The organism is Citrobacter sp. Cf072 (assembly GCF_030334485.1).
Classification (GTDB): domain Bacteria; phylum Pseudomonadota; class Gammaproteobacteria; order Enterobacterales; family Enterobacteriaceae; genus Citrobacter; species Citrobacter freundii.
The window spans coordinates 575,986-633,656 of the sequence record NZ_JAOWDX010000044.1 but is presented as its reverse complement, the minus strand read 5'-3'; the positions used below and the strand labels follow the sequence as shown (position 1 = coordinate 633,656).

The 57,671-nt window shown below is 48.7% G+C and carries 47 protein-coding genes and 1 tRNA gene (2 of these 48 only partly in view); 21 read left to right on the top strand and 27 right to left on the bottom strand.

The genetic code is table 11. The features are described from left to right. The 9 genes from OGX66_RS11985 to OGX66_RS11945 form a co-directional block, all read left to right on the top strand. Positions 1 to 995, top strand: the 3' portion of a protein-coding gene (locus OGX66_RS11985) for a CS1-pili formation C-terminal domain-containing protein (RefSeq protein WP_003843781.1). The gene continues 1,498 nt to the left of window position 1, outside the view; 995 of the gene's 2,493 nt are visible here — the last part of the coding sequence; the start codon falls outside the window, past its left edge; it ends in the stop codon at positions 993 to 995. Between the two features lie 4 nt (positions 996 to 999). Further along, a complete protein-coding gene (locus OGX66_RS11980; RefSeq protein WP_008324500.1) occupies positions 1,000 to 2,616 on the top strand; it encodes a fimbrial adhesin EcpD family protein in 1,617 nt (538 codons plus the stop codon). After that, a complete protein-coding gene (locus tag OGX66_RS11975; RefSeq protein WP_286511568.1) occupies positions 2,613 to 3,308 on the top strand; it encodes a fimbrial biogenesis chaperone in 696 nt (231 codons plus the stop codon). The genes OGX66_RS11980 and OGX66_RS11975 overlap by 4 nt, the downstream gene beginning before the upstream one ends. Positions 3,309 to 3,452: 144 nt before the next feature. Beyond that, on the top strand, positions 3,453 to 4,184 hold the full coding sequence (locus OGX66_RS11970; RefSeq protein WP_044702485.1) for a winged helix-turn-helix domain-containing protein: 732 nt from the start codon (positions 3,453 to 3,455) through the stop codon (positions 4,182 to 4,184). Further along, complete coding sequence (locus OGX66_RS11965) at positions 4,159 to 4,632, top strand: FidL-like protein (RefSeq protein WP_003838775.1); 474 nt, start codon at positions 4,159 to 4,161, stop codon at positions 4,630 to 4,632. Before OGX66_RS11970 ends, OGX66_RS11965 begins: the two co-directional genes overlap by 26 nt. A gap of 341 nt (positions 4,633 to 4,973) precedes the next feature. Then, complete coding sequence (locus OGX66_RS11960) at positions 4,974 to 6,422, top strand: EAL domain-containing protein (RefSeq protein WP_044714368.1); 1,449 nt, start codon at positions 4,974 to 4,976, stop codon at positions 6,420 to 6,422. Positions 6,423 to 6,614: 192 nt separating this feature from the next. Continuing rightward, positions 6,615 to 7,079 carry a methyltransferase family protein gene (locus tag OGX66_RS11955; RefSeq protein WP_003843778.1) on the top strand — a complete coding sequence of 155 codons (465 nt, stop codon included), beginning with the start codon at positions 6,615 to 6,617 and terminating at the stop codon, positions 7,077 to 7,079. Positions 7,080 to 7,243: 164 nt separating this feature from the next. Next, positions 7,244 to 7,319: transfer RNA gene (locus tag OGX66_RS11950), tRNA-Thr, on the top strand. 377 nt (positions 7,320 to 7,696) lie between these two features. Then, the gene (locus tag OGX66_RS11945; RefSeq protein WP_088902689.1) at positions 7,697 to 9,175 is read left to right on the top strand and encodes a hypothetical protein; all 1,479 of its coding nucleotides are present in this window, start codon (positions 7,697 to 7,699) and stop codon (positions 9,173 to 9,175) included. Positions 9,176 to 9,340: 165 nt separating this feature from the next. On the opposite strand, the gene OGX66_RS11940 is transcribed toward OGX66_RS11945, so the two are convergent. The 4 genes from OGX66_RS11940 to OGX66_RS11925 form a co-directional block, all read right to left on the bottom strand. After that, a complete protein-coding gene (locus tag OGX66_RS11940; protein WP_088902688.1) occupies positions 9,341 to 10,522 on the bottom strand; it encodes a MalY/PatB family protein in 1,182 nt (393 codons plus the stop codon). 12 nt (positions 10,523 to 10,534) lie between these two features. Further along, the gene (gene nhaC, locus OGX66_RS11935; RefSeq protein WP_003838742.1) at positions 10,535 to 11,986 is read right to left on the bottom strand and encodes a Na+/H+ antiporter NhaC; all 1,452 of its coding nucleotides are present in this window, start codon (positions 11,984 to 11,986) and stop codon (positions 10,535 to 10,537) included. A 153-nt stretch (positions 11,987 to 12,139) separates the two neighbouring features. Further along, complete coding sequence (locus OGX66_RS11930; RefSeq protein ID WP_016149641.1) at positions 12,140 to 13,144, bottom strand: LacI family DNA-binding transcriptional regulator; 1,005 nt, start codon at positions 13,142 to 13,144, stop codon at positions 12,140 to 12,142. A 167-nt stretch (positions 13,145 to 13,311) separates the two neighbouring features. Next, positions 13,312 to 13,761, bottom strand: a complete 450-nt coding sequence (locus OGX66_RS11925; RefSeq protein ID WP_003838738.1) for a GNAT family N-acetyltransferase — start codon at positions 13,759 to 13,761, stop codon at positions 13,312 to 13,314. A gap of 123 nt (positions 13,762 to 13,884) precedes the next feature. Between OGX66_RS11925 and pdxR the strand changes: the two genes are divergently transcribed. Both pdxR and OGX66_RS11915 read left to right on the top strand, forming a co-directional pair. Then, positions 13,885 to 15,354 carry a MocR-like pyridoxine biosynthesis transcription factor PdxR gene (gene pdxR / locus OGX66_RS11920; RefSeq protein ID WP_270921555.1) on the top strand — a complete coding sequence of 490 codons (1,470 nt, stop codon included), beginning with the start codon at positions 13,885 to 13,887 and terminating at the stop codon, positions 15,352 to 15,354. A gap of 192 nt (positions 15,355 to 15,546) precedes the next feature. Continuing rightward, a complete protein-coding gene (locus OGX66_RS11915; RefSeq protein WP_071696922.1) occupies positions 15,547 to 16,260 on the top strand; it encodes a GNAT family N-acetyltransferase in 714 nt (237 codons plus the stop codon). A 52-nt stretch (positions 16,261 to 16,312) separates the two neighbouring features. Here OGX66_RS11915 and cbdX read toward each other — a convergent pair whose 3' ends face one another. The 13 genes from cbdX to puuD form a co-directional block, all read right to left on the bottom strand. After that, positions 16,313 to 16,402, bottom strand: a complete 90-nt coding sequence (gene cbdX, locus OGX66_RS11910; protein ID WP_003838732.1) for a cytochrome bd-II oxidase subunit CbdX — start codon at positions 16,400 to 16,402, stop codon at positions 16,313 to 16,315. A 13-nt stretch (positions 16,403 to 16,415) separates the two neighbouring features. Continuing rightward, entirely contained in the window at positions 16,416 to 17,552 is a 1,137-nt protein-coding gene (gene appB, locus OGX66_RS11905; RefSeq protein WP_003838730.1) for a cytochrome d ubiquinol oxidase subunit II, read from the bottom strand. An 11-nt stretch (positions 17,553 to 17,563) separates the two neighbouring features. After that, positions 17,564 to 19,108 (bottom strand): cytochrome bd-II oxidase subunit 1, encoded by a 1,545-nt coding sequence (gene appC / locus OGX66_RS11900; RefSeq protein ID WP_008321019.1) that lies wholly within the window; start codon positions 19,106 to 19,108, stop codon positions 17,564 to 17,566. Between the two features lie 88 nt (positions 19,109 to 19,196). Next, positions 19,197 to 20,054 carry a hydrogenase expression/formation protein gene (locus tag OGX66_RS11895; protein WP_270921556.1) on the bottom strand — a complete coding sequence of 286 codons (858 nt, stop codon included), beginning with the start codon at positions 20,052 to 20,054 and terminating at the stop codon, positions 19,197 to 19,199. Further along, positions 20,051 to 20,455, bottom strand: coding sequence for a hydrogenase-1 operon protein HyaE (gene hyaE, locus OGX66_RS11890; protein ID WP_003847722.1), 405 nt, complete (start codon positions 20,453 to 20,455; stop codon positions 20,051 to 20,053). Before hyaE ends, OGX66_RS11895 begins: the two co-directional genes overlap by 4 nt. 5 nt (positions 20,456 to 20,460) lie before the next feature. After that, the gene (hyaD, locus tag OGX66_RS11885) at positions 20,461 to 21,042 is read right to left on the bottom strand and encodes a hydrogenase 1 maturation protease (RefSeq protein WP_003847720.1); all 582 of its coding nucleotides are present in this window, start codon (positions 21,040 to 21,042) and stop codon (positions 20,461 to 20,463) included. Then, positions 21,039 to 21,773 carry a Ni/Fe-hydrogenase b-type cytochrome subunit gene (gene hyaC, locus OGX66_RS11880; RefSeq protein ID WP_032948616.1) on the bottom strand — a complete coding sequence of 245 codons (735 nt, stop codon included), beginning with the start codon at positions 21,771 to 21,773 and terminating at the stop codon, positions 21,039 to 21,041. Before hyaC ends, hyaD begins: the two co-directional genes overlap by 4 nt. A gap of 18 nt (positions 21,774 to 21,791) precedes the next feature. Beyond that, positions 21,792 to 23,585 carry a Ni/Fe-hydrogenase large subunit gene (gene hyaB / locus OGX66_RS11875; protein ID WP_008321012.1) on the bottom strand — a complete coding sequence of 598 codons (1,794 nt, stop codon included), beginning with the start codon at positions 23,583 to 23,585 and terminating at the stop codon, positions 21,792 to 21,794. Next, a complete protein-coding gene (gene hyaA / locus OGX66_RS11870) occupies positions 23,582 to 24,709 on the bottom strand; it encodes a hydrogenase 1 small subunit (RefSeq protein ID WP_071681424.1) in 1,128 nt (375 codons plus the stop codon). The genes hyaB and hyaA overlap by 4 nt, the downstream gene beginning before the upstream one ends. A 209-nt stretch (positions 24,710 to 24,918) precedes the next feature. Further along, on the bottom strand, positions 24,919 to 26,199 hold the full coding sequence (locus OGX66_RS11865; protein WP_003838714.1) for an NAD(P)/FAD-dependent oxidoreductase: 1,281 nt from the start codon (positions 26,197 to 26,199) through the stop codon (positions 24,919 to 24,921). Positions 26,200 to 26,201: 2 nt separating this feature from the next. Beyond that, entirely contained in the window at positions 26,202 to 27,689 is a 1,488-nt protein-coding gene (gene puuC / locus OGX66_RS11860) for an aldehyde dehydrogenase PuuC (protein ID WP_003838712.1), read from the bottom strand. A 138-nt stretch (positions 27,690 to 27,827) separates the two neighbouring features. Further along, on the bottom strand, positions 27,828 to 28,385 hold the full coding sequence (gene puuR, locus OGX66_RS11855; RefSeq protein ID WP_003830877.1) for an HTH-type transcriptional regulator PuuR: 558 nt from the start codon (positions 28,383 to 28,385) through the stop codon (positions 27,828 to 27,830). 25 nt (positions 28,386 to 28,410) lie between these two features. Further along, entirely contained in the window at positions 28,411 to 29,175 is a 765-nt protein-coding gene (puuD, locus tag OGX66_RS11850; protein WP_043015313.1) for a gamma-glutamyl-gamma-aminobutyrate hydrolase, read from the bottom strand. A 212-nt stretch (positions 29,176 to 29,387) separates the two neighbouring features. Between puuD and OGX66_RS11845 the strand changes: the two genes are divergently transcribed. Together OGX66_RS11845 and OGX66_RS11840 are read left to right on the top strand one after the other, a co-directional pair. Then, positions 29,388 to 30,806: a glutamine synthetase family protein gene (locus OGX66_RS11845; RefSeq protein WP_086503736.1), complete on the top strand. Its 1,419-nt coding sequence runs from the start codon at positions 29,388 to 29,390 to the stop codon at positions 30,804 to 30,806. A 343-nt stretch (positions 30,807 to 31,149) separates the two neighbouring features. Then, complete coding sequence (locus OGX66_RS11840; protein ID WP_003838705.1) at positions 31,150 to 32,538, top strand: APC family permease; 1,389 nt, start codon at positions 31,150 to 31,152, stop codon at positions 32,536 to 32,538. 159 nt (positions 32,539 to 32,697) lie between these two features. Here the strand turns inward: OGX66_RS11840 and OGX66_RS11835 are convergent, their stop codons facing one another. From OGX66_RS11835 to OGX66_RS11820, 4 genes are all read right to left on the bottom strand, one after another. Then, positions 32,698 to 37,026, bottom strand: a complete 4,329-nt coding sequence (locus OGX66_RS11835; RefSeq protein ID WP_286511557.1) for an AAA family ATPase — start codon at positions 37,024 to 37,026, stop codon at positions 32,698 to 32,700. A gap of 6 nt (positions 37,027 to 37,032) precedes the next feature. After that, entirely contained in the window at positions 37,033 to 38,589 is a 1,557-nt protein-coding gene (locus OGX66_RS11830) for a hypothetical protein (protein ID WP_032937030.1), read from the bottom strand. 537 nt (positions 38,590 to 39,126) lie between these two features. Further along, entirely contained in the window at positions 39,127 to 41,349 is a 2,223-nt protein-coding gene (locus tag OGX66_RS11825) for an EAL domain-containing protein (protein ID WP_286511555.1), read from the bottom strand. A gap of 503 nt (positions 41,350 to 41,852) precedes the next feature. Continuing rightward, positions 41,853 to 42,965 (bottom strand): agmatine deiminase family protein, encoded by a 1,113-nt coding sequence (locus OGX66_RS11820; protein ID WP_136345783.1) that lies wholly within the window; start codon positions 42,963 to 42,965, stop codon positions 41,853 to 41,855. Between the two features lie 403 nt (positions 42,966 to 43,368). Between OGX66_RS11820 and OGX66_RS11815 the strand changes: the two genes are divergently transcribed. Beyond that, a complete protein-coding gene (locus OGX66_RS11815; RefSeq protein ID WP_003830885.1) occupies positions 43,369 to 43,932 on the top strand; it encodes a DJ-1/PfpI family protein in 564 nt (187 codons plus the stop codon). A gap of 55 nt (positions 43,933 to 43,987) precedes the next feature. Here the strand turns inward: OGX66_RS11815 and OGX66_RS11810 are convergent, their stop codons facing one another. Both OGX66_RS11810 and OGX66_RS11805 read right to left on the bottom strand, forming a co-directional pair. Further along, a complete protein-coding gene (locus OGX66_RS11810) occupies positions 43,988 to 44,734 on the bottom strand; it encodes an SAM-dependent methyltransferase (protein ID WP_003847699.1) in 747 nt (248 codons plus the stop codon). A 10-nt stretch (positions 44,735 to 44,744) separates the two neighbouring features. After that, positions 44,745 to 45,002: a YjhX family toxin gene (locus tag OGX66_RS11805; protein ID WP_003021255.1), complete on the bottom strand. Its 258-nt coding sequence runs from the start codon at positions 45,000 to 45,002 to the stop codon at positions 44,745 to 44,747. A 1,316-nt stretch (positions 45,003 to 46,318) separates the two neighbouring features. Here OGX66_RS11805 and pepT point away from each other — a divergent pair. The 4 genes from pepT to OGX66_RS11785 all read left to right on the top strand — a co-directional run bounded on the left by pepT (position 46,319) and on the right by OGX66_RS11785 (position 50,217). Then, positions 46,319 to 47,575, top strand: coding sequence for a peptidase T (pepT, locus tag OGX66_RS11800; RefSeq protein ID WP_046669782.1), 1,257 nt, complete (start codon positions 46,319 to 46,321; stop codon positions 47,573 to 47,575). Next, positions 47,572 to 48,933: a C4-dicarboxylate transporter DcuC gene (dcuC, locus tag OGX66_RS11795; RefSeq protein ID WP_003830889.1), complete on the top strand. Its 1,362-nt coding sequence runs from the start codon at positions 47,572 to 47,574 to the stop codon at positions 48,931 to 48,933. The genes pepT and dcuC overlap by 4 nt, the downstream gene beginning before the upstream one ends. Positions 48,934 to 49,254: 321 nt before the next feature. Continuing rightward, the gene (locus OGX66_RS11790; RefSeq protein ID WP_032937024.1) at positions 49,255 to 49,884 is read left to right on the top strand and encodes a DUF2913 family protein; all 630 of its coding nucleotides are present in this window, start codon (positions 49,255 to 49,257) and stop codon (positions 49,882 to 49,884) included. A 96-nt stretch (positions 49,885 to 49,980) separates the two neighbouring features. Continuing rightward, positions 49,981 to 50,217 carry a hypothetical protein gene (locus tag OGX66_RS11785; protein WP_003847694.1) on the top strand — a complete coding sequence of 79 codons (237 nt, stop codon included), beginning with the start codon at positions 49,981 to 49,983 and terminating at the stop codon, positions 50,215 to 50,217. 101 nt (positions 50,218 to 50,318) lie between these two features. On the opposite strand, the gene OGX66_RS11780 is transcribed toward OGX66_RS11785, so the two are convergent. Next, a complete protein-coding gene (locus OGX66_RS11780; RefSeq protein ID WP_088902686.1) occupies positions 50,319 to 50,948 on the bottom strand; it encodes a LysE family translocator in 630 nt (209 codons plus the stop codon). A gap of 109 nt (positions 50,949 to 51,057) precedes the next feature. Here OGX66_RS11780 and OGX66_RS11775 point away from each other — a divergent pair, with 109 nt between their 5' ends. From OGX66_RS11775 to foxA, 3 genes are all read left to right on the top strand, one after another. After that, a complete protein-coding gene (locus tag OGX66_RS11775) occupies positions 51,058 to 51,963 on the top strand; it encodes a LysR substrate-binding domain-containing protein (protein WP_270921559.1) in 906 nt (301 codons plus the stop codon). A 124-nt stretch (positions 51,964 to 52,087) separates the two neighbouring features. Continuing rightward, positions 52,088 to 53,071, top strand: a complete 984-nt coding sequence (locus tag OGX66_RS11770; protein WP_061549897.1) for a helix-turn-helix transcriptional regulator — start codon at positions 52,088 to 52,090, stop codon at positions 53,069 to 53,071. 121 nt (positions 53,072 to 53,192) lie between these two features. Continuing rightward, entirely contained in the window at positions 53,193 to 55,301 is a 2,109-nt protein-coding gene (gene foxA, locus OGX66_RS11765; protein WP_270921560.1) for a ferrioxamine B receptor FoxA, read from the top strand. Positions 55,302 to 55,400: 99 nt separating this feature from the next. Here the strand turns inward: foxA and OGX66_RS11760 are convergent, their stop codons facing one another. From OGX66_RS11760 to OGX66_RS11750, 3 genes are all read right to left on the bottom strand, one after another. Next, positions 55,401 to 55,910, bottom strand: coding sequence for a hypothetical protein (locus tag OGX66_RS11760; protein ID WP_225624061.1), 510 nt, complete (start codon positions 55,908 to 55,910; stop codon positions 55,401 to 55,403). A gap of 183 nt (positions 55,911 to 56,093) precedes the next feature. After that, on the bottom strand, positions 56,094 to 57,191 hold the full coding sequence (locus OGX66_RS11755) for a 4Fe-4S binding protein (protein WP_088902684.1): 1,098 nt from the start codon (positions 57,189 to 57,191) through the stop codon (positions 56,094 to 56,096). A 219-nt stretch (positions 57,192 to 57,410) separates the two neighbouring features. After that, a protein-coding gene (locus tag OGX66_RS11750; protein WP_088902683.1) for a diguanylate cyclase crosses the window boundary here: on the bottom strand, positions 57,411 to 57,671 show its end. It continues 1,128 nt past the right edge of the window; the window shows 261 of its 1,389 coding nt (coding positions 1,129-1,389); its start codon lies off the right edge, out of view; it ends in the stop codon at positions 57,411 to 57,413.

Genomic DNA, 57,671 nt, shown 5'->3' with positions numbered 1-57,671 from the left:
AGACGGAGAATCGCTACTCGGGAAATAAATATCGTAATCTGGACTACAGCACGACCCTTTATTCAGGCAGGTATGCCACGGTTGGGTTGCGTGCAGGTATTCAGCGTTATTACTACAACAATCGGAATGACGATGGGCGACAGGAACGTTATGTCAGTCTGGATTTATCATTGCCGTTGGCGACCTGGTTGAGCATGGGCGTCTCCCGGGATCGTTATGGCAGTACTCAGGGTAATCTCAGCGCGCGTAAGCAGTATGCTGAGGGCCCGATTAAATCGGTCGGATTGTCGGCATCAACGCGTCTGAGTGGCGAACAGTATTACGACAATAATTATTCGGTAAACGGCAATTTGAGTTATGACACGAAATATAACGCCGGCACCGTATCGGTAACGCGTTCTGCTGACAACTCCACCAATATGAACTTCTCTTCCCAGGGTTCTCTGGCGTGGGCAGGTAAAGATTTCGGCCTGAGTAAAGAGCGGCAGCGGTCCGGCATCATTGTGAAAACAGATTTGACCGGTGAAGGGAAACTGGCTGCGAAGATTAATAACCGCAATTATCTTCTCAGCGGTAAATCAAATTTCATTGCACTGCCGCCCTATGCTCAGTACAAGCTGGAAATCCTCAATGATAAAAACTCTGAGGACAGCTTCGATATTGTTTCAGGACGCAAACAGGAGCTGACGCTATATCCGGGTAACGTGGGTGTTATCAATCCTGAAGTGAAAAGCATGGTCACTGTATTCGGGCGCATTCGTTATCCCGATGGACAATTGGCTGCAAATACCGATATCCATAACCACATCGGTAAAACGCGTACGGATGAAAAGGGTGAGTTTGCTATCGATATCGATAAAAAGTATCCGGTCATCACGTTAATTTCAGCCAATGGCAGCATATGCGAAGCCGATCTTGATTTGGAAAAAGCACGCGGCGCAGCGTGGGTTGGCGATGTGAAATGTGCAACGCAAACCACGATGGCGCAGAGGTAATAAAATGAAAGTATTAATTAAATTAGCTACTGTAATCTGTGCCGTAGGGAGTTTTTCACCTGTGCCTGCTTTGGCGTTGAATGCAATCTCTTCCGGCTCAGTTAGCAATAACTATTTGTTTATCGAAAATGCCATTGATAGTGAATACTTTATTACCCCATCGGCACTTGATCCGCGTTTCAGCGGGTCAAACACGTGGATAAAATACGGTACCTCTCAGGTGAGTCTCGGGTATTTAGGTTTTGTCGGCTGGACTGCGCCTGGAAATTATTATCAGGACATGTGGATTGATAACTCCCCGATTAACGGGCCTTTCCGGGGAATCCGTTGTTATAGTGGCACCCAATGCCCATCAACCGGGTTTATTGCCGGATTGGGCACTGACAAAAACGGTTTTTATCATGCGCAGGTCGGCTCTGTCGCAGGCGTTATTGGTGGCGCCTACGGATTCGCTTCCCTGACCGATACTGCTTATGAGTACTTTCGCAATGTGCCTACCGGTAGCAGCGAAACCTACGTGTTCAACCGCTGTTATACTTCTGTAAATTATGATTATTCTTCCGGGCAACGGTGCAAAGACCAATCGACAGGATCATGGAATTACGTCAATTACACGTTAACTAAACGCGGTCATCTGTCACTTGTCTCGACTAACGCATTTCAGGAGCTTTGGGTTGCCAGCGACGGTACGCCGAGCATCACCAAAGACTCTGGTTATTGCGAACTTGGCGTGGTAGGCGGTACTGACGGTGTGATTTGCAAAATGGTGAGTTATAACCTGCAACAAACGGCCAATCTGACCGCCTCCTTGACGTTTCGCGCTTTTGTCGATACGGCGATGCTTGGTTTTACGCCCGGAGCGGCCACCGTGAGATACTCCGGGAATGGTTCAAACTGGTATAACTATGGTACTTCAACTGCTTATTACAACGTTTTTACGACCTCCGGAGAATACATTTATATTTTTCTGTCAAAAGCATTTTTGAAGAATCTTGTCGATTCAGGGATCAGCATTACTAACAGTCAGCCCTTTACCTTCGGCTTTTATAATGGCTTAACACCAGAGTCAGGACACTACCAGTTTACCCCTTCGCTACAGCTCAATATTGTGCCGAAGGAGTATGGGATCAGTATCGTCTCTTCGGACAACACAGCTTCTGCGAGCGGTAGTGGCACGATTGGCGATGCCGCTCCTATAGAAATGGAGTACACCGTAACCGTCTCAGGTCCCCGTCAAGCAGACAGTATTACCGCGCAAGTTATTGGGGAAAGTACGACGATAAACAGTGTCCCTTACTGTCTGTTTACGTCTGCGCAAGGCGGGCTGTCCGTCCCCATTCCCGCTTTTCTGCAGTACAACAGTCAGTCGGGGGGCGTGGTGCAAAAACGAAATAGCTGCAGTGAAGCGGCAGTCAGTATGAGAGATGCGCAGTGGCAACAGACGCCCTGGGACGCAAATAACAATGACGATGGAAGCTATTATGCTACTGATTTGAAATTGCTTTTCCCAATGAATGATTCACGTTCGATGTTAACCGTTTCCGGCGCTGACTGGGAAGGTGTCGTCAGCGCCAGTGGAGAGATAAAAGTCACGGCGAATTGGGTGGGAGTGACGCCATGAACCGCCGTCGTCTGGCGCTTAGATGGGTATTTATTCTACTTTCCGGTCTGACAGCATTCTCTACACAGGCAGTCTACCTGGAGTCGACCATTTATGAGATGCCATCGGATAAAGCATTTATCAGTAAACGAATCTATAACGATAGCCAGAAACAGAATTTATACAGTATCGGCGCAGTAAAAATTGATAAGCCGGGACCGGGAGGTGAAAACAGAAGTGCTATTGCTGAAGGCGAACTTCTGTTTACTCCGCTGAATTTTTCACTGGCTCCGCAGGCGAGTGAGTTTTTTAAGATTTTCTACCGCGGGCCGCAGGATGATAAAGAACGCTATTACCGAATTCTGTTTCGTGAAATGCCGATCACGCTGTTTACCGAACGTAATCAAGGGAAAGGCGGGCAGGCTCTCCCGGTGATCGCTATGGACACCATATTGGTTGTTTGCCCGAGAAACATAAATCTGGCCTACACCATTGATGAGGCTAACGGAACACTGAAAAACACTGGGAATACTTTTTTTAAAATCATCGTACACCAAGGGTGCAATTCAACCGATGATGAAGCCACCATGCGTTATGTGTTGCCGGGTGAAACCTGGCGTAGTAGTGAGCTCAAAACAAAAAACCGAAAGTTTATCGTAGCGTTGCAGAAATACATCCCAGTAGGTCAGGGGTGCTTCAAACTCAATCAATAGTAAGCATTGAGTCTGATCCGATATGTCATGGTTAGATATCGAACCTATACTGTAACTATCTTTATACAATGCAGTATTCAGCTCAGCACAGATGAAACTTTGGTCATTTGTACTCCATGTCACGGTATTCAAGAGTCAGGTAGTATGAAAAGTATAATTAATGATCAGGTTGAGTACGATTCCACCAGAAAAAGCCTGAAACATCGCGATACTACAATAATCCTTTCGGCATCTACAGCGAGACTACTTGAGCTATTCATTGCCCATAAAAATCAACAACTCCATCGTGAGTTTATCATTGAAGAAGTATGGAAAAAGCATGGCATGGCCCCATCGGGTCATAGCCTTAATAAAAGTATCAGTATATTGCGAAAAGCATTTAGTGAGTTGGGGGCCGATAATCCCATTGAAACATTGCCCCGGCAGGGATTTTTGTTCCATGCTTCGGTCAATGATGAACAGTCATCTTTCAGTGGAGATGTACCTGTTCGTTCGGTAACAGAAACGGTGAACTCACCCGCAACACCGAAACGCAAAAATATTGTTCTGTTCATTTTATTGTTTGCCTTTCTTGGGAGCTCTGTTTTGATATTGCCAACTCTTAATTCAGGTGCCACGAATTTTATCTATATCAGGGCAATAGGTGATTGTGAACTTTATACTGCCGATGACAATAATGCTGATAAAACGAAAGCGTTTTTATCTTCTGATATGTGGCGAAAAATAAATGCGACTTGTCATGATGGCAAGAAAACAATTGTTTTTTATGATGATAATAATTTATCGACAGGTAATGATCTTAAAGAGAATTTTTTGGGGATCTGTACGCTGGATAAAGGAGGGGCTGCCCGTGAATGCGAAAATTATCTTTATTAGCGGGGCGATCTTTCTTGCGGTGATAACAGCATACTTTTTTTATCGCCATCAAGAACCTGAGACGCTGACCTGCTCTGCCAAGAATTACCTGCATCTGGAGGCGCAAACTCAGGGCGTAAAAATTGAAGGTGAAGTTCTGTTGGTTTTTCGTATTTCTTCCGCTACCGAAGGGCGGGTATCCCAGATAGGGAGCCTTAATATTCAGGGTAAGCACTATGCTGTAGATCGTAATGTTGTCCTGAATTTTATTGGCAAAGACCGTGACGGATATCTGCAGACTCGTCGCTTGGCTATTGTCAAAAATAAAAATGACAATGTTCCCGATGACATTACCGAACTGCTTATGTCTCAACAGGATATTTTCTATTATAAGGTCATCCGTATCGCAGGAAATGTCTATGCAATAAGAGATCTGCGACGTACGCTCATGGTTTGTCGGGCAGCATAAATCAAGGTAATGTGTTAGTATTTTGATTTTTGTGGTTGTATATTTTGTCGTTGCTTGTATTCGTGGTTTTTTGTTTTGCCTTGTAGTGAAAATGAGTAAAAGGATTTGTACTGATGAAAATTAGGAATTTTCCTTTTTTGATATTTAAAATGGATTTACCATTTAATGGGAATACGCATATGGATAATTGTGATTATAAACTCTGAAATTACGTGATATGGCTTATGGATAAAGTTAATTCACGAACCGCCTTATAATTACTGGAGGCTGAAGGTGTTGTATATTCTCTCGTGTATATAACGAGGGACCTGCTATGCCATAAATTTAAGTTGGTGGTAACTATGAATACGAAAAAGGTTTTTCTGCTCAGTTATGATATTTTTCTTTTCTCAGGGATAAAAGCGTGGCTGCCAAATCTGGTACTGGTTGATGCGCGATCATTTATTTCTGGTACACAGTCAGTTATTCCACGATACCCGTCCTGTTTGCTGGTGATCGATAACCGGTTACCATTGCTACTGGTCAGGAAATGGTTTCAGAGAAATAGCACGCAGTTTATCAACATCAACTGTATTGTTCTTCGGATGAATGAAACTCGTTCTGTTAATCGAGGATACGAGGAGTATGCTTTCATTAATGGACGAGAATTATCTGATCAATTGATTTCTCAGCTAAGAGCCAATTTAATGGCACCCAATGAGGTTGTGGAGGTCACTAAAGGTTCGACGATTTTTAATTTTCATTTGACTGAATTTGAAGAGGAAATGTTGTATTCATCATTCACAAAAGAAAAATTGCACGACTTTTGTATTGCTAACTCACTAACAACTAAGTCAGTTTATCGATATCGGGAGCGGATAACTGCTCGTCTGGGATTTTCTCATTTTAATGAAACTATCATTTTTTTAACCAGGAATAATTTATTGCATGAAGGCTACCCGACAAACAGTCATTCTGGCGAGAATGTAATTTATGGCGATGCATATGATGTTTCAGATTCTGGCCGACTGAGTATGGCAATAAGGAATGAAGAAATCATTCCTTATTTTCAGCCCATCGTAAATATCAATGGGGACGTCTGTGGTGTTGAGGTTTTGGCTCGGTGGCCACAGGGCCATAATTATGCGATTTCTCAGCGTGAGTTTATACCTCTGGCTGAAAAAAGTGGCTTAATGAATGAGTTAACGAGCTATTTAATGACCACCGTCGCGCGTAATCTGGTTGACGTAAGCGAGGATATCAATAAAACGCTATTCGTCTCCTTTAATGTCAGTCCATCAGGTTTAAGTAATCCCGTTTTTTATTGGGAATGCCTTAACTTTATGGAGATAACGCAAAGACTACCGATAAAATTAATGATTGAAATAACCGAAAATCAGACTCTAACTATCACTCCAGCTATCAAAGAGTTGATACGATCGTTGCGAAACAGAGGGGTGCTGTTTGCTTTAGATGATTTTGGCACGGGATACGCTAATCTCTGCTATCTCAATGAGTTAGACCTGGATGTAATCAAAATTGATAAAACGTTCATCAAGGCTATTAAAGAAGTTGAGCAACATATCCCTATGCTCGAGTCAATCATTCATCTTTCCGGACTCCTGGGGTTACGCATGGTGGCGGAAGGCGTTGAATATGGCTATCAGCAGCAATGGTTGCGGAAAAATAATGTGGATTACCTGCAGGGTTATCAATTTTTACCGCCAGTGATGTTTGATGATTTTATGCGTTTTTACAAGCAGTCTGTAGGGCTGTTTGAATCAGCGTCGGATTCAACTTTTTCAGCGTAAACCTGTCGTGAACATCAGGGGCGGATGCCTCTGATGCCGGTTTTTTTGCCGAGGTTAGTACTACAGATCCTGCCTGTCTGGTGAAGACGATAGCCTGTTCTGAGTGAAACATTGTTTGTTTATGTGTCTTTTACAGGGTATTTATAGCGGTATCAGCGTTAATCAAACCGCTTCCGAGGTTAGTCTATAGCCATGCGTCATTTCCTGACAAAATTAAGAGTCTGGCTTCCACCACCACTCATCTTAATATTATTCCTCATCGCGGATGCGTTGACGGCGATCCCGCGTTTCACATTTGGCGCGGCGACTATCGTAATAAGTGCATTGTTGGCTAGCGCCAGTTTGGCGATGATACTGCATACCGCGTGGCAGATGCGGAAGAAACGTACGACGCTAAACCCACTGCATGCAGAGAAATCGACCACGCTTGTTACTGGCGGATGTTATGCCTGGAGCCGCAATCCAATCTATCTTGGAATGAGTGGACTCCAGTTAGCTTTTGCTCTTTACGTCGGTAGCCTGATTGGAATATTGGTTGCACCACTGTTTATGCTGGCGGTTGCCAGATTGCACATTGATTTTGAAGAGGAACAACTGCGAAAACATTTCGGGCTGGAATGGAAACACTATGAGCAGCGTGTTCGCCGCTGGTTATAGCGTTCCCTTGCTGCGTACAGGATGCCTGTGACGACACGATTCGTGCGTAATTGAATCCGGATGATGCAAAAATAGGCGTTTGATTCGCAAGGCCATTGACGCGTCGCCCGGTTAGTTTTAACCTTCTACCCCGTGCTCACATTCGTGGACATGTCCTTTTCAGGGCCGATATAGCTCAGTTGGTAGAGCAGCGCATTCGTAATGCGAAGGTCGTAGGTTCGACTCCTATTATCGGCACCACCTTTTCTCGTAAAATCATCAAGTTACTATTGCAGTGTTTTGCTTTGTTCAGCACTAATGTGCATTTTGCGCGTTGCGGATGTGACAAAATGGAGGCAACTGATGATCAATATATTTGTTTCAATGAGTTGAACAATGCAAAGTGGGAGTTTTGTAAGACGTGCAATCGCAGGTCCTCGCCATTCTGTGAGCGGAGATTTTAGCTCCGAATTACATGAAAACCACAATTTTACTTAGGGATGGGGTGATTTTACATGAATAAGAACATTTACCTAGAAAAAACAAGCGACTAACATAAACTTATTGGCAGAAATCCTTGTCATCTTGCGCTGTATTTTTTAATCTATCTTCAATATCTACCAGAAGATAGGCCCCTCATGAAATTCCAGGACATTGCTACTTTTTCCGGAAATATTCTCACCTTTTTGGGATTGCCAGCACTGATTTTTTTTAATTTTTCCTCTTTTTTGTTTTTTCTGAATGAATGGAAGATTCCTTTCATATGTGGTTCTGTTGTCATTCTAATAACTACATTAATTTATCATCGAAAAAAAAGACGTTATCCCAACAAGTCGAGTTGTTTCTCATTGCTTGTGTTGTTTTTTGCAATGGGTTGTGCGATTTTCTACCAACCATACCCTGAATTTGCACAGATAAGCATTTCTGGCTTCTATAATGAAAAAGATGGGGGGTGGAACAGTAGTAATACAGATGAAAATGCTTATGACATCACTCACCAGATGGAGGAGACGTGGAAAAGGGCCACATCTAAAGAGAATCCTTCATTCCAATTTGTGCCCCCGTTTGCGGTTGAGAACTGGCAATTTCCGACATTGTTTTTGACTCATCGTTCTAAACAGCAAATAATTAATTTGGCTGAAGCGAATTCTCGCTCAGTCGTAACGTTGGTAGGGTTTACACGTGATAATAAAATAGAGAAAATCCACTATAGTTTGAACGGGAAGTTGTTATCACCCAATGCGCATAGCATTAATTTAGAGAGTAGATGGTTTAATCAGATTTTTGATAAAATTATTTCGCAATCACAGTTAACTGATGCTCAAAAGCGAGAGATAATAGCTAAGATCCTCTTCATTGATATAAATGCCCGTACACTAAGTGCCCGAAAAGATGAAATGGACGCTATTGGTATGGCTAACCTGGTCGTTAAGATAAGAAGTGAGGTCATTGATTTAAAAGGAAGATATCCTTTTATAGACGATGAGCTCAACTTTTTGATGGCTGGTCTGACAGCTTCTTTCGTAGATGTTTATAGTGCAGAACTATCTGATGACGTCGCTGCTGGGTTTTTAGTGCAGGCACTCAGCTTTCATCCGTATTATCCTTATCCAGATAAGGAGAGTTTTCAACGCGCTTATGTCAAAAATAGTTATGATAAATGGAAACTAACTAATGACGCTGAAAATGATGTGACTTTATTGAGCCACCTTGCGCAGTTGACATATTTTATCGAAGATACTAAGGAAAAAGAAAAGATCATTGATGACTTTAAAAATCAGGTTTTTCTTCAAAACCAATCGCCTACGATTTTTTATTCAATGTTAGAAATGATCAAAACCAGTAATTCACTGCTTGATATACCAGTTAAACAAATTCATGAAATTAAAGAAATAGAAGATTATACGGATAATTTTCTTTATCAACATCCTGGCATGGATGATGAATTCATTGAGTTAAAAAGCGCATTGTTATACGGTGTATGCCATACCTGGTATGTTAATCATAATCGAAAAAAAGATGCTTCAAGGTTATTGGGGAAATTCACAAATATTGTGGATAATAATCCTAATGTGTTGCATTTTTTAATGAAAATGAAACAAGAAGATAGTGAATGAAAATAATAGTGCCTGAATCCTCGTTTTAGCTTGTAATAGCAAAAACGCGCTTAGACGCCCCTGTCTGTTGGTGGCTAACTGGTACTATATCACTTGGTTTTTCATTAAAATGGCTGATAATATCGAGCGGCCCTGCGCCAGGGCCGATTCGTTTACTGAGCAGATTTAGCAAGATGTAAATGCAATACGCTTCAACCCCTCTACCGCTTTTTCGAGGTAGGCGCGTGGACATCCCATGTTCAGGCGGATAAAACCTTTTCCAGCAAGACCAAAGCTATTTCCCATTGAAGGCGCAATACCGGCAACATCAAGCATTACCCATTTGAGCTGCTCATCATCCAGTCCAAGCGCTTTGCAATCTATCCACAGTAGATAAGTTGCCTGGGAAGGAACAACCCGAGCCCACGGGAGATGTTCATCAATTTGTTGAATAAACCAGCGTCGATTTTCAGCCAGATAGCTAAGTAACTCGTCTAACCATGGTGCACCATGTTGCCATGCTGCCGTACTCGCTTCGACGGATAGCGCATTGAATACATCCAGCCCATGTGCATCCAGACGGCGTAAAAAGTGTTCACGCAATGCCGGTGCCGGTATCAGAAAATTAGCAATACGCAATGTCGACAAACCAAACGTTTTACTGGCTGAAGTGGCTGAAATTACACGCGAATGCCAGCGTTCTCCCAGATGCAGAACTGAAGTAAATTGTTCTCCAGGAAGCAATAAATCTGCCCATATTTCATCAGACAGCAACGTCACATCATAGGTTTCGCACAGCGTAAGTAGCTGTTCCAGCTCCTGTACAGACCAACAACGGCCGGTTGGGTTATGCGGATTACATAAAATCATCAACGGTGGACGTTCAGTCCGGAATAACATTTCCAGGTGAGCAAAATCCATTTGATAACCGGTAGCCGGGTCCTCATACAACGGATTTTCCAGCAACTGTCTGCCGTTCAAAGAGATAATTTTAGCGAATGAGCCATAATAAGGCCCCTGAACGACTACGCCTTCACCGGGTTGGCTCAGCATTTGTACGAGTAGCGATAATCCCGGAACAACACCTTCAATACTGCAGATCCACTCTTGCTTGATTTCCAGCTGATGCCGGGTTGAGAGCCATGAGATTAATGAATCAAAGTAGCTTTGTGGCCGTTCGCTGTAACCAAAAATACCGTGCCCGACGCGGTGAGTTAAAGCCTCCTGAACAGCGGGCGGGCAAGTGAAGTCAAAATCAGACACCCACATTGGCAACAGTTGATGTGTATCCTCGCCGAAATATCGCGCCATAAAGTCCCATTTCAGCGAGGCTGTATCGTGGCGATCGATAATCTTATTAAAATCCATTACATGCTCTCCCTATTCTGTTGCCGTAATATTTTTTTCTGTTTCTGTCACTGATGGCGCCTTCGCAATACCGATTCCCGTGAAGCCGTAAATCAAGGCGAAGAAGATTGCGGCATAGCACTGAATCGCCCATGGCAATAAATCCAGTGTGCTCACTCCTAATGTTGTGGCCATATAAACTCCGGCGGCGGTCCATGGCAACAACGGCTCAATGACGGTGCCAGCGTCTTCAATTGTGCGGGACAGATTTTTGGTATCCAGTCCCATGCGGCGGTATGCGTCTTTAAATAATTCAGCTGGAACCAGAAGAGCCAGCTTGCCGTCGCTTGTCGCTCCGGTAACAAGAAGGGTGGTACCAATGGTTGCCGCAATTAACTGACCGACGCTGTGAATGACCGTCAGTAAGCGGTTAATGATAATGTTGAGTGCGCCCGTTAACGTTAAGGCACCGGCAAAAGAAAATGCGCAAAATACCAGAAGAATAGTGCTCATCATTGAGAACATTCCGCCACGGTTCAGCAGGCGCGGAACATCAGCAATAATGCCCTCACTCCCTTGCGGGAACATAGTAATGTTGAACCCATCTATAAAGGCATCCAGCCCCTGCTTGATGCTGAGTCCTTGCATGACAACGCCCAGAATCAGGGCTAATACGCATGCGCTCAGCATTAAAGGAATGACCGGCTTTTTACGAATCGCGCCCCACAACACAATAACCGGCGGCAAAATCAGAATGATATTGAAGTGGTATAGCGACTCCAGAGCGTTGACAATATCTGTAACCCGTTGCGGTGTGGCGACCTCGCCGAGCATATTGCTGTGGCCCGCAATAAGATAAACCACGGCGGCAAGCAGAAAGCTGGGAATAGTGGTCCACAATAAGTGCTGGATATGCTCGAAAAGGGTGGTATCTGCGACAATGGCCGCAAAGTTGGTGGAGTCTGACAGCGGCGATATCTTGTCACCGAAGTAAGCGCCAGAAACAACGGCACCTGCCGCTGCTGCCAATGAGACATCCAGTCCGGCGGCAACCCCCATCAGCGCTACGCCAACCGTTCCGGCGGAACCCCAGGAGGTTCCGGTACACACCGATACGACGCTGGTCAAAAAGAACGCGGCGATGAGAATGTATTCGGGGCTGATGAGTTTAAGTCCCCAGTACACCATGTAAGGGATGGTGCCGCTGAACATCCATGTACCAATCAGGCCGCCAACACAGATAAGAATCATGATAACCGGCATTGCTTTGGCGAGTTTATCCACCACCGAATTAATGATGTCTTCCCAGCAATACCCTTGCCACCAGGCCATGCCAGCGGCGACTGCAGCAGAACAAAGCAATAAAGGCTCAATACGTAGCCCCATGATGCCGTAGCCAATAATTAACAGCAGTAGCATGGCTAAAATAGGGATCACTGCCAGTCCAAATGAGAGTGCTTTTTTCTGATTTTGAGAGGCATTCATTCATGAATCTCCAGTCTGTAAGGTCGCTCAAGAGTAGAGAACACTCTTTTGTCTGACTGTGATCGTTCATTGGCCCTCATGTAAGCGATTACATGAGGGCGCTAAATTTGAAGTTGATCACAACTCAGGGGCTTGACGATTTACGCATTGATTTCAGAGAGAGGGGGGAAGAACAGAATCGCGGATCACCAGCTCTGCAGTGAAACTATTCACGCTGGGACGCTGAGTTGCGCCCTTAAAAAGCTGTATCGCCAGCTGCGAAGCGCAGCGAGCCATGCGCTCAACGGGATAATGCATTGTTGTGAGTGCAGGGTAGAGATAGCGGGCCATCACCACATCATCAAATCCAACGATCGAAAGCTGTTGCGGAAGTGTAATTCCCTGCTGATGGAGGATGCGCATAATCCCGGCGGCCATCACATCATTAAATGTCACCGCTGCGGTGAAAGGAATGCCGCAATTAAGCAGCTGATGTGCAGCGCGTTCGCCACCTTCTTCATTAAAGGGTACGCTAATCACCCAATTTTTATCTGGCGTAATACCATATTCAGCCAGCGCCTGGCGATAACCTTCCAGCCGCTCACGGCGATCGATAATCGGTAAGTCACTTGTCACGCAGGCAATACAACGGTGTCCTTGCTCCAGGAGATGTAGCGTGGCTGTTTTAGCTGCTTGACTATTTTCCAGCCACACGCAGCGATTGGCCATCCCGGCAATATAGCGATTTACGACCACCATGGCAGGAAAATGAGCGGCATATCGCAACAGTTCCTTTTCAGACAGTCTACTGGCATGGACCACAATAGCTTCGCAGCCCTGGTTTATCAGGAAATCGAGTCCTGATTTCTCCATTCCTTCATCGTGACCGCCGCTGCATACCATCAGCCGAAACTGCTGCTGGCGTGATACTTCTTCCACGCCTCGTGCAAGCCTGGCAAAAAAGGGATCGGCAAGATTGCCGGTCAATAACCCGAGCATGTCACCGCTGCGTTTCGCTAATGCAATAGCGGCAGCATTGCGATGATAGTTCAGTTCGCGCATGGCTTTTTCAACACGCTCACGCGTCACGGGTTCAACCCATGCGGTTTGATTAATAACACGTGAAACTGTTGCGGTGGACACTCCCGCTGACTCTGCAACATCTTTTATCGTTGCCATGCTGGCTCTTTACCTTTTTAATACTTAAGAATTTGCTTATCGCTGGTTTTTTTCCTTATCTTATTCAGGTTGGGAGGATTTGTCACCGATACATCCTCTGAGTATATCTACTCAGAGGCTTATTTTTAGTATTTAATTATTCAATACTATCCTGAGTATTATTATACTTACATACGATATTCGATCATCCCGCTCTTTTTGGCCACCCAGTCATACAGACGTTGCCCACGGAGATTGGTTTCATGCGTATGCCAGTATAATCTTGACGCGTGATGTTTTTTGGCTTGTTGTTGGACATATTCGATAAGTTGTTTACCGATGTGTTGGCCGCGTACATCTTCGCTAACAAATAAATCTTCGAGATAGCAATAGTTTGATTCTGCCCAGGTTGAGCGGTGAAAGAGATAATGAACCAGCCCCACTATTTTCCCATCATATTTTGCAACAGCACAATAAACAGGTTCGCTCGGGGTAAAGAAACGCTCCCACGTTAATTTTGTTACTTCATCTGAAATTATAGTGCGGTAAAATGTTTGATAGTTTATCCATAAAGGAAGCCAGCTGGCGTAGTCTTTTTGTTCTGCACTTTCAATAGTAACGGCATTCATGTTAATCATATATATCCTGATATTTTATACGAGTAATGTGTTAGTATGATGATACTAAGAATTTTATAAACTCTCGTAAAGAGACACTTTCGATATATTGATAGGATCCACTTTAGTATAAAGGTTAATACAATGAAGAAAAACAATGCGCCTTTATTTCAAGGATTTGTTTTAGGAAAAGGTGCGGTTAAGGAGCAGGTTTACCACATCCTCCGCGATCACATCCTCGAAGGGCGATTGCCGCCAGGAACAAAAATGCCGTCAACCAGGGCGTTGTCCGAAATGATGTCAATTTCACGAAACTCAGCGATCGCCGGTTATGACCGGCTATTAGATGAAGGGTATATCCTGACTCGTAAAGGGTCTGGAACGTATGTCTCACATCATATTCCGGATCGGAGTATCAGCAATAGCTATCCAGAGATGGCGTTGGTGGACGTCGTATCGCCTGATGAGCAGGTTCACAGCCGAAATAATCCTGCTCGCGATTTATGGTCAAATGAGTATGAAGGGCGCGGCATGAACCGTCTATTTGCGGTTGGTGTCGGGTGTACGGATCTCTTCCCGCATGGGTTATGGGGAAAGCTACTGCAACGAGTCTGGAGACAATCCCGGCATCAACTGGGAGCTCACACTCATCCTTGCGGGTACCTTCCTTTGAGAAAAGCGGTTTGCCGCTACATTAAAACAACGCGTGGAGTGAACTGTAACGAAGATCAAATAATCATCGTAAATGGTATTCAGCAGGCATTGAACATTACTGCACGAGCATTGCTGTCGGCAGGAAATGAAGTTTGGCTGGACGACCCGGGTTACAAAGGCGCCCGCGGAACCTTCATGTCTGTTGGTGCTATGGTGAGGCCGGTACCGGTAGATAGCGAAGGAATGAACGTCCGCTATGGTATTGATCATTTTCCTGACGCTAAGCTGGCCTATGTCGTCCCGTCGGATCAATATCCATTAAGTGGAACGTTGAGTTTATCCCGGCGTTTTGAGTTGCTGGAATGGGCGAAGTCGAATCAGGCATGGATATTTGAAGATGATTATAATAGTGAGTTCCGTTATGCCGACCGTTCTTTACAAGCTCTGCAAGGATTAGATCAGAATCAACGCGTAATCTATGCCGGAACATTTTCTAAAATGATGTACCCGGAATTCCGTTTAGGTTTTTTAGTTGTTCCGCCGGATTTACAAGAACAGATTATGGTGACCAAATATTATTCCGATCTCGGTACCAGTTATCTTGAACAAGCAGTGATGGCAAATTTTATTGAGGAGGGGCACTATGCCAGTCATGTGCGTCGAATTCGCAAAGCATGCTATGAAAGAAGAACTGCGTTGGTCAATGCTATTCAATGCTATCTTGCTGATAAAATGATTATTCAACCTTCAGACTCAGGCGTTCATATCGTATGTTGGTTGCAAAATGGGATGACTGGGAGTGAAGTTGAAGAGAAAGCCAGATTACTAGGGATGGGAATACTATCACTAAGTCGTTATTACCAGAGCGATGTCTCACGACAGGGGATTTTGATTGGTTTTGCAAATCATCCGGTAGAGGCAATTGTTGATGGGATTCGCCGTCTGGCTCAGGTTATTTAACTTATAATTTATTCAGCTCTTAGCATTAATGCAGTAAATACGTTTCTTTTGCTACGTGTAAAAATGTTGTGCCTGTTTTTTGTACAATTAAATAGTGTGGATCTGTTAAAAACACGCATTGTGGTTCTTTTGGACTGTCCAGTTTGATCATACTCTGCGCTGGTTTAGCCCTGTTTTGTAAGAGGTATGGATATGTCGGGCATCTTTAATCAATTTCATCAACCCGTTGGTATGACTTTGTCTGACTGGAAAGGCGCTCCCTTTCCACAGGCTCAGCAAATTACAGGTCGCTATTGTAAGCTTGAACGTATTAACGCCGAACGCCATGCAAAAGAGTTGTATGAAGCGTACAGCGAAGCAAGCGATTGTCGTGACTGGACATATCTCGCGGTCGGGCCTTTTGAGACCTTCGATACCTTCCTGGATTATGTAAAAAAGATGGAAGAACAGACCGATCCGATGCATTTTGCTGTGATCGATTTAACCAGTATGAAACCTGTTGGTACGTTTGCACTGATGCGGATTGATCCCTCAAATGGCGTGATCGAAGTTGGCCATGTTTCCTACTCCGTACGCATGAAACGTTCGCGAATCTCAACAGAAGTCATCTCATTGCTTTTAAAGTACGTTTTTGAGGATCTGGGCTATCGCCGTTTTGAATGGAAATGCGATGCTCTCAATGCTCCTTCCCGTGGGGCGGCGGAGCGCTTTGGCTTCAGTTTTGAAGGCATATTTCGTCAGGCTGTCGTCACGCGGGGGCGTAATCGAGATACCGCATGGTACTCAATCATTGACGGTGAGTATCCGTCACTTCGACCGGCCTACGATATGTGGCTCGATGAGCGTAATTTCGATAATCAAGGACGGCAGATTAGGCGTCTTGGCGAGCTGATGGAAAGGGGATAAAAAAGCTCCCCGAATAAACCGGGGAGCCAGAAAGCGTAGCGCCCGTGTAGAATTATCTCTGCCGCGACTCAAGCCAGACCAGCGCCAGCGTGGAGAGTCCGCACATCAGCAGAATGCCGACAAACCAAAACAGATACCACATCGTACAGTCCTCCTTAATAAAGTTCGTGGTTGTGGCGGCGGATCGTTTCTACATTGATGCGCCCGAGCATTTTGTAATAACTCCACACGGTATAAAGCAGAACGATCGGTAGAAAAATCAGCACAATAACCAGCATGATACTGAGTGTCATCTGGCTGGAGGTGCTGTCCCACACCGTCAGGCTGGAGAGCGGATACGCGCTTGAAGGCATCACAAACGGAAACAGGGTGATTCCAGCGGTGAAGATCACGCAGGCCTGGCCCAGTGAAGCAAACAAAAATCCCCATACGGCCCGACGTTGTCCGCAGGCATAGATCGCGAGCATCGGGAAAATCATGCCAAGCAGCGGAATAATTAACAGCAGTGGTGACTGATAAAAGTGCGCCATCCACGCGCCCGGCGAGGTAGTTACTGCTTTTAATAGCGGGTTGGAAGGACCATTAGGATCCTGGCTTAGCAACACATAGCCATCGATCCCCGTCCATAGCCAGTAACCGGCTAACAGAAAGCAGAGCACGACCAGCATCGCGCTGCGGCGGGTAGCAGACAGCGCACGTTGGTGAAGAATGCCGTCGGTCTTCAACTGGAGCCACACGCCCCCTTGCAGAATAACCAGCATCAGGCTTAATGCGCCGCACAGCAGGGCAAAGGGTGAGAGTAACTGCCAGAAGGTGCCCAGGTATTGCACATGAAGCTGTGGAGTGAAGATAAAAGGCACGCCCAAAAAAAGGTTGCCGAACGCGACGCCGAAGATAACTGGAGGGACCAGACTGCCAATCACCAACCCGGTGTCCCACATGGCGCGCCAGCGTGCATTGGCTATTTTTCCACGATAATCAAAGGCCAACGGGCGAAAGAAAAGGGCGCACAGCACCAGAATCATCGCCACATAAAACCCTGAAAATGCCGCGGCATAGACCCGCGGCCAGGCCGCGAATAATGCACCGCCCGCCAGAATGAGCCACACCTGGTTACCTTCCCAGTGCGCTCCGACGCTATTGATTAGTACCCGACGCTCATCATCGTTACGCGCGATCAGCGGCAACAGGCAGCCAACCCCCATATCAAACCCGTCGGTGACCATAAATGCCACTAGGATGATGCCAATCAGCAGCCACCAGATGAGCCGCAACGTTTCATAATCCAACATGATTATCTCCTTTATCCCTGTTGTTGCGCTGGTTGTTGGTTATGCATTGCATCCGGGCCAAGGCGCGCGTATTTCTGCATCAGGTAGACTTCGGCAATTAAAAACAAGGTGTAAAGCGTGAGAATTAGCCCCATGGAGAAGGCCAGTTGGCCTGCGCTTAACGCGGAGTGGGCGTACCAGGTCGGCAAAATATCCTGAATCGCCCACGGCTGGCGGCCAAACTCCGTCATAAACCAGCCCGCTTCAATGGCAATCCACGGTAGCGGCAAGCTCCACAGTGTCATGTGCAGTACCCAGCGATGCTGGTCGATACGCCAGCGTAAGGTCTGTATCAGAGCAATCGCCATCACCAGCAGCAGAAGTGAACCGCATGCAATCATGATGCGAAAACTCCAGAATACCGGTGCTACTTGCGGGATTGCACCGCGTTGCGCGGCCTGATATTGCTCCGGAGTGACATGGTTCATATCAGGCGCGTAGTTCGCCAGCAGGATGCCGTAACCCAGATCTTTCTCCACAGCGTGAAAAGCGTTCAGCACCTGAGGCGTGCGGTTACCTTTGGCGATTTCCTGCATCAGCAGCCACGCTTCCCGACCTCGTTGCAGGCGGGGAAGAGCATCCTCCATCAGATTTTTCAGCCCCGGAACCGGCGTGTCTAAAGAGTGCGTGGCCAGGATGCCCAGCAGAGCCGGTATCTTCACAGCAAAGGCGTTACGTTCTTGCTCCTGCTGCGGCCAGGCGATGACATGAAAGGGTGCGGGTGCCGGTTCGGTTTGCCATTCGCCTTCCATTGCCGCCAGTTTTACCGGCTGGCGTTGGGCAACCTCATAGGCTGAGCTATCACCCAGTTGTAGAGTGCCGAGGATAGCCAGCGTGCCAAAAACGGAACCCACCGCGAAGGAACGCCGGGCGAACTCGCGATTGCGACCGCGCAGCAAATACCAGGCGCTGATGGACATCACAAACATGGCGCCGGTGACATAACCGGACATCACGGTATGCACAAATTTCACCTGGCTGATGGGGTTAAAGACCAGCTCGCTAAAGCTGCTCATCTCCATACGCAGGGTATCAATATTAAAGTGAGCGCCGGTTGGATATTGCATCCAGCCGTTGGCGTTGAGGATCCACAGGGCCGAGATATTGGAACCAAACGCGACCAGCCAGGTGACCATCAGGTGTTGGTATTTGGTTAAGCGCTGCCAGCCGAAGAAGAACAGACCAACAAACGTGGATTCGAGGAAGAAGGCCAGCAGGGCTTCCATTGCCAGAGGCGCGCCAAAAATATCGCCCACATAGTTAGAATAGAGCGACCAGTTAGTACCGAACTGAAACTCCATGGTCAGGCCGGTTGCCACGCCGAGCGCAAAGTTAATCCCGAATAACTTGCCCCAGAAACGCGTCATGTCGCGGTAGACTGTTTTGCCCGTCACCACATAAATGGTTTCCATGATGGCCAGCATAAAAATTAGCCCCAGCGTCAGGGGAACAAACAGAAAATGGTACAGCGCGGTCAGCGCAAACTGCCAACGCGATAAGTCAATGACGTCCCACATGCGAACTCCATCAGGCATTAGAGAGTGAATAGATAAGGAAGAAAACGCCAGACCCGCAGCATAAAAGCATGCGGGCCGGGAGAGAGGGTCAGGCCGGTGGACCGGATGCCAGCCAGCCGCAGACTTCATCCAGACGCTGGAGCGAGTCGCGAAGATCTTCTGGCGCAGCCTGCACCAGTTCCGGTAATGGACAGATCTCATAACTTTCGAGCAGAAGCCCTTTCAGGGTATCCAGACAGCGCACATGCCAGACATGGCGCAGCGCCGTGGCGTCGATTTGGCTCTCGCCGTAGCCGATAGTGCGGATCTGGATGTGTCCTTCGCCACATAACCGAGCAAGAAACAGGCGATCCGCATCGCTAATCGGCAGTTGGGTGAGGTTAATGCTATGGGGTTGCAAGACCGGATCGCGCACGTGCGCCAGCAGTTCCTGAGCCAGCGTCAGGCCATTCATTAGCCCGTCCACCGGCGGGGGCAACAGGCTGTCGTCCGGCAGTGTACTGAACGTTGCCGCCAGCCACAGTGCACGCGGCGCGCTGCCTGCTTCCAGATGCTCCTCCCACTGTCCCTTGTCATTCTGACAACGCACCCGCCAGATGCCGCAGAAAATCGACTCCTGGATCTCGCACGCTCTGCCGTCAGCATGCTGGATGCGCACTGAAACTTCGCCTTCGCCGAGCAGCGTATTCAAAAACGTGAGATCGTCTGCGTTGAGCGCGGATAAATCCCATCCCAGCACGTCCTGTTTGGCGGGTATGCGCCTCCTGAGCTGCTGGCGCACATCGGCTAACAATGCCATCACCGCCGGACTGTGCGGACAGTTTTCCAGTGATGCCATGCTGGGGTCGCTGTTGACCTGGCAAATGAGGGGCAAAGGATTCATGCTGAAGCTGTCATCGTCCGGCTGCGTTCCCGGCCCCAGCAGATGAAAAAAAGTGTCGCTCATCGTTCAGACTCCGGCGGCGTGCGTGGTTCAACTAAGGGGCGCATCAGGTTGAGCAGATCGGCCCACGGGTGGATGCCGCTGAGAATGCCGCGCAGCTCACCTTGGGTAAATACCAGGGTAGCCGGGAAGCGGAATACGCCAAAACGATCGCCAATCGCCTCGCTATGCTCGAGATCCGCCATGGCGATGTGCCAGTCAAACTGGGGAAACTCGCGGAGCAACTCGGCAATCATCACTGGATTATCGCTGACTTCCGGTGTACGGCGGGGATCGCTACTGAGTAACACCACACCGTCGCGAACGTGGGTTATCCAGTCATCCAGTTCGGGCGCGGTTAGCGGCTGCCAGCCCCTGGCCAGCATACGTTGCCATAGAGCAGGAAAAGGATTGTCATTCAACATGTTGCTTATCTCTCCAGCGTTACGCGATACTGGCGAATATGCACGCCTTCATAGTTTTCCATCGACAGGCATTCATAGTTCAGGCAACGCGTTTCATCGTTGGTCTGTGGCACAATCCCCCACGCAGCCAGTTGCGTAAGTGCAGCCTGCTCCGCCGCCGGAAGCTGAGCACGCGCGATGTCGGTCAGGCTGCCGCCATAGTCGTCCAGCTGTACCGGTTGAAGTCCTACAAGGGCGATGTGCGGGGGCAGATGGCCGCGAATGTCCGCCAGCGCCAGCACTTCGGAGAAACTGTTCTGATGCAGACTCATTTTTTTGGCGCTGAGGTAACTGGGGACTTTTTCACCGGCGTAGGTTTGCAGGGTGCCCGGCGCGAGACCGTAGTCGATGGCGTCCAGCAGCAGCAGATGACTGGCCTGCTCAACGTAGCCCAGCAGATTCAGCCCCTGCGTGCCGCCGTCGACGATCTCAACGTATTCCGGCCAGTGATAATGGGAGTACAGGCGTTCGGCGACGCGAATACCAAAGCCTTCGTCTGCCCACAGCAGGTTGCCTAAACCCATCACGATGACGTGTGGTTCGCTCATGACGCCTCCTTGTCGTGCTGACCTTTGGGAAATTTGTGGCTGCGGTAGCCATTGACCATGGTGGAGATGACGGTATCGTCAGACATGATGTCCTCACGAATCGCCATATACACATGGCCTACGATGAAGGCGGCGATGAACCACATCCCCAACCGATGCCAGCTGTGGATATCGAGAGAGTTCCCACCGGTCCAGTAGAAAAACTCCGTCACATAGCGGAAAGGGGTAAAAATGGCGTACTGGCTATGTTCGCTGTATAAGGCAAAACCGGTGAGGATCATAAAAACGGAGAGCAGGAAATAACCGCACATCGCCGCCTGCGCGATGGGGTTATGACCGATATCATCTCCCGGTTTTTTTTCCAGAAACAGATACCAGCGCACGACCGAAAACGCGCCTCGCCACCAGCTGCGCCGCCAGACCGGCACGATAAAAAGTTCTCGTGAATAGCGGTTACCGACGAAGGCCCAGTAAATGCGCATCAGCAGGATCACCGTGAACACCATGGCGGCGGAGAAATGCACCAACCGGATGTCGCCCATATAGAACAGATAAGTGGCCTCACCGCTGACCGACGGCAGCGGTCGGCCAATGAAGTATCCGGTCACCATCAACACCAACATGCAGCCGACCGTCAGCCAGTGCCACAAGCGCACAGGCGCTTCAAACACATAGTGGCTGATAGCGGTATCACGCGCCTCCCCGACGCGTGGGGATGTTTTTCCAGTCATCGTTCCGTTCCTTAACGCTTAGCGAACCTGGACGGCGATAAGTTCGCTGCCGTCGTCGCCGAGTACGTGGGTTGAACATGCCAGGCAGGGATCGAAGCTGTGCAAGGTGCGCAGGATCTCCAGCGGTTGATCCGGTATCGCCATTTGGGTGCCCATCAGCGCCGCCTCGTAAGCGCCAATTTGTCCCTTCGGATCGCGCGGACTGGCATTCCAGGTGGTCGGCACCACACACTGATAGAGATCGATTTTCCCGTCGCGAATCGATGCCCAGTGACCTAACGCGCCGCGCGGTGCTTCGGTAAAACCGATCCCGCGGCACTGCTGCGGCCAGCTTTCAGGCTCCCATTTTTCGGTGTTTGCGGTCGCCAGATTGCCGTTTTTCAGGTTGGTCATTAGCTTGTCGAAGAAATATTGCAGTTTGCTCACGGCCCACTGGGCTTCGTGCGCGCGGCACAGAATACGCCCCAGCGTCGACTGCATACCCGAAAGCGGCAGCTTGAGGGCAGACATCATGCGATCGACGGATTCAATCGTGGCGGCATCCCCTTTGTGATAGGCAATCAGCGTGCGCGCCAGTGGTCCAACTTCCATGGCGTGTCCGCGCCAGCGCGGGGCTTTAATCCACGAATAGCGTTCCTGTTCGTTGAGCTGTTTGATATCAATATCGCTGCCTTTGACATCGCCCGGGTTATACCAGGGTTCAGTAATCCCTTCGAACGGGTGACGACCTAATTGATCGTCCGGATAACGGTACCAGGCATGATCGACAAACTCCTGAATTTGTTGCTGATCGGCTAGATCCACTGGCAGCACGTTTTTAAAATCACCGTTAATCACCGCGCCGCCTGGCATCAACAGGCTCTTCGCGCTGAAGTCATTGGCGATATCCGGGAACGCGCCGTAGCTCAGGACGCACTTATCAGAAAGCCCGGTGCCAATCTGGCTCCAGGACTTATTGAACTGGCCGATAGCCAGCGCGTCAGGCACCATGACGTTGTTGATGAAATCAGCGGTGCGGGTGATGATCGACTGCACCAGGTTCAGGCGTTCCATATCGACTGCGCCAACCGCGCCGCGCTGATCGATATTAATCGCGCACGGCATACCGCCGACAATCCAGTTAGGATGCGGGTTCTTACCGCCAAACACCGTATGGATTTTGATGATCTCACGCTGAAAATCGAGAGCTTCCAGATAATGGGCAAAGCCCATCAGGTTAGCCTCAGGCGACAGTTTGTACTGCGGATGACCCCAATAACCGTTGCGGAAAATCCCCAATTGACCGCCGTCGACAAATTTCTTCAGGCGATTTTGGACGTCAAAAAAGTAGCCAGGGGAGGACTTCGGCCAGGCAGAAAGGCTTTGCGCCAGCTGTGATGTGGCGCGCGGATCTGCTTTCAGGGCATTCAGCACGTCAATCCAATCCATTCCGGCTAACTGGTAAAAGTGCACCAGATGGTCGTGGCACCACAGCGTCGCCAGCATAATATTGCGAATGATGTTGGCGTTGTCGGGCACCTTGATGCCAATGGCATCTTCAATGGCATACACCGATGCCAGGGCATGTACGCCGGTGCATACTCCGCAAATACGTTCGACAAATGCCCAGGCATCGCGAGGGTCGCGCCCCTGCAGAATGATCTCCAGTCCGCGGAACATAGTGCCGCAGGAAACCGCGTTGGTGATGATGTTCTGTTCATCAATGTTCACTTCACAACGCATATGGCCTTCAATGCGGGTTATGGGGTCCACAACCAGGCGGCGACCCGCATTGTTTAACGTATATCCCTGGGTTTGATACGAGTTGCTCATGCCTGGTTATCCTCTTTGTCCGGCTGCGGTTGTTCGGCTTCTGTTAACTGCTGTTTGTGGCGGTTATGTTGATTGACGGCGCTGGCGACTGCGTGGACGCCGACGCCAGCCGCCACTACGCCGAGCGCGGTGAGGCCCACGGTGTCAGCGGTAGAATGCGTTCCCATCTGTGGAATATCGACCACGCGGCTGTAGAACGAACCGCGATCCCAGAAGCCGTTCTCCGAACATCCCAGACAACCGTGGCCGGACTGGATGGGGAAGGAAACGCCACCATTCCAGCGGGTGGTGGAACAGGCGTTATAGGTGGTTGGCCCCTTGCAGCCCATTTTGTATAGGCAATAGCCTTTGCGGGCAGCGTCATCGTCCCAACTTTCAACGAACTCCCCGGCGTCAAAGTGGGCGCGGCGGTAGCATTTGTCATGAATACGCTGACCATAAAACATCAGCGGACGCCCCAGACGATCGAGTTCCGGCAGCCTTCCAAAGGTCACCATGTAGGTAATGATGGCGCTCATGACGTCTGGAATCGGCGGGCAACCGGGCACTTTCACGATAGGCTTATCGGTAATCACTTTATCGATCGGTGTTGCCTGAGTTGGGTTAGGCCGGGCAGCCTGCACGCAGCCCCAGGAGGCGCAGGTGCCCCAGGCGATAATCGCGCTGGCACCGGCGGCGGCTCTTTTAAGCTTTTCAATAAACGGTCGCCCGCCACTAATGCAGAACATCCCTTGTTCTCCCAGCGGAGGATTACCTTCGACGGCCAGAATGTATCGGCCGTGGTAGCGGCTTAGAATGTCTTCAAAGACCTCTTCGGCCTGTGTTCCGGCGGCGGCCATCAGTGTGTCGTCGTAATCAAGGGAAATCAGAGAGAGGATGACGTCTTTGGCGAGTGGGTGAGAGGAGCGGATAAATGATTCGGTACAGCAGGTGCATTCCAGACCGTGGATCCAGACGACCGGGATCCGGGGTTTGTTTTCCAGCGCCCAGGCGATTCTGGGCGTCATTCCGGCTCCCAACCCTAGCGATGTTGCCGCGAGGCTACAATATTTAAGAAAACTGCGTCTGCTCACGCCCTTGCGGCGCATCGCCTGATAAAAGGTCTCCTCGTTATTCGTATTCATAACACGCGTTTCTTCCCCCGTTGAGTTCTGGCGCACGCCGCCAGCGATAATCTAAAAAAGCCTATCCGATTAGCGGGGAGAAACAATGCAAAGTGTGTGGTTATGTCCTATTGCGATATTTTCGTGCCTGTTATCTGTTTTTCGCTTTTCGGCAATAAAAAAACGCACAGGGGGGACCGCCCTGTGCGTCGGGTTTATCGCGGAAGAACTTAAACCCCAAGGCGATCGCGTAAGCTGTAATAGGCCGCGCCCATGGCGGTAAACGGAATGCGCAGGCTGCGGCCTCCCGGGAACGGGTAATGCGGCAGTTTGGCGAACGCGTCAAAACGCTCGGCATCCCCGCGCAGCAGTTCCGAAATCAGCCGTCCTGCCAGGTGGGTACAAGTCACGCCGTGGCCGCTGTAGCCCTGCATATAGTAAATGTTGGTATCAAGACGGCCGAACTGCGGCATGCGCGACAGCGTTAACAGGAAATTACCGGTCCAGCGGTAATCAATTTTTACCCCCTGCAATTGCGGGAAGGTCTTCAGCAGTTTCGGCATCACCAGACGCTCAATATCGTCCGGATCGCGAGCGCCGTAGACTACACCGCCGCCGTACAGCAGGCGGTTATCGCCGGTCAGACGGTAGTAATCCAGCAGGTAGTTACAATCTTCCACACAGTAGTTTTTCGGGATCAGCGAGCGCGCCATCTCCGCCGACAGCGGTTCGGTGGTTAACACCTGCGTGCCGCACGGCATGCTGCTTTTTGCCAGCGCAGGTTCCAGTTTGTCGCCGAGGTAGGCGTTGCCCGCGACAATCACAAAACGTGCCGTAACCTGACCTTTTTCGGTGCTGACCACCGCCGGGGTGGTGTGCTGAATACGCGTCACAGGCGATTGTTCGAACACACGCCCGCCGTTCAGACGAATGGCGTTAGCCTCGCCAATCGCCAGGTTTAGCGGATGAATATGACCACCGCTGTGGTCTAGTAGCGCGCCGACATAACGATCGCTGCTGACTTCGCGGCGAATTTCGCTGCTATCCAACAGTTCAAGCTGCGTATTGCCGTAGCGTTCCCAGTTCGATTTCTGCTCCTCCAGCGTTTCCATCTGTTTGTGGTTCAGGGCCACAAACAGCCCGCCAGGACGATAGTCGCAGTCGATCTGATAACGTTTGATACGTTCGCGAATGATATTGCCGCCTTCAAACATCATACTGCCAAGCATTTTAGCGGCGTCCGGGCCGTAGGTGCGTTCAATGACGTCGATATCGCGACTGTAGGAGTTCACCAACTGACCACCGTTGCGCCCGCTGGCTCCGAAGCCAATTCGTGCGGATTCCAGTAGCACCACGTCGTAACCCATCTCTGATAAATGCAGGGCGGAGGAGAGTCCGGTATAACCACCGCCCACGACGCAAACATCACAGCTTACCGATTCGCTAAGGGTCGGGAACGGTTCGTATTGATTGGCGCTTGCGGCGTAATAACTGCTGGTATGTTCAGTCATGATTAAGACTCCAGGGAGATCCAGATGGTTTTTAATTCGCTAAATTTTTCCAGCGCATGCAGGGATTTATCGCGTCCGTTACCGCTTTGTTTATAGCCGCCGAATGGCACGGTCATATCACCGTCGTTGTAGTTATTCACGAAGACCGAACCGGCCTTCAGGCGGCGACTCATGCGGTGCGCGCGCGACAAATCGCGGGTCCAGACCGCGGCGCCCAGACCGTAGTCGCTGTCGTTGGCCAGCGCCAGAGCTTCGGCTTCACTGCTAAAACGAGTGATGACCAGTACCGGGCCGAAGATCTCATCGCGGCTGACGTGGGCTTGCGGCGCGGTGTCGACAAAAATAGTCGGGCCGATGGCCGCCGGGTGTACGTGGCTGCGGCCATCCAGCGCCAGCGTGCCTTGCGCTTCACCGTCGCGAATAAAACTGTGAACGGTGTCGGCATGCGTGTTGTCGATAAGCGTGCCCATCGTGGTTTCCGGATCCAGCGGGTTGCCCGGCTGCCAGTTTTTCGCCTGCTCTTTTAAAAGCGCGATAAACTCGTCGGCAATACTTTCTTCCAGCAGCAGACGTGTACCGGCGATACAAACCTGGCCCTGGTTATAGAAAATACCTGCCGCTGCATTAGCGGCGGCTTTCGGCAGATCCGGGCAGTCGGCAAATACGATGTTGGCACTTTTACCGCCGGCCTCCAGCCAGACGCGTTTCATGTTGCTGTCGCCAGCATCTTTGAGCAGTTGCTTGCCGGTGCGGGTCGAGCCGGTAAAGGTGATCACATCAACATCCGGATGCAGCGACAGTGCCTGGCCCGCTTCGTGACCGTACCCGCTCACAACGCTGAGCACGCCATCGGGCAAACCTGCTTTTTTAGCCAGTGCGGCCAGGCGAATCGCGGTCAGCGGTGATTTTTCGGAAGGCTTGAGGATCACACTGTTACCCGCAGCCAGAGCCGGGCCGAGTTTCCAGCAGGCCAGCAGCAGGGGAAAATTCCACGGCACGATGGCCGCAATCACGCCCACCGGTTCGCGGACAATCAGCGCTAAATCGTTCACCGAGGTAGTGGCAACTTCACCATAGACTTTATCTATCGCCTCGGCGTACCAACGGATGGCGCGTGCCGCGCCGGGAATATCATCACGCAGGCTATGGCGAATCGGTTTACCGGTGTCGAGCGTTTCCAGTAGCGCCAGCTCCTCGTGATGCTGCTCCATTAAATCGGCGAGTTTGTGCAGCACCGCTTTGCGCTCTGCGGGTGATGCCTGCGACCAGTCCCCGCGTTCAAACACGGTGCGGGCTGCGGTGACCGCGCGGTCAACATCCGCTTTTTTGCCGCGGGCGACTTTGGCGAGCGGGCGTTGTCCTGCCGGATCCTGGGTAATAAAGGTTTCGTTATCGGCGGCGGCACAATATTCGCCGTTAATAAATAAACGGGTTTCCGGTGAATAATGGCTGGCTTTCTCACGCCAATATTTAAGATTCTGAAAGTTCATAGCTACTCCTTTTATATCAATAAGATAAAGTTCGTTGCTGATCTTTTTCAGGCAAAATCAGGCTGCACGATACCCCAGGGATGTACCCTGTTAATGCGCGTTATTTAAGAAGGCCTGAGAAACTCAGGCCGTTACTGATTAGAACGTGGTGGGAGTGTGGGCACTGATGATGCGGCAGATCCCCGCCGAGGTGTTGCTGAAGCTGTGTGGTATGCCGGTGTTAATGGCATAGCTTTGCCCTGCAACAAGAGGATACGTTTGACCGTTGATGGTCAGTATCACTTCACCTTCCAGTATTGTGCCAATCTCTTCACCCTGATGTTTAATTCTCTCCCCGGTTGTCGTGCCTGGCTGATAGGTTTCAAACATCATTGCCAGCGTACGATTCGGATTTCCGTTGTGTACCAGCTTCATGGATACTCCCTGACTCCCGATCTCAATCAAATCATCCTGATTGATAACCACCTGCGGTTCGTCAGGCTTTTCCGGTTCCGCGAAGAACTCGGAGAGCGACAGCCCATATACTTTCAATAGCTTTTGCAGCGTACTGATGGCAGGACTGACTTTATCCTGCTCTATGGTGCTGATGGCGCTATGCGTTAACCCAGACAGTTCGGCGGCACGACGCTGCGAAAGACCCAATTGCTGGCGGATCTCTGACAAACGTTTACCCGGCGCCAGGCCGTCATCGCTCATAATTGCATTTCCTTAACTGTAGTGGTCAGAGTCGCTGTTTTTCAGCGAGGTGGTTCTGACAAGCGGTGATAAAACCTTCAAGTAACAAACGCGACAGGGCGTATTCGCTACTGTTCCATTCCGGGTGCCACTGCACGCCGAGCGCGAAAGGATGGTCATGGACGCTGGCAGCTTCCACTAATCCATCCTGCGAGCGTGCTTCCACGCGCAGCTGCGGGCCAAGGGTTTTTGCTCCCTGACCATGCAAGGAGTTAACCCAAAACGTGCTGCAACCTGGTATTAACTGAGATAGCAATCCTCCCTGTTGAACCTGGACTTCATGAGATGGCGCATATTGCTGCTCCACCGGGAGTTCCGCATCTTCACGATGTTCCAGGAACTGTGAGTGATCGCACAGGCGACGATACAGAGTCCCGCCAGTGGCGACAACTAATTCCTGTAAGCCCCGGCAGATGGCGAAAATGGGAATGCGCCTTTCGAGCCCGGCGGTAATTAGCGCCATGCTCAGAAGATCACGCCCGGGATCGGCGTCAGACTCATCGCCATTTTCACCATAGAGGTGCGGCTGCACATTGCTTGGGCTTCCTGGCAGGAAGATACCATCCAGTTTCGGTAACAGCGCGTTCAGCAATTCGGGTTCCGCGAGCGCATGGGGCAGCGCTATCGGTAATCCACCGGCATTTAATACCGCATTCAGGTACTTTTCTTGCAGAGTCTGGGTCTGGTGACCCTTAAGCCTGTTCCTACACATCACTACACCAATAACTGGCTTGTCAAATATATTGCCCATGATCGACCTCACGTTTTGGAATAAATTATTGCCAAACGGTTCCTTGTTGTGCAATTCCGTTCATTATTTTCTCAATCTAGCAGCGGAATAACCTTCTAGCAAACTTAATTTAACATTTGACAAACAATTTGTTTGCATCCAGAGTCGAATAGTGGACATTATATTTAACAGTCAAATCACAGAGCAGCTTACCAGGCCAACGGCGGTGAATCATGGAAACCAATATCGTAGAAGTTGAGAATTTTGTTCAGCATTCTGAAGAGAGACGAAGTAGCGCGTTTGCGCGCGAAGTTAAACAGTATCTGGAACGCTATCCTAATACGCAGTATGTGGATGTGCTGTTAACCGACCTTAATGGCTGTTTTCGCGGTAAGCGCCTTCCGGTTGCTGGATTGCATAAGTTAGAGAAAGGCTGCTATTTCCCGGCATCTGTTTTCGCGATGGATATTCTTGGCAATGTGGTTGAAGAGGCGGGATTAGGCCAGGAGCTTGGCGAACCGGATCGGACTTGTGTACCGGTGGCAGGCACGTTAACCCCTTCGGCCGCCGATCCTGAATTTATTGCACAGATGATGCTGACGATGCTGGATGAAGATGGCGCTCCCTTTGACGTTGAGCCGCGGAACGTACTGAACCGACTCTGGCAGAAACTTCGCCAGCGCGGTCTGTTCCCCGTCGTAGCGGTAGAGCTGGAGTTCTATTTACTCGATCGTAAGCGCGATCCCGAAGGTTATCTGCAGCCGCCGTGCGCGCCGGGTACGGACGATCGCAATACCCAAAGTCAGGTTTACTCGGTTGATAACCTGAACCATTTTGCTGATGTGTTAAACGATATCGATGAACTGGCCCGTTTACAGCTGATCCCGGCTGACGGCGCAGTGGCTGAAGCCTCCCCTGGGCAGTTTGAAATCAACCTCTACCATACCGATAACGTGCTCGACGCCTGCGACGACGCGCTGGCGTTGAAACGTCTGGTACGGCTGGTGGCGGAGAAACATAAGATGCATGCCACGTTTATGGCAAAGCCTTATGAGGAACACGCAGGGAGCGGGATGCATATCCACATCAGCATTATGAATAATAAAGGCGAGAACGTGCTGGCCGATGCGAATGGCGATGATTCCATGTTACTTAAGCGTGCGCTTGCCGGGATGATTGATCTGATGCCCGCGTCAATGGCGCTGCTGGCGCCGAATGTGAACTCTTATCGCCGCTTCCAGCCGGGTATGTATGTGCCGACTCAGGCTTCCTGGGGGCATAACAACCGTACGGTGGCGCTGCGTATTCCCTGCGGCGATCGTGATAACCATCGGGTTGAATATCGCGTGGCAGGGGCGGATGCCAACCCGTATCTGGTGATGTCGACCATCCTGGCGGGGATCCTTCACGGTCTGGATAACGATCTGCCGCTGCAGGAAGAAGTGGAAGGCAACGGACTGGAGCAGGAAGGGCTACCGTTTCCTATCCGCCAGAGCGATGCGCTGTGGGAGTTTATGCAAAACGACAATCTGCGTGAATTATTGGGTGAGCGTTTTAGCCACGTGTATCACGCCTGTAAAAACGATGAATTAATCCAGTTTGAACGTCTTATCACCGACACTGAAATTGAGTGGATGTTGAAAAACGCCTGACAGTCGTACAGGTCATTTAAAAAGAAGTCGCATCATGCGGGCTGAGCGGAGCCAGCCCGTCAAAATTGCAGGAATACCTGCCATTTCCCGGATGTCGCGTAATGGAGCGCGGGCGACAACGGGTCTTCAGATAACCGACAGAGTTTGTGACGAGGAAATGTGATGATGCCAATGTTTAAAAACCAGCCCCGCGTGAGCATCCATGGCTCCCGCAGTAAGTACGGACCGCATCTGTGCCGTGCAACATTGACGCCTTTCTTATGGCTTTCTACCCCGATACGACCCAGGTCTGCTGTTCCCACATTTCGAACGCAGATCTGGGCTCGTCGCGGGGAGGAAAGCTATGTCGACTAATTCTTCTGTGGATCTTGCAGCCCAGCCGGGCAAAGCACAGCTGCGTAAATCTCTCAAGCTGTGGCAGGTAGTGGTGATGGGGCTGGCCTATCTCACGCCGATGACAGTGTTTGACACCTTTGGCATTGTTTCGGGTATCAGCAATGGCCATGTTCCAGCCTCCTACCTGCTGGCCCTGGCGGGCGTACTGTTTACCGCCATCAGTTACGGAAAGCTGGTGCGCCAGTTTCCGCAGGCCGGTTCGGCCTATACCTATGCGCAAAAAGCGATTAATCCGCATGTGGGGTTTATGGTCGGCTGGTCTTCACTGCTTGACTACCTTTTCCTGCCGATGATTAACGTACTATTGGCGAAAATTTACCTTTCCGCGCTATTCCCGGGGGTTGCGCCATGGATTTGGGTGGTGCTGTTCGTGGCGATCCTTACCGCGGCCAATTTGAAAAGCGTTAACCTGGTGGCGAACTTCAATGCCCTGTTTGTCCTGGTGCAGGTGGCGATCATCGTGGTGTTTATTTTCCTCGTGGTGCAGGGGCTGCACAAAGGCGAAGGGGTCGGGACCGTCTGGTCGTTGCAACCGTTTATCAGTCAGAATGCGCATTTGATTCCGATTATCACCGGCGCGACCATTGTCTGCTTCTCGTTTCTCGGCTTTGACGCGGTAACGACCCTCTCTGAAGAGACGCCAGATGCTGCGCGCACCATTCCAAAAGCCATTTTTCTTACCGCGCTGTACGGTGGACTGATCTTCATTGCCGCCTCGTTCTTTATGCAACTGTTCTTTCCGGACATTAGCAGATTCAAAGACCCGGATGCGGCGCTGCCGGAGATTGCGCTGTACGTCGGCGGCAAGTTGTTCCAGTCTATTTTTCTGTGCACCACCTTTGTGAATACGCTGGCGTCAGGTCTGGCGTCGCATGCCAGCGTTTCGCGCCTGCTGTACGTGATGGGCCGCGATAACGTCTTCCCGGAGAAATACTTTGGTTATGTCCATCCCAAATGGCGTACTCCCGCGTTGAACGTCATCATGGTCGGGATTGTGGCGCTGTCGGCCCTGTTTTTTGATCTGGTGACCGCCACGGCGCTGATTAACTTTGGCGCGCTGGTGGCCTTTACCTTCGTTAATCTGTCCGTGTTTAACCACTTCTGGCGTCGTGAAGGACGTAAGCATACCTGGCAGGAAAAGTTGCACTATCTGGTATTGCCAATGGTCGGTGCCGCCACGGTAGCCGTACTGTGGGTGAATCTGGAAGTGACATCGCTGACGCTGGGACTGGTATGGGCCGGCGTTGGGCTGGTGTATCTCGCGTACCTGACCGGACGCTTTCGTAAACCGCCGCCGCAGTTTGACGCCGCGAAATCTGAGCGCGCCTGGGAGTGATGGAAACGGAATCGGCAGAGATCTGGTAATGACGATTAATATTTAGCAGTGGCCAGATTTACACCATCGGATGTGAAAGTCGGCCGTAGCTTTCGGCTAGTCAAATGAAAACGGTATGCCACGGTGGAAAGTCGTGGCATACCTGCTTAGCGGTGTTGTTTACTGAACCGCAAGTCGATTTTTTTCCCTGATGCGATTGATCAATTCCATTTGCTCGTGGGTTGCCCTTACCAACAAACCGTCCAGAACGGCATCGTTATATTGTTCACTTGAATAGGTTAATTCAAATAACCCCATCTTAATGATAATATCGCGAACCGCTTCATTTGGATCGTTAGCAAGTCTCAGTCGGATTTTCTGGCTGCTTCGTGGAGCAAGGAGCCCACTAAACAGGCACCGAGCCAAATCGCTTCGAATCGTGACATCAGGATCATTTGCCAGTTGCTCTTGCACCAGAAGAGAGAGCGGATTCATGCGATCTGATTCTTCAATCAACTTTCTTTTAACGCTGTTATCTATATCCTTTGCTAACAATATCTGGACCTCTGGCGTTAACCTTTTATTTTTCGCCAATGCGAGCCTTATTCTGAGATCGTTATCTTTTATCAACCGATGCTGCACTTCTTCACTCAGTGGCGAATTGAAGAGTCCTTCCGAACCTCTAGCCAGTGCTTCCCTAACACAGATGGCATCATCTTCTACCAGTATGAGTTGTGCCGACGGATGCAGTTTAGGATAAGAGGCCATTTTCTGGCGAATTGACAGATCGCTATCTCTGGCAAGAAGGGTTTGTGTTAGAGGATTCAGTGTAAAGAGATAGTTTTCCTCCTCTGGTATCAGGTGGGCACGTACTCTTTGGTCTCTATCGTTTGCCAATTTCACCTGAACTGCTTTTCCTGGGCTTTGTGAGGCCGCAACTGCGCAGCGTACTTTGACCGATTTATCGTTCGCCAGTTGCCATTCGATCTCGCGATCTGTCCACCAATCACGTAACAGGGCGATGCGAACCTTGTCTTCATCATCAAGGAGCAGCTCGTGGAGAATCTTAGTATTCGTATTTTGGTTGGCCGCCAGTTTCTGACGCACATTGGCCTCTTTGTGCGTAACCAACTCTTCTTGCCCATCCCTACTCAACGCCGGGTTACTGGCTAACGCTTCGAGTATCTCTACGCTGCAGTTCTCCAGATTCAGGATTTTATTCTGTAGGGCTTCCGATAGCGCGGAATTACCAGCCAGCGCTAGCGCGATTTTTGTCACACTCTTCGTTGATGGTAAACCTGAGTTTGCCCTCATGCTGGCTAAAATCGACTGTACGCTTTCCATCGCCGTGGCCAGATTGTTTACCGCCAATTCTGTTTTATAGATGCGTTCCATTAACGGTTCGCCGATTTGTGGGTTGCCCGCTAGATTCTCGCGTATCGCAGCTGAGCCCGAGTCGTAAAGCTGCGTATAGTACTCTTCATTGAGATGCTGATTTAGTGCAAGCGCCAGTTGTACTTCCTCTTCATCCTTTATTAATTTACCAATGATTGGAGCGGTAAGGGCATTGTTCCTGGCCAGTTGAACACGGATTTCGCTATCATGCATTTCAGCGAGCTGCGCCATGATTGGACCCGTCAGGTTGCGATTACCTGCTAACGCGTAATGCACTTCCTGGTTACCGTTATCCAGTAATTGCTGTTGAGTTAATGCACTTATAGTGGCGTTACTTGCCAGCTCTTTTTGAACATCGTAGATATCATTGGCTAGTCGCTGCTGTACTTCACTCGGTAGATTTTCAGTGTAAGCCAACGATTTTCGAACCTGATGGTTTTGATCCATAGCGAGATGATGTATAGCTTTCTCTGGCAGCGAATTGCGCCAGTGTACCAGGCGTGCACGAACATCATCATCGCTATCATCCATTAAGGTACAGATCGTGTCGTCCGCAATGTTAGCATTGCCAGCTAATGTCTCACGTACTTCTGTGCAGCTGTCTTTGGTCAGTTGTTCCTGAACCTCAGGGTGAAGAGCGTAATTGCTGGCAAGGGCAATACGAATTTTTTCTGACGGATGCTGGCTCAAATTGTTTTGCAACAGGGCGCTATCAAAGTGTTTGCTACCGGCGAGTTCTCTAAGAACTTCATCTGTGTCCTTGAGCAAAGAGTTTAATGCGGGATTGGACAGATTAGGGTGTTCGGCAAGTTTGCGACGAACCGAGACACGCGTATCCTGAGTCAGCCGTATCTGTGCGGTTGCAGTCAGGTTGGGGTTAGACGCTAATGACTCCCTAACTTCCGTACATTCATCTTTTGCTAACTCTAGTTGTACAGCTTCCGCGAGTAATCCTTCACGGCGGCGTTTAGCCAGTGTTTCACGCACGTCCTGATCGCTGTCCAGCGTCAGGATCTGCTGTACCTTTTCGCTAAGCCCATCAAGATCTGCTAGATCTTCACGCACGGTAAAATCGCGGTCCCTTGCCAGTATTTCCTGCGCCTCAGGGTGAAGATTGCTATTGCGCGCCAAACGTCGGCGAATAGAGACCCTGGAATCCTTCGCAAGTTGTAATTGCATTAATTTACTGAGATTTTTATTGGTAATCAGCATCTCGCAAACGTCTAATTCTGGATCACGCATTAAATGTTGAAGCAATGTACTATCTGTGCTGTTGCTGGCGAGCTGGAGTCGATGTTGAATAGTGAGCTGAAGCCGTTCGAATTGTGTTGCCATCAGATCATGCGGTGCATTTGCATGTATACAGGCCAGATGTAAAAGATCGATGTCAAACTCAGGCTGGTCATTAACAATGTTAATACGTTGGGTGAGTACCTGCTCAGGACAGTTCGGGTTACGATATACTGCTTTGCGTACGTTCAGGTCTGCATCTGCCGCCAGTTTTTCCAGTAAATCATCCGGACAATCTTCGCTATTAGCGACCTCTGCGCGGCGCAACGAGTTTGCACTATCCGCCATCTGAATCATCTGCGCTACGCTAAGACCATCGCTGGTGGAAGCTGGTTTGAGCTTGAGTTTCTCAAACAACTCTTCGTATTGGGCAACCTGTTCACGCAGGGTCTCACGTAACGGAACTGTAAGCTGGATAGCAGCTTCCAGATCTTTCAGCTCCAACTGGCGGTTTTCAAGGAATGCTATTTCTCGAGCTTCGTTGATAGCATTCTGAATATCTGCACCTGCATAATCACGGCACTGTGTTACCAGCTTATTGCGTTCATTCTGGGTCAGTTCAAGCGACTCACCTTTCAGATGGATGTCCAGAATAGCTGCTCGCTCTACGCCGTTGGGGAATCCGACGTAAAACACCTCATCGAACCGTCCTTTACGCAGCAACTCTGGAGGGAGCACGGTAATATTGTTAGCAGTGGCAATGACAAATACCGCACCGGTTTTTTCTTGCATCCAGGTCAAAAAATAGCCGAAAAGTCGTGAGGAAACCTCCGAACTACTGCCACTGTTCATGCCGACAAAGGCTTTTTCCAGTTCGTCGATCCACAAAATACAGGGGCTAATTGATTCTGCCATTGTTAGCGCCCGACGCATATTATGTTCACTTTCTCCGACGTACTTACCCAATAATGAGCCGATATCAAGACGTAGGAGTGGCAACTGGAATAAACCGGACGCTGCTTTGGCTGCAAGAGACTTCCCACAACCGGGCATACCGGCGATAAGTACACCTTTAGGCGCCTGTACGCGTGAATCGCGAGCTTCACTCAGGCGGCGGAAAATCTGGGCGCGGCGAGTGAGCCAGGTTTTAAGGTTCTCAAGACCGCCGATGTCAGTTGCATTTTCGATTACGTGCAGCATCTCAAGCACGCCACTTTTTGCGATAATCTGCTCTTTCCCATGCTGGATAAGAGCCAACGCCTCGTCATTAATTTGTTCATGCTGTTGACGAACTAGTGCTAATACTGATCGGATCTCTTCCTGGTTCAGTCCGCAACACGCAGTATGCAGACGCTGATGCATATTTTCCGGGACAAACAGATCAAGCATCTGGCAAAAACTGCTGAGCTGCTGGTTAATTTCCTCACCCTGGGGCAGTGACAGGGGGAGCAAGGTGATTTGCGACTCGATTTGTACTGGGATGTGCAAAGTTTCTGAAACAAGTACTACAGCCGTTTTGCTCCGGTGGTGCCGCTGAATGCGGTTGAGCAATTGCTTTAACCGTGCAACGGCGAGTGGCTGGTTTTCCAGTGCACTGCGGGCATCTTTAATGATGAGGAGTTTTCCGTCCAAATCGTCATCGAGCAGCGAAGGTAAACTTTCTGCTAGTTCGGTGGCCTGACTCTGCGTGTTCCGAGGCTGCTTGTTATGGAAATCAACCCAGCCATATCCAAGGTTCCACTCTTTGGGAGACAGTGTCAGTTCTGTACTTATTTCCTGCAATAGCGTATCGACTCGGCTTTCTTCGCCGGAGTGGATGTAAAGCCCTGGATATCCAGCGAGGATATGGGATTTTATCTTGGTCTTAAGTTCGAGCAGATTCATCAGTATTTACCAGAATGAGAAAAGGTTTGAGGCAAAGTTACTGATACCCCGGCTAAAGGACTTAATGACATGACTCGTATTTTCAGTAACACTGGCAATGACTTTGGCAGCTGTTTTGGCAACAACCTTGCCCGCGTTATAGACGATTTCACCAATTTGCCCACCCGCTATACCACCTGCGACACCGCCAACAAACCCTCCAACGGCTGTACCGACTGGACCAAATACGGTACCAATCGCTGCGCCCAACGTGGCCCCCTCCGTTGCACCAGCAATAGCCATTGTCGTGGTTATAGTGGTGTTACCGATGGCATCGAGCGCTTCCTCTCCAGTCAGTTCACCTTTGCCCAGTTTATAAAGTACCTTTGCATTCTGTATGCCCACGCAGACGATATTGGTAATTAGGCCCGCAGGTGTACTGCGTAAGGCTGCGCCAAGAAAGCCGTTCTTGACAGCGACTACGACCGCTCCGGAAACAGCAACCTGTATAGCTGTTTGCGTACCGGTACGCAGCGAGCTTTCGAAAAAATCGTTGAGGTCTTCACTGGTGGATGGATTTTCACGACCGTTCAGGCGATTCCAGGCACGCCTTGCAAGGATTCTGGTTCCCTGCATACCCACCGCAATACAGGCACCGAGCACAGCCTGTTTACCAATTTGCTTGGCAATATCAATACGATTAGTGTCATTCCAGTCGTACTGACGCGCTTCGGCATCTTGTTGAGCTTTTTTCTGTAATTCTTTTGCTTTCTCTTTAGAAAGTGGCTGAGAAGACACTCCGTCAGCTTCAATAACCTCTGTGCTGTTGACCACATCTGCGCCTTGCCCCTCGGGAACTAGCGCTTGTTGATCGTTATAGTCGCCCCGATTGAGCTGTGTATTTGTGGCGTTTGAGTCAGCACCATATTTCGACTGATATTTGCAGACCACATTGCCGTTGCCGTCAACAATCTCAATATCAACGGAGTTTAGCTCCTGTGAACCAACAACCCGTGCACGATACGGACTGCCTTTGGTGGTTGCATCGATATTAAATGTATCGACGTGATGCTGTTCCGCAACAAGACCATCTAGATTGGGGTTTTGGTTGATATTCCCGGCCAGCGTGGTGATTGTTTTGCGCGCATTTTCGTTAGCGTCTACCAAGGCGCTATCGATAAGGCTGGCGTATTGGCCTACGTGTACCGAACCGGAAACTGCTGCATTTTTTTCTATCTCGCCAGCCAACCAGGAGGCACGGCTACGACCTTTATCCATATGCTGCTGTAATGAGTCGCGAGACTGATTAAAGGCTTCCGTAGAGCGTATTATCTGCCGACGAGTGTTTAGTAACTCTTCTTCGTTTTTCCAGATCTGTGGATATTTACGAAATTCATCATCCAACCATTGCCCCAATGGCTGATCGCCGCGAGCCTGGCAGGAGGTTACGAAAGAGCTAATAATGGATGCGGTCTGCTCGGGAGCATTAATCTCCTCTACAACTTGCAATTCTACCTGTGTGATGGAGGAAAATTCATCATCGTTAATATTCTGAGCGAGATTATTATTTTGTTGTGTCATCATTTTTACCGTTAAATCTGCTGTGTGATATATCATCAAATGACTATGATAATTGACGCAAATGATATTAGCCGTAATGCTAAATGCAGACTAGCGCAGCGATCACTAATATTGATTATGAACTCTATGACTGAGGTAGCCAAAATCTTCAGGTTGCCACCCGATTTAAAGCTTCTTGGTCAGTTTCTCATTAGGGATTAATTTCGGGGAAATACCACGTTTTTAAGGCTAAACCAGCCTATCATGCAGGAAAGTCCTTCTCGCCGTTTTTTTTGCACAATACAAAACCTCCATATGGAGGAGCATTAATCTCCATATAAATTTCAAAGATCCTCTAAAAAAACCCTTATTTTTAGGAGGGGGGAGGCTCTACAACTCATGGCTGTATGGCAATATCTGTAGACTGATAGGTAGCAACAACACGATGTTATGACGTTAAGTTGTATAGTGTTTTGCTTAATTAATATGCAGTTTTAGTTAAGGGAATAAAAAACCGGCACGGGAGCCGGTAAGTGGAACAATGTAGGAATATAATTATTATTATAATTCAGCCAACTCAATAGGAACGGGTTTCCCTATATGGTATCCCTGTAACCAACCAATACCCATGGTAATTAGCATCTTTTCAATTTCCTCATTTTCAACAAACTCAGCTACCACTTCCATATTTTTGAGTTTTGCTACTTCGCAGAAGGATCTGACGGCGCATCGACTAAATTCATCGGTCAGTATATTACGGATGAAGGAGCCATCAATTTTCAGAATATCTGCGTCTAATGTTCTGAGTCGTGAATAGCTTGACGCCCCTGTGCCAAAATCATCAATAGCAATTTTAGAACCTGCTTTACGTAATGCTCTCAGAACATCAGTGACATTAGCGTTGTCAATGATATCTGATTCAATGATTTCAAAAATTATACGTTTAGGTGCGATGGAATATTTTCTAAACAATGTGAAAACATTATCAAGAAAATCAATTTTATTAAGCGAGTCAGGTGTCAGATTAATGGAGAAATGACTGTTCGGGTCAGATTTCTGCCGTGACTGTATAAAACGAAATGTTTGCTCTATAACAGTGATATCCAGTGCAGGGAGTAATCCTGCTTCGCGAGCAACCGGTAGAATGGTATCTGGAAAGATTAACTTACCATCAACCATTTTTATCCGAATAAGTATCTCGTGATAACGTGTCAGTCCCGTAGTTGAAACGATAGGCTGAACAACCAGCATCGTTGATACGACGGGTTGAGCCATAAGCTCAAACGATTTTCTGTCAATTGCTTTTTGCAACATATGACGAATGACAGCCTGACTGACAATTTTATCACCTGGCACCTGCGGGCTGAGTAACAACGGTTGCCCCTGCATTAACGAGATGTAGCTTTGGGTATTAAGATGTTTAATTGCTTGTGATAAATTTTTAATCAGGTTTTTCTCGGTGGTATATGCCACACCACAAGATAGTCCCAATTGGTAATCCTTCCAGATAAAACGAAAAGAGTTTAGGTCTTTGTAAAGAGTAGGAATGTCAGGGGCAGTATTAAGGCGAAGAATTATTCCATGACCAGGTGCGTAATAAATGTTACCTGTATCCTTAATCAATTTACGTACATATGAGCTTAGCGCTTTTACAAATTCAAAACGGAATTCTATTCCATGGGTTTGCTCCAGCGTATTCAACTCTGTACAACGGATGTAACACAAGCACTCTGTTGCGTGTTTACGGATGTCCATTTGCAGGGCCTGAAAGTTAGGCAGTCCGGTATTAGGCTCTGATCTAAAAAGTTGTTTGAGGCGGCGGAGATATTTTCGGTTACGGACTACAAGTACACCGGTAACAACAATCGTAAGAGAAAAGACAAACACTATCGTGGAGGAAATCATGAGACGATGTAAATAATTATTATAGTTATCCGGCGAAATATAACTGTTTATATAATATCCCAACAGGATGAGCATTGTTACCCATACAGGGGATATAAAAGCATGGCCAATGCAGATCACTCCCCACAGCATTACTGGAAGTAACCACAGTAATGAATAGTCTGTAAATATAAGAATATCTTCTCTGATGACGATCAAAGCGGACATAATGCAGAGTAACAGCACCAGCCATAATACTTGATACAGAATAGGAGGGCCGGATTTTATCAGCGTCTTCACTTGTCTGATGTATAAAATGCACCATGCAGGGTTTTGAACGCTTCTAAGCAACAGATAACAAAAAGGGATGCCAGTCAGGCAAGAGTTCATCAACCACTGTAAGTTAATTAGTGTTTGTAGTGTAAAAAGGTTTGTGATCGGTGCTGAGGCAGTGTTCGACTGGAGCCAGTAATCAATTGAGATGAATAGTAAGGCGTTGCAACACACGAGCCAGACAATACGCAGGGTTGTAAGCTGGCTACGACCAAAGCTAACCGCGCCTCGTTTACCTGTCGAGAAAAAGTAGAGTGTCTGGCTAATGAGAGCAGCCAGCAGCTGTGCCGTTAGCGTGAATACCGAAGATAAAGAGTAAGAATAAAGGGCATACAAGAAAAAGGCACCCAAAATTGGCAGCGCCTTTTGCCGGTATAAAACCAGCAGTGCAGAAATAAGAGGTAAAGTGAGATCGTAAAAATGCAGTGTTATACCCGCAACATCCTCTTGCTTACTGAGATGACCAGCGACCAGCTGTAATGCAAAAAACGCGATGCCTACACAAAAATAGCCTCTAAATGTATTAATGAAATTTATATTTTCAGTTTTTCTTAGCAATATCATCATTCGCAATTTTCAGTGAGTTATCACCGTTCTCGATTTAAGTCATCTACTTAAAAAAGGTTAGACTGGAGGTTTGAAATGTGTATTTTTGGATGTTTTCGCTAATTGAAAACCATTCTAAAATATGTTATGTGAATTTTTTAAAGGTAACCTCGATAATTTCCGTGTGTTTCACAACGCAGGGAAGAACAATTTTTGTGACTGTACTGATAATAAAAATTCCGTCAGTAGCCATTATTTAAGACAGAATAGACGATCGATAAAAACGATCAATATAAATCTTTTGATAGATTTTATCGATAGGTTTGGCAGATCATAAATACCACGAAAGATCGATAAAATCTATTAAAATGTTATTTTTTAAAGGTGTTTATTTCATAAATGTTAATTGAGCACTTTGTTTATTAAAAATTAACCTATGCAGGCATCCTTCTAAAGGAATTATTATGATATTGGCAGGAAAGTGAGTTTCCCCACCTTCCCACAATACACTCAATTGTTAATCATTAACGAGATTGCTGCTGTGTCGCGCAGTGAATGCCGCCGCCGCCAGCTGCAATGCCATCAATATTCAGTTGTATAATTTCACGATCGATAAACTGCTCCTGCAAAATAGCATGGGTATTACGATCGGTGCGCTTATCGCCAAATTGTGGTGCAATGACGGCATCATTACATAGATAAAAATTGATATACCCTGCGGCAAAATCATCACTCGCATAAGTCTGGCGGATGGTAGAAGGTCCTTCCAGCGTGACTACCTTCAACCGTCGGCCTTTGGCATCCGTGGCGGCTCGTAATATGTCCAGATGACGTCGGGTGATCGCGTAATCAAAGGACGACGGATCCTGCTCAAGACCTGTCACCACCGTACCCGGATGCGTGAACCTGGCATAAAAATCTGTATGGCCGTCGGTAATATCCTTGCCGGCAATACCCGGCAACCAGATGATTTTCTCCAGACCTAGCAGTCGCTTAAGTTCTTCTTCGCATTCGGCTTTGCTGACGCCGGGATTACGGTTGGAGTTAAGCACGCAGCTCTCGGTAATAATCGCCGTGCCTTCGCCGTCTACCTCAATACCGCCACCTTCCAGAATCAGCGCCGAGCGGATGAACTCGGCATGAACGTAATCAGTAACGAATTCAGCCACATCGGCATCACGTTCGTGCTCTTGCTTATTGCCCCAGCCGTTGAAATTAAATCCCACACCGCCGAGCGCACCGCTGGCGCTTATCACAAACACCGGCCCGGTGTCGCGGATCCACAAATCGTCTATCGGGTGAACCAGAAGATTGACCGACGGTCCGCACAGACGCGCGGCGAGCTCGCTGTCTTCTTCGCGTACCAACATATTTACGGGTTCAAATGCGGCGATGGTTTTAGCAACTAGCGCCAGGTTTTCCTGCACCACCGGTAGCAGATGAGGCTCCCAGATCTCGGCACTGGCACCAAACGCCATCCAGGTTGCCGCATGCGGTGCGCCTTCATCCGGCATTTGCCAGCAGCGGTCCTCTGTTGCGCGGGCAGATTGGCTAAAACTGATGCCTGTCATACCGGCGAGTAGCATACTCGTTGAAGTCACCAGACCTTGCCAGACGAACGAACGTCTTGTCACCATAGGATTAACCTTTGCGTATATTTATCTGATATTGGATGAATAAAATAATAATAGATAATTAATGTTCTGCGTATTTTAAATATTGAATGATAAATAAATTGATTGCGGGTAAGTTTCATGCGGAATATAGCACAGGAGATATTCGTTGCAATCTCTTCTTTTTATATTATGAGTGAGTCTGACTACTATTAAAATTTATCAACTATATATTTATATATAATTTATATTTATCAGCATGAACATGTGTCACGCTGTAGGCTCTGAAGCCTCGTCTGACGGGCCTTGCCGCGGATTGTGATCTGGCCGATTGTTCTGTTGTATTTATTAATGCCATGAACCGTGTGGACTATAGTAAAGATGGCCGTTATTTCTCATCATTAATAACCGTGAGTGGGGGATGTGAATGAAGAAGATACTGATGCTGGTCGGAGATTATGTCGAAGATTATGAAACGATGGTGCCTTTTCAGGCTTTGCAAATGCTTGGGCATCGTGTGGATGCCGTCTGTCCGGATAAAAGTCAGGGTGACTACGTTCAAACCGCCATTCACGATTTTGATGGGGCGCAGACATACAGTGAAAAGCCGGGACATCGCTTTACGTTGAATGCGAATTTTGCCGAGGCGCGGGCCGCCGATTACGACGCACTGTTGATCCCCGGCGGGCGTGCTCCGGAATATCTTCGACTGAATCCAGATGTCATTAAGCTGGTGCAAGATTTCAACACTGCCGGTAAGCCTATCGCTGCGGTTTGTCATGGGCCCCAACTATTAGCGGCGGCGGGAGTGTTAGAAAACCGGACCTGTAGCGCTTATCCGGCCTGTGCGCCTGAGGTTCGTCTGAGCGGTGGACATTATGCCGATATTGGCATTGATCAGGCCCACGTTGATGGCAATCTGGTGACGGCACCAGCATGGCCCGCGCATCCGCAATGGTTAGCTAAATTTGTCGAAGTATTAATGAAGTAAGCGACGATGAGATGAAAAGTCGGTATAACCAGCCTGGCTATACCGACAGGAGATATTACCTCCGCATGAGTGCGAACACGCCCCACCCGATATATTCCCGGGTGAAGGTAACGTGGCGTGCTGGTGAACTTCTCAATTGCTCTCTGACTTCGACGGCAAACTCATCGTCCGGATTTGCCTCCAGCCACCGGCGCATCGTCAACCATTTTGCCGCCTCGTATCTGTCCCAACCCTCCTGGTCCGCCAGTACCATTTCAACCACGTCATAACCGAGCTGGTCGAAAGACGAAACGCGTTCTGGCAGAGAGAGAAAATCAGTCACTGAAGTCGCGCCGCAAGACTTAGCGACCTCCTCCGTTGCGGGTATCTGACGCCAGTACGGTTCGCCGATGAGCAAGATCCCGCCTGATTTGAGACTTTGTTCCAGCTGTTTGACCGTTCCGGCAACGCCGCCGGCAATCCAGGTTGCACCAATGCAGGCGGCAATATCGAATTTTTCTTCGGCGATATAACCTGTTGCATCGGCATGAATAAAACGCACGTGCTCAGTGACGCCCAATTCACTTGCCCGCAGGGTGGCTTGCTCGCTGAATAACTGGCTCATATCGATACCAACGCCGGAAATTCCATGATCGCGTGCCCAGGTGCACAACATCTCGCCAGAGCCGCTGCCGAGATCCAGGATGCGGGTTCCTGGGGCCATCCGTAAAACCTGACCTAACGTTGCATATTTCTGCGCGGTGAACGGATTATGAATGCGATGTGCGCTTTCGCTGATTGTAAAAATCTTCGGGATATCCATCTCTCTCTCCTTAGCGATTATCCAGTTGGGCGCGAACGTTGTTCAGCCCAGTGGTATTGATGCGGTAGGGCTGACCATTGACGGATTTGATCAGTTTTTTCGTTCTGAGCTTTTTGAATACATCGAGCGTGCAGTCGCAGAGCAGTAACCCTTCGCGGCTATAGCATTCGACGGAAGTGACACGGCCTGATGCATCACGGACGTGAGCAATACGGCCACCTTTGGCGAGTACGTGTAAGGTACGTTGTTCCTGACGGGATAAATTCATACTGGAAAACCTGTTTAATCATCATGTGCAAAACGTGCAAACACACAGCGGTGTCCGCATTCGATTTCGGCGCATTGATAACCAGTCCGGCCTGAAAAGGTCGGTAAGCTGATTATCTGATGATTACATTCTCCAGCATCAAAGCCTCGGGTTGAGTTGATAGATATTTACCTGCTGAATCATACCAGCCTGGACGAGTAGGGGAATCGTCCTGTCGGGAAAATGTGATCTATGACGAAAAATTGCGTTTAGCTTATTTTATAATTTTTTAACTCTCAGCTAGCTGAGCGGTGTATGAATGTATTAAATTTATTGAATTTTCAGACATTGTCAGTAGCGGTATTGGTCGTAATGATGTGTAGTTGGTCTCACTTGCGTCACACTATAGATTAGTGATATTTAATCTTTTCTTATCTTAATTTTGTTTTATTTGATAAACAGGTCTTTATTATAAAAAGAATTTTTAATGGTGTTTGTGTTTAATTCTATTTAGGAATTTTCTTAACGTCATGAAGTGTGTATACTCAATCCTGCAAGAAGCTCTTCTGTTATCATCAAAACTATAAAAATGTCCTTAACACCCGTATTACCTCTGCCCTGTATCTCTTCTCAGGGGAGAGGTTTTTTTCTGTATATTATTTTGATAGTCGTCATAAATAGATAGTTTAATATTATTGTTCTTGTTGCTTTACATTAGTGATGACGACAGATTTTTTTCTGTGAACCATACGGTACTATTGAAATAGTATCGCTATGAATCTATTTTATAGTGAATAGTGTAATTTTGTATTTATTTATAATGGTATTATATAGTTTTTCTTATAACTGCCTGTTTTTCAGCGTTATGTTAATTCTTGCTTTTGAAATAATTGTGATTTTGTTCACGGATTTTAGTGCGTTAAGTAGCTATTTGTAGAGAGGTGCAAACGGTTGCATTTTGCTGTTACAGCATTCGTTCATTAAAAAATATAGCGATGGTATATCTTGTGTCGGTATTGGGTGCAAGAATCTAAATGATTTTTATTATCTCTTAGATATACGAATACCGTTTATGACTTCTGTTAGCTTAACACCATGGAAAATGCAGTAAAAACAGACAGGGAATATGATTTTATCAATCAGAACGGAGCTTTTAATTACTGGCATAATTACTGGCTTTTTATCTTCCTTTTTATAAATCGTTGTCGTAATGCCCATAAAATCAGCATTCTGGGATGAATGCTGATTTTATTTTGTTCTCAGATTATTCAACCCACGCTGTATGCAGGTCTTCTCTTGCAGTACCTCGTAAATGATACATTAAAGGATCTCCTGGAATGGATATTGTTGAACGCTTTATTAACTACACGAAAATCAATACCACGACCTCAAGGGAAAATGGTGCTAATGGGATAATGCCTTCTTCACCTGGTCAAATGGAACTGGCAAAACTGCTGGCAGTAGAACTTGAAGCATTAGGAATGGAAAACATTGAGGTCAGGGATACCGCTATTGTGACAGCGACATTACCTGCAAATACGGACGACGCGATCCCTGTCGTTTCCTTTTTTGGTCATCTCGATACCAGTGCGGAACAGACTGCGGACACAAAAGCACAACGTCTTCACTACAGCGGTGGGGATTTGTGTCTGAACCAGGAGCTAAAAATTTATCTGCGCGAAAGTGAATTTCCAGAACTGAAAAATTATATCGGTGATGACCTGCTGGTGACGGATGGTACCAGTCTGTTGGGGGCAGATGATAAAGCCGCCATCGCCGCGATTATGAATGCCCTGGAGTACCTTGTCGCACATCCGGAGATTAAGCATGGGCCAGTGAAGGTCGGTTTTGTTCCTGATGAAGAGCAGGGATTACGAGGTGCAAAAGCATTTGATGTTGCGGCGTTTGGGGCTGATTTTGGCTATACCCTGGACTGCTGCGGCATTGGAGAATTTGTCTATGAGAACTGGAACGCGGGTGATGCGGAAATCATCTTTACCGGCCAGTCCGCACACCCTATGTCGGCCAAAGGTAAGCTGAAGAACTCTCTGCTGATGGCGCATAAGTTTATTGCGATGCTGCCCGGAGGAGAGGCGCCTGAGTATACGGAAGGACGCGAAGGGTATTACTGGGTAAAACAACTTCAGGGTAACAGCGCCCGTACGGTACTTAAGCTGGATATCCGGGATTTTACCGAAGAGGGGTATAAGGCGCGTATGGCATATATCCGCCAGCTGGCCGTCAGCACCTGCGCGCTGTGGGGAGAAAACAGCGTGGTCTGCCATTTAACCGATCGCTATGCCAATGTGTTCAATAGCTTGCAGGGCGATGCTCACTACCCGATTGATATTGCGTTACGCGCGTATCAGAAGTGTGGCATTACCCCGCAACCTGTCGCCATGCGTGGTGGATATGATGGCGCAGTGTTATCGCAGAAAGGACTACCTTGCCCGAATATTTTTACCGGTGCCCATAACTTTCATTCGATTTATGAATACCTGCCGGTGCGTTCACTGCGGGCCGCCAGCGATGTCGTGGTAGCGGTCATTGAGGAAACCTTTGCTGAGTTCGCGCAGGGGAGAACTCAGTCATGATTCAGGTGTTAATTGCCCTACTGGTTATCGTAGTGGTCGCGCGTCTTATCCTGAAAGGTTATCGCGCTGAACCCGTGTTGTTCATTGCTGGCCTGGTGTTGATGATTTGTACGGCGTTAACCGGATGGGGTTCTGTATTACCGAAGGGTGTTGCCAGTACGGGGATTTCATTTCTCGATCCTTTCGAGGTGATGCGCGATCTCTTTAGTACGCGTGCCGCCGATCTCGGCCTGATGATCATGGCGCTCATGGGATTTGCGCATTACATGGATCATATCGGGGCAAATGAAGCGGTTGTGCGGGTTGTGACGAAACCTTTGCGCGCGCTGCGTTCGCCCTATGTGCTTCTATTTTTCTCCTATCTGCTCGCCAGCCTCCTGCAGTTGGCCATTCCATCCGCCACCGGGCTAGCCGTGTTGCTGATGGGGACGATGTTCCCCATTATGCTGGGGTTAGGGCTTTCTGCGGCCTCAGCCGCTGGGGTTATTGCCACCTCGCTTGGTGTGGCATATACCCCGACGGCCATCGATGCTATCAGGGGATCTAAAGCGGTCAATATGGATGTGGTGGAATACGTTGTTTACCACCAGGGACCCGCAGCGCTGGCAACCGTGCTGGTCGTCGGCGTCTGCCATTTCTTCTGGCAGCGGCATTGCGACCGTAAAGCGGGGACGCTTCCACGAGAAATCGGTAGCGCTGAGGTGACTGACTCAGGAAAAGCCCCGGCTTTTTATGCGCTGCTCCCGATGCTTCCGATACTGATGGCGGTGGGATCATCGGAAATGTTTGTCAGTGGTATTAACCTGAATATTATCACCATTGTGCTCATTTCGATGGCTGTCTGTATGTTGATTGAATGGCTGCGGGTGCGTGATTTAAAGTCAGTATGCGAAGGATTCAGCCATTTCCTTAAAGGCATGGGCACTGCCTTTACCGGGGTAGTTGGGCTGCTGGTTGCGGCAGGTGTTTTTGCTCACGGGATTAAAGTTATTGGTGCCATTGATCAATTAATCCTGATGGCGGAGCACGTGGGATTACCCCCATTTGCTATGGCGGTGGTGTTTGCGCTGGTGACGCTGGCGGCAGCAATTATTATGGGATCGGGTAATGCGCCATTCCTTGCTTTCGTTGAGCTGATCCCGCAAATCGCGGCAAGTATGGGCGCTAACGCTGTTGCCATGATCCTGCCGATGCAGCAGGCATCACATATGGGGCGGGCAATTTCACCGGTTTCCGGCGTGGTGATTGCCGTTTCCAGTGGGGCGAAAATAACGCCATTTGATGTGGTTAAACGTACCGCCGTACCGCTGATTGTGGGCTTTGTAACTCATACCCTGATCATCGGTATTTTCTATTAACTTCGTTTGTAACAAGCAAACTTCCGGCTTGCTAAATGCCCGGTAGTTTGCTTTTTCTGATTACACTCTCATCACCGCAGATGATATTGATTACTGGTGATTATTATTAACTTTTATCTTTATCGCATTATTCTTATTGGACATTGTTGAGCTATTCTGGATTAATGATTAATAAGTATGATGTATTGTATTTGCACGTTTATTACATAGGGATAAGTTAATCTGGATCATATTTTGGCGATTTTAGTTGTAGTAGTTTTTTAATAGAGTAATACAAGAATAACGTGGAATGACAATGACGATTTATTTGGGCAGGTTTAAGTGGTAAGGGATTCTGGAAGAGTTAGTACGTTACGACATCATTATCAGGATGATCTGGAAACATTTACCTGGAGTGCGTTAGTTGCAATTGGTATCGCAATAAAGGATCATAAGATCTACTCTAAAATGTCAGAGCATCTATTCATTATGCATTGGCTGGCTATTGCCAAAAAAAGAAAAATATTTTCGAAGAGCATTGTCAGTGAGCTTCAGTGGCTAATTGATGAGGGGAAGAAAAAAAGCATCAATGCACAACTTAAATTTAAAATAGAATATTTGTACGCCACATCGAGTGGTGACGTGACAATGCAAAACGACTATTTTAAATTTACTCATACGATTGAAGTATTGAGAAATAATGGATGGGAGAGCTTTCTGCTCACTCCAGAGAAATGGCAAGGACTTCATGAAAGTATTAAGGTCAGAAAAGGTGACTTTATCTTTATGGATGATGCCCGGCTTCAGGAGTGCTTTGGCGTGCAGGGCGAGATTGTCAAACCTTTCTGTATTCGAGTGTACGGCGATGTTGAGTTTGCAAAGTTAACGTTCATCAAACATAACCTGCCGGTTGAATTTGTGAAACACATTTCGAATGAGTTTCATTATTTCAATTTTCTTTCTGTTAAGTAATGCTTAACTGATATAGAGGAAAAATTTCTATTTGTTCAAAGAGTAGTGATCTACTTGTGAAAGTATCAGATATATACTACGCGCAAAGGATAGCGAATGTTTACTCGAAAGTTAGTGATTACAACCGAATGGATAAAGTTGTCGGATACGTCGGACAATATGTCCATTTCTTTTCGGGGCGTTCTTGAGATCGGTGAAAGCACAGTTGTGCCAGATGACAATACACCTCTACTTCGTTTAGAAAATGACATGGCACCTATCGCCGTTGATGCGTTATCATGGGTGAGGGTGCCAGTTGAACGCCATGAAAATGTTATCGTCTATATTTTCTGAATCTGGGTTTATTAATCCATTAATAATATTAATGTCGATTTGTTCTTATTTTATCCTTCCCGGTGCAAGATGAGATGTCTGGCTGAACAATTTGTTGAGGATCACAGCGCGGGTGAGAGCATTTGTAGTGCGTGTACATTATAAATAATGCCAAACACCGCCACCGCGAGCAGAAAAAGAGAGGAGATAAAACCGCTGCATCTGGCAAAGCGCGCTGGTATCCAGCGTTTGAAAACCACGATGTAAAAAGACAACACCGTAACATCAAAAATAACCCACACCAGCGTTAGCGTCAGAATGCTGGTGGTGAAATCTTGCGTAATGGCAATGAACTGGGGGAAAAAAGCTACGAAAAACAAAATGTCCTTTGGGTTGGCGACCCCGGTCAGAAATCCGTGGATAAGCCCGCTGTTATCGCGCTTTCGCGCACCCAGTCCGGGTTTTGAGGCCCTGGTCTGCAGGCCGTTAATCGCCATCACTCCGATATACAACGATCCCACAAGACCCAGTACGCCAAGCCATATCGCAGAGATTGAAACCACGCCAGCTAGCATCAGTGCAGCCAGAGCAATCAGTACTAAAGAAGCGCCGTTAGTGCCAATCAGCGTGAGAAAAGCCCGGCGATAGCCGTGCTGCGCCGCGGTGGTGGTAATCAGCGCCACGACAGGACCCGGCGTTAACAGCAGGGTTACTACGCTGAGGCTATAGGCAGCCAGTAAAGTGAAATTCATACCTGATTATCCTGATGATATTTTCCACCAGTATTCCGTTTACGTAGCGCATTGAAAAACGAATAAAACTGCGCTCTACTGTGAGTAAAACTCAACATAGAAACTCTCGATGACGCTACCTCCGTTGTATGCCCTGAGGGCTTTTGAAGCCGCAGCCCGTCTGGGAACGTTCAGCAAAGCCGCTATTCAACTTAACGTGACGCCGGGCGCGGTAAGCCGTCATATTCGCACGCTGGAGGCATGGTTTGGCTGTGAGCTATTTATCCGCAGCGGCCCGCGTATCGAGATAACACCTTCTGGCCAAGGGTTAGCGCAGCAGTTGACGGCTGGGTTTCAGAGTCTGGAACACGCGTGTCATGCCTTTCGCTGCAGCAGTCATGAGCTACGGCTGAAAGCGCCGTCTACGTTGACAATGCGCTGGCTTCTGGATGTGCTGCGTCTTTTCCGTGAAGCGCATCCGACCCCGGTGATCGAAATTTCCAGCGTCTGGATGGATACCGATTCGGTATCCTTCAGTCGTGAACCGTATGACTGTGCGATCCTGTTAGGGAATGGCCATTTTGGTGACGATACCGACAGCCGGTTGCTGTTTCAGGAGTGGCTTATCCCGGTGTGTTCACCCGCACTACTGGTGCAGGTGCAGCGCGATCTTTCTGCCTGTGAACTGATTCATCCCTCAGCGGATCGCCGCGACTGGCGTCGGTGGCTGCAACGCACTGGGAAGTTTCCGGCGTTGAATCTTGCGCGAGGTAAAGTGTTCGACACCCTGGAGCAGGGTAGTCTTGCCGCGATGAGTGGTCATGGCGTGTCTGTTGCCGACCTGCTGTTAAGCCTGGCGGCCATTCAGGCAGGGATGTTGGCGTTACCGTTTAAAGATGCAGTGGCGACTGGCGAGGGGTATTACCTTGTCTGGCCAAAGGCTTCAACACGGCTCAGAAATATTGAGCTGCTGTATCGCTGGTTAAAAGAGGCTGCGCCGTCTGCTTCCTCGGCAGATCTAAACTGGCTGGATTAAGCTGTTTATTTTGCTGATTACCTATATTGATAATGGTTCTCATTATTATTGTCGTATTGTGCAGGTAATGGTAATGTTGCTTCAGTTATAAACCGCTAATTCCATTTCCTGTGCAGAAGACAGCATGAACAACACCACCGCCCTGAATGCCTCCGGACGCGTCGCTCGCACTTTCTCCGTCAGCGAGTTTATGGATTTTGGTGAGCGCTACGGGATCGATTACCGCTTTCCCCTGTTGGCACAAAGACCGGATTTGCCGTCAGGCAGCCCTGTTCTGCAAGGTGAAATTGAGGAGATGACTCTCCCTTGCGGGATGTGCGTGACGCACTCCGACGTACAGGTATTGCAACCCTACGAAACCACTTCTCGCCACGACAGTCCTCTGTATATGCTGGTGGTACTGGAAGGCTGCGTGATCCTGACGCTTAACGGACAGGAGCATGTGGTGCGCTCCGGCATGGCGTTTAGCTCGCGCCTGAGTGAGCACCAGACGATGCGTGCCCGTCATCATGCTGATAGTAAACTCCGTACATTATCGCTCGGTTTGTATCCTGACGGCGCGTATCGCACGGGGTTGCTTGAATCGTTGATGCGCGAGTGGGAAAGATGCCAGACGCCGACGCTTATCTGGCAGGTGCCGGGGTTTTTACTCAGCGGGCTGCAGTTCGCGCAGCAGAGTACCATTAGCCATGTTTCTCGTCAGCTGATGCTGGAAGGGCTGATATTACAACTGTTCGGTCATGGCCTCAGCATGTGTCAGGTCGAGAGCGGTAAACGTCTTGCGGCGAGCGGTGAGCAGCAGCGGCTGGAGGTCGTTCGCCGACTGCTGGAGGAGAGTCCCGAAAATGACTATACCCTTAATGAACTGGCCCAACGCGCGGCGATGAGCCCCAGCAGCCTGCGCAGTAAGTTCCGTGCAGCCTATGGCTGTTCGGTATTCGACTACCTGCGCGATTGCCGTCTGGAACATGCGCGCGGCTATCTACTGGAAGGATATAGCGTACAGCAGGCGGCCTGGATGTCGGGTTATCAGCACGCCACCAACTTTTCTACCGCTTTTCGTCGTCGTTACGGCTTTTCGCCCGGCGATTTGCTCAAACCTTGCTAATCCATATTTGCGTTTTACGCACGTGATTTCCTGACAATTTGGCACTGCGCATAGGCAACCTGGCATCCGGCATAGCTATCTCCGTCAGCAAAAAGGTAATAATTCTCACTTACAATTAGACATGCCTTTGGAGATATTCATGTTCGCGAAGACTCGCTTGGCGCTGCTGGCGGGATGGGTGACCGGCAGCGTGGCTTTTCCTCTGCTGGCGCAGGAAACAACAAAAAACGATACGGTGGTTGTCACCTCGCAGATGCAGAGCGGGGCCACGAAGCTTGCCACGCCGGATATTGAAACGCCGCAGTCGGTATCGATCGTTACCCGTGAACAGTTTGAAGAGCAAGGCGCAACCAGCGTGCGCCAGGCTGTCAGCTATACGCCGGGGGTGTACAGCAATCAGATTGGCGCCTCCAACCGCTTTGACTACATCGTGCTGCGTGGCTTTTCTGACGGTAGCCTGGATAACGTCTATCTCGATGGTCTGAAGATGATGGGCGACACCAACTCACACAGCTCGCTGGTGGTTGATCCGTGGTTCCTCGAAGATATCGAAGTCGTACGTGGCCCGGCTTCCGTACTGTATGGCCGTTCGTCCCCGGGCGGTATTGTGGCGCTGACCTCACGTAAGCCGTCGTTTGATGCGGGCGGTGAAGTGAAGCTGTTTGCCGGCAACAATAACCAGCGCGGCGCGGCGTTTGACGTCACCGGGGCGCTGGATGATAACGATCGAGTGGCGGCGCGATTGAGCGGGATGACGCGTTACGCGGACTCGCAGTTTGGTCCATTGAAGGAAGAACGTTACGCGCTGATGCCCAGCCTGACCTGGCGTATCACCGACCAGACGCGTCTGGATCTGATGGCCTATCTGCACCGTGACCCGGAAGGCGGAAGCCACTCCGGTCTGCCGTATGACGGCACCGTGGTTCCGCATTACGGGCAAAAGATCTCCAATACCTTTTACGAAGGCGAGAATGATTACGACAAATACGATCGCCGTGAAAACATGGTGGGCTACAACATTGAGCATATGTTTGATAGCGGTTGGTCGGTGCGGCAAAAGCTGCGCTATCTGCATACCGACGTTGAGCTGAACCAGGTGTATGCGGCGGGCTGGTTGAATGAAACCGAGCTTAATCGCGGCTACTCCGGCTCCGATGAAAAAATGTCGGCGATTACGCTGGATAACCAGCTCGACGGCAGCTTTGATACCTGGCAGGTAAACCACCGTCTGCTGGTGGGGTTCGACTATCAGGATCGCAGCAACAATACCACCGGCTACTACGGGGCTTTCCCGCCGATTGGCGCCTTTAATCCGGTGTACGGCGCGAAGCCTGATTACATCGACATGTATGCGCGTGAGAAACACAAGCTGCGCCAGACGGGTTACTATTTGCAGGATCAGATGTCATGGGATCGCTGGCGTATTACGCTCGGTGGTCGCTACGATCAGGTCAGCGTTTCTAATATTGATAAGATCAAGGATACTCGCAGCGATCTGGATAAAAACAACTTCAGCACCCGCGCCGCGTTGCTCTATTTGTTCGATAACGGCTTTGCGCCGTACGTGAGTTACTCCACTGCCTTTACGCCCACCAGTTTTGCCGATGAGAACGGCAATCTGCTGGATCCGATGAAAGGCAAGCAGTGGGAAGCCGGGCTGAAATATGAGCCGGAAGGTCTTAACAGTCAGTTCAGCGCGTCGGTGTTCCGTATCAATCAGACGAATATAGCCACTAAAGAAGAGCCGACCGATCCATACCGCTCGATTGGGGAAATTGAATCTGAAGGGGTGGAGCTGGAGGCAATTAGCCAACTGACGGATAGCTTCCGTTTGCAGGCGGCGTATACCTATACCGACATTCGCTATAAGAAAAGCAGCCCGGAAGAGCAGGGCAAGCGCGCAGTGTACGCCCCGCGTAACCAGGCCAGTGCCTGGCTGAGCTACGATGTAAAAAGTGGTCCGCTGGACGGTCTGACGTTGGGTTCAGGCGTGCGCTACGTTAACGGTATTACCAGCGATCGCCTGAATACTCACACCCTGCCGTCCTACACTCTGGTGGATATGGTGATTGGTTACGACTTAACGAATATCGGTATTAAAGGGTTGAGTGCGCAGTTGAACGTTAACAACCTGACCGACAAGCGCTACGTTGCGGCCTGTAACTCGCTCTCATACTGCTACTTCGGCGCCGAGCGCAGCATTGTCGGCAGTGTGTCCTGGAAATTCTGATGTTTTAGCCGGATGCAGCGCTGGCGCCTTATCCGGCCTGGTGCAGTGTGCAAATTGTATGCCTGATGAGCGTAGCGCATCAGGCATAGTGGATTGCGGTTATTGTGTAAAACCGTTTTGCATACAAATCTGTGCGCTGGTTCTCAGAGTAAAGGCGACTTTGTCTGGGTACTGACTGTAATAGTTATGCTCTTCTTCCAGCCCTTTTGCCTGCGCCAGGCGTACCGTTTCCAGCGAGCAGGTACGGTAGATCAGGTCTTTATTCATATTGGTCTGCTTCTCGCGCTGTTTATCTGCGGACAGCGCCAGCCAGTTTTCGGACAGTGAGTAATCGTAAACCACCCGATTTCCTTTCGCCTGCACGTTCTCAATGGTAATAAATTCGTCGATTTTCAGCCTTGGCTGCCCACGCATTTTTTTCTTATCTTCTGCGGCGGCGTATTGGGCCAGCGCATGAATATCCATACTGGCTATTTTCTGTTTATAAGCATCTACATAGGCGGTAGGTTGCTGATAATGCTGAGCGTAAGCGTTTCTTAATTCCCCGTCACTCATCGTACAACCTGCCAGAAACAGAGGTAATAGCAGTACCAGTTTTATTTTAGTCATGATGTTATCCCGTTCATTATTTTGATCCCAGTCGCCCATAACAAAATAGAAAAATTATTACGGATGATATTTAAGGTTGTATAAACGAGAGCACGATGGCACAAGTTCAATTGTCTTAAAATGGCAGGACAGACGGGAAACCCTGCCAGAATTGGCAGGGTTTTGAAAATACTGATACAAAAATTAATGGCCGATCATCTTTGCCTTCGGGATCAGCTGGAAATACATATGATCGGGTACTGGCGTATCCCAGACATTGGCATAAACCGCATAACCAATGGTGGCAAACAGAATGCCAAGCACCAGTAGCGTCATGGCGACACCTGACAGCGTCCTCTGACGCCATAACGATTTACCACCGTTGCCTTGTGCTCCAGGCGGAGTCTGCAGTGAAAAGCTCAGCGTTGAGGCTACCGGGCAGGATTCAACGCAGGTCATGCAGCCAGTGCATTCCACGGTACGCACCTGAATCAGTCTGTCGACCGGGATATTCGACGGGCAGTTTTTCGCGCATTTTCCGCAGTCGATGCAACTGTCTGCGTTACGGCGGATTTTAAACGGCGAGAATAGCGAGAACAGGCCGAGCAGCGCGCCATAAGGGCACAGATAGCGGCACCAGGCATTGCGAATAAACAGGCTCAGGACGCTGATAACGACAATAAAGATGAGCGTAGCGGGGCCAATATGGCGAAAGAAATCGAGCATCTTCACGTCGATAATCATGCCATAGGCCGACATTAGAAAATACTGAATCCCCTGTGCAGGCATCGACAGGGCGATATACAAAAAGAAACTCAGCAACAGATACTTCAGACTGAGCAGCGGGATATCCAGCCAGCGCGGCAGCGTGAAGTTGCGACCAAAGACTTTTTTCCCCAGATTGCCGAGCAGTTCGGACAGTGTGCCCACTGGACATAACCACGAACAGAAGGCTTTTTTTAACAACAGACTAATCAGGATAAACGCAACTAACAGCAGCATGGAGGCGGCATGGATGGGAGGAAGAAAACCAGTCTCCAGCGTATAGCGGATATTCATCAAGCCCGCGATCGGTAGCCATCCCTCAATACCACCAGGCCTTGGAATATAGACGCTGGTGCCGGCGGTTTCGAAATAGCGGACCCAGTAATAGAACGTTACGCCAATATAAATATTAATAGCCAGCAGGAGAAACTGGGTGGTTTTTCGCCAACTGCTGGCATTGCGCCAGTCATTCCACGGCAGTTTGCCTCCGATCGTGCCAGGACGGCGCTGCCAGCGCGTTCTCTTCTTCCCATTCATGATTTTATACTATCCCTCATATTTCCCCTTCTGCATTCAGAAGGCGTTATCACCGGGATATGCTAGCGCTATTTAGATTTGGTGTATTTGATTTGCATCTTATTACGTGGCTGTTATTTTCATCATGCAAATATGCCTGAATAAAAATAACAGCTCGATATTTATCGCAAGCCAGATAAATACCCTGAACGGGGTATTTATTTCTCTGCAGGGCAATGGTTATTCCTGATAAACCTCAACGCGGTCGCGACCATTACTTTTTGCCAGATAAAGTGCGCGATCGGCTTTATCAACCAGCTGTTTGTAGTCGGGATGATAATCATATTCGGCAATACCGATACTGACGGTAATAGAAAACGTTTCTGTCGCAGAGGCTGCCATGCGCATCTCAGCAATTTTCATGCGCAGCGTTTCCAGAATAATACTGGCCTGCGATTCATCTGACTCGACGAGCAGAATCATAAATTCTTCACCACCGTA

Coding starts and splice junctions, on each gene's coding strand:
- OGX66_RS11980 (WP_008324500.1), top strand. CDS start 1,000: ATGAAAGTATTAATTAAATTAGCTACTGTAATCTGTGCCGTAGGGAGT.
- OGX66_RS11975 (WP_286511568.1), top strand. CDS start 2,613: ATGAACCGCCGTCGTCTGGCGCTTAGATGGGTATTTATTCTACTTTCC.
- OGX66_RS11970 (WP_044702485.1), top strand. CDS start 3,453: ATGAAAAGTATAATTAATGATCAGGTTGAGTACGATTCCACCAGAAAA.
- OGX66_RS11960 (WP_044714368.1), top strand. CDS start 4,974: ATGAATACGAAAAAGGTTTTTCTGCTCAGTTATGATATTTTTCTTTTC.
- OGX66_RS11955 (WP_003843778.1), top strand. CDS start 6,615: ATGCGTCATTTCCTGACAAAATTAAGAGTCTGGCTTCCACCACCACTC.
- OGX66_RS11945 (WP_088902689.1), top strand. CDS start 7,697: ATGAAATTCCAGGACATTGCTACTTTTTCCGGAAATATTCTCACCTTT.
- OGX66_RS11940 (WP_088902688.1), bottom strand. CDS start 10,522: ATGGATTTTAATAAGATTATCGATCGCCACGATACAGCCTCGCTGAAA.
- nhaC (WP_003838742.1), bottom strand. CDS start 11,986: ATGAATGCCTCTCAAAATCAGAAAAAAGCACTCTCATTTGGACTGGCA.
- OGX66_RS11930 (WP_016149641.1), bottom strand. CDS start 13,144: ATGGCAACGATAAAAGATGTTGCAGAGTCAGCGGGAGTGTCCACCGCA.
- OGX66_RS11925 (WP_003838738.1), bottom strand. CDS start 13,761: ATGATTAACATGAATGCCGTTACTATTGAAAGTGCAGAACAAAAAGAC.
- pdxR (WP_270921555.1), top strand. CDS start 13,885: ATGAAGAAAAACAATGCGCCTTTATTTCAAGGATTTGTTTTAGGAAAA.
- OGX66_RS11915 (WP_071696922.1), top strand. CDS start 15,547: ATGTCGGGCATCTTTAATCAATTTCATCAACCCGTTGGTATGACTTTG.
- cbdX (WP_003838732.1), bottom strand. CDS start 16,402: ATGTGGTATCTGTTTTGGTTTGTCGGCATTCTGCTGATGTGCGGACTC.
- appB (WP_003838730.1), bottom strand. CDS start 17,552: ATGTTGGATTATGAAACGTTGCGGCTCATCTGGTGGCTGCTGATTGGC.
- appC (WP_008321019.1), bottom strand. CDS start 19,108: ATGTGGGACGTCATTGACTTATCGCGTTGGCAGTTTGCGCTGACCGCG.
- OGX66_RS11895 (WP_270921556.1), bottom strand. CDS start 20,054: ATGAGCGACACTTTTTTTCATCTGCTGGGGCCGGGAACGCAGCCGGAC.
- hyaE (WP_003847722.1), bottom strand. CDS start 20,455: ATGTTGAATGACAATCCTTTTCCTGCTCTATGGCAACGTATGCTGGCC.
- hyaD (WP_003847720.1), bottom strand. CDS start 21,042: ATGAGCGAACCACACGTCATCGTGATGGGTTTAGGCAACCTGCTGTGG.
- hyaC (WP_032948616.1), bottom strand. CDS start 21,773: ATGACTGGAAAAACATCCCCACGCGTCGGGGAGGCGCGTGATACCGCT.
- hyaB (WP_008321012.1), bottom strand. CDS start 23,585: ATGAGCAACTCGTATCAAACCCAGGGATATACGTTAAACAATGCGGGT.
- hyaA (WP_071681424.1), bottom strand. CDS start 24,709: ATGAATACGAATAACGAGGAGACCTTTTATCAGGCGATGCGCCGCAAG.
- OGX66_RS11865 (WP_003838714.1), bottom strand. CDS start 26,199: ATGACTGAACATACCAGCAGTTATTACGCCGCAAGCGCCAATCAATAC.
- puuC (WP_003838712.1), bottom strand. CDS start 27,689: ATGAACTTTCAGAATCTTAAATATTGGCGTGAGAAAGCCAGCCATTAT.
- puuR (WP_003830877.1), bottom strand. CDS start 28,385: ATGAGCGATGACGGCCTGGCGCCGGGTAAACGTTTGTCAGAGATCCGC.
- puuD (WP_043015313.1), bottom strand. CDS start 29,175: ATGGGCAATATATTTGACAAGCCAGTTATTGGTGTAGTGATGTGTAGG.
- OGX66_RS11845 (WP_086503736.1), top strand. CDS start 29,388: ATGGAAACCAATATCGTAGAAGTTGAGAATTTTGTTCAGCATTCTGAA.
- OGX66_RS11840 (WP_003838705.1), top strand. CDS start 31,150: ATGTCGACTAATTCTTCTGTGGATCTTGCAGCCCAGCCGGGCAAAGCA.
- OGX66_RS11835 (WP_286511557.1), bottom strand. CDS start 37,026: ATGAATCTGCTCGAACTTAAGACCAAGATAAAATCCCATATCCTCGCT.
- OGX66_RS11830 (WP_032937030.1), bottom strand. CDS start 38,589: ATGATGACACAACAAAATAATAATCTCGCTCAGAATATTAACGATGAT.
- OGX66_RS11825 (WP_286511555.1), bottom strand. CDS start 41,349: ATGATGATATTGCTAAGAAAAACTGAAAATATAAATTTCATTAATACA.
- OGX66_RS11820 (WP_136345783.1), bottom strand. CDS start 42,965: ATGGTGACAAGACGTTCGTTCGTCTGGCAAGGTCTGGTGACTTCAACG.
- OGX66_RS11815 (WP_003830885.1), top strand. CDS start 43,369: ATGAAGAAGATACTGATGCTGGTCGGAGATTATGTCGAAGATTATGAA.
- OGX66_RS11810 (WP_003847699.1), bottom strand. CDS start 44,734: ATGGATATCCCGAAGATTTTTACAATCAGCGAAAGCGCACATCGCATT.
- OGX66_RS11805 (WP_003021255.1), bottom strand. CDS start 45,002: ATGAATTTATCCCGTCAGGAACAACGTACCTTACACGTACTCGCCAAA.
- pepT (WP_046669782.1), top strand. CDS start 46,319: ATGGATATTGTTGAACGCTTTATTAACTACACGAAAATCAATACCACG.
- dcuC (WP_003830889.1), top strand. CDS start 47,572: ATGATTCAGGTGTTAATTGCCCTACTGGTTATCGTAGTGGTCGCGCGT.
- OGX66_RS11785 (WP_003847694.1), top strand. CDS start 49,981: ATGTTTACTCGAAAGTTAGTGATTACAACCGAATGGATAAAGTTGTCG.
- OGX66_RS11780 (WP_088902686.1), bottom strand. CDS start 50,948: ATGAATTTCACTTTACTGGCTGCCTATAGCCTCAGCGTAGTAACCCTG.
- OGX66_RS11775 (WP_270921559.1), top strand. CDS start 51,058: ATGACGCTACCTCCGTTGTATGCCCTGAGGGCTTTTGAAGCCGCAGCC.
- OGX66_RS11770 (WP_061549897.1), top strand. CDS start 52,088: ATGAACAACACCACCGCCCTGAATGCCTCCGGACGCGTCGCTCGCACT.
- foxA (WP_270921560.1), top strand. CDS start 53,193: ATGCCTTTGGAGATATTCATGTTCGCGAAGACTCGCTTGGCGCTGCTG.
- OGX66_RS11760 (WP_225624061.1), bottom strand. CDS start 55,910: ATGACTAAAATAAAACTGGTACTGCTATTACCTCTGTTTCTGGCAGGT.
- OGX66_RS11755 (WP_088902684.1), bottom strand. CDS start 57,191: ATGAATGGGAAGAAGAGAACGCGCTGGCAGCGCCGTCCTGGCACGATC.